We start from the raw sequence: 55990 nt of genomic DNA, 5'->3' as shown, positions 1-55990 counted from the left end.
GAGCACGGGGATCGTGGAGTGCCTGGAGACCCTCGCCCGCCTGCACCGGCGGCTGGCGAAGCGTCAGGCCTACCTGAAGGTGCGGGTGTTCAACTCGCAGGCCTCGGTTTCGGTGTACCGGGCCGACGAGCGCTACCTGGTCAGCATGTTCCTGCACGGCCAGCTGGCGATCGATTCACCGCAGTTCGAGATCGAGGGCACGCACGACACGGTGCTCGGCGACCAGATCCAGCGCGAGCTCGACACGTTGTGGGACATCGGCCGCGACGTCGACCTCGCCGACTGGAACCGAAGCATCGACATGATCCGTTTCTGAGCAGAGGTGTGGAAATGCACGAGCTTGACGAGTTCGAAGACGGTTTGATCGAGCGGTTCCGGAAGCATCCGGCGCTGCGCGGCGTCACCGAGCTCTCATCGGAGGAGCTGTGGACGGTCCTGCTGCAGCGGCGTTTCCTGTCGCTGGCCTTCACCATGGCCTACGACCTGGCGATCGACCTGCTCACCGACGAGCAATCGCAACGGATCGCCCGCGTGATCATCCGCGAGGAGTACCCGGACAACACTTCGCCCGGCAGCACGCCTTCGCACCGTGAGGACTTGATGGCGGACATCCTCGCGCTGGGTGTCCCGCGGGAAGTGCTGGTGCGGTCGCGGAGGTCACTGGCCACGACGGCCTGCGTCGACACCACCCTGGAGCTGATCGCCTCGGCCGGCGACTCGAAGCACGCCGACGTCGAACTGCTGACCATCCTGCGCTTCTGGGGCGAGGTGCTGGTCTCCGTCGAGTACGGCGAACTGTGGCGCCGGATCGGCCCGGTGCTCGGCGACAAGTCCGTCTTCTACTACCCGCACCACGTGCACGACGCGAAGTCCCGCCCGCTTGCCGCCGCGTCCCCGCTTTCGCTCACCCATTCCGACCAGCTCGGCTTGCGGCTCGTGCAGCTGATCGACTCGAGCGAGGCACGGGTGCGGTTCCGGGAGACGGAGCAGGCGGTCGTCGCGGTCAAGACGGCCTTCTACGACCAGTTCCTGCCCGCCTCCTGAGCGGTGATGCCGAGCATGTCGCGAAAGCCACTTTCGCGACGCCTGACGTCCCGAAAGTGGCTTTCGCGAGATTGGGCGGACGTCACGCGTGTCGTCCATCCAGTCACGTGACCTCAGGGGTGCCGGGCCTTCGGTTCGAGAGCCGCCCTGGTCACTCGGCGACGAGGCCGGAGAACCGGCCCAGTGTCTCCTCGCGCCCCAGCGCCTGGGTGATCGCGTGCAGGTCGGGGCTCCGGGTCGAGCCCGTGATCGCGATCCGGATGATCTGCGAAGCCTCGCGGATGGAGCCCGGGAAGCCTTCGGGGTTCTTCTTGAACTCCTTGGCGTTCTTCGCGAAGCCGTGCTTCGCCGCGACCTCGCGGATCTGCTGGAACCATTCCTGGCCGTCGTCGAGCTGCCGGTAGTTCTCGACGAAGTCCCGCGCCAAGGCCCGGACGACCTCGGAGTCGACGCCGAGCGCGGCGATCCGCTCGTCGTCGGCGCTCGCGACGGCGGTGTGCAGCCGCGGGAAGAAGAAGCCGTAGACGGCGCGGAACTCGCTCCACTTCTTCAGGTCCTTGCGCGGGTTCTCGGCGCCGTCACGCTCGACGGCGAGCGCGCGAAGCGCGAGTTCCGGCTCGGCGTCGAGGACGGTCCGCAGCTCGGGGTCGAACCGCTCCGCCCAGCCGCGGACCTCTTCGAGGATCTCGGCGCCGGTCAGCGTGGCGATGTGGTCGGCCGAGATGTCGTCGAGCTTGACCAGGTCGACCAACGGGCCGGCGACACCGCATTCGTCGAGGTTGATCGGCTCGCTCAACGCCTGGTCGAGCGGCATCTCGGCGAGACGGCCGTTGGCGAGGCCGCGGAGGTAGTAGAGGACGGCCTTGGTGGGGTAGCCGGACTCGATGTAGAAGTCGACGCTCGCTTCCGGGTCCTTGCGCTTCGACAGCTTGCGCTTGCTGCCGCCCTCCTGCTTCATCAGCGGCGCGATGTGCGCGTATGTGATCGGCTCGAAGCCGAGCGCGTCGAACAGCTGCTGGTGCACCGGCACCGACGAGATCCACTCGTCGCCGCGGATGACCAGGTTGACGCGCATGAGGTGGTCGTCGACGGCGTGCGCGAAGTGGTAGGTCGGCAGCCGGGGGCTCTGGTCGGAGCTCTTGAGGATGACGACGTCGTTGCGGTTGGCCTCGGCCTCCAGCGGGCCGCGGATGGCGTCGGTGAACCGGGCGCGGGCGCCGGTGTCGTCGGGCGCGCGGAACCGCACGACGTACGGGTCGCCGGCGTCGAGCTTCGCCTGGACGTCGGCCGGGTCGGCGTCGCGCCAGATGGCCCACGAGCCGTAGTAACCGGTCGGCAGCTTCGTCGCCTGCTGCCGGGCGGTGATCGCCGCCAGTTCGTCCTTGGTGGCGAAGTCGAGGTACGCGCGGCCGGTGCGGAGCAGGTGACGGACGTAGGTCAGGTAGATCTGCTCGCGCTCGGACTGCTGGTACGGGCCGTACTCGCCGCCGCGGTGGATGTCCTCGTCGGCGGCGAGATCGAAGTAGGCGAAACCGCGCTCGAACTGCTCGATGGCGCCTTCGACCTCGCGGGACCGGTCGGTGTCCTCGACCCGGACGAGGTAGCGGCCGCCGCTGCGACGGGCGACGTCCTGGTCGATGGTGGCGACGTAGACGCCGCCGATGTGGACGAACCCGGTCGGCGAGGGGCCGAACCGGGTGACCTGGGCGCCCTCGGGGAGCTCGCGGGCGGGGTAACGCTGTTCCCAGTGCTCGGGCTCGGGCAGGTCGGCGGGGAAGAGGGCGTCGATGACTGCTCGGTCCAGCATGGCGGTTCAGATCTCCCGGCGTCGTGGTGCATGGCGGTTTTCGCCACCGAAGAGCCTAACCGTCCGGCCTCCCGGCCTGGTGAGGGTGGTCCCGAAGCCGGATCGAGACGTGCTTTTCCGTCGGTGCTCCCCGGTAAAATAGGCCTTGCCGGACATTCGGGGAGGAAATCGGTGACCACCGATAGCTCGCTTCGTGAAGAACCCCAGCTCACCATCCGACCAAAACCCTCGGCGTTCTTTCTGCGCCGTCGATTTCTCCGCGCTTTCGGGCCCGCCCTCGTGCTGGCCGTGAGCGGCCTCGTCGTGCTGCTCGTGAGCGGCACCGTCGTGGTGCCGTTCCAGCAGACGCTGGTGCTGCGCGGCAAGATGGGTTCCAAATCGGATCTCTTCGAGGACGCGAAGGTCCAGGAAATCCTGATGCGTCACCACATCCGCGTCCACGTGACCAGGACGGGATCGCGGGACATCGCCACGCACGACCTCAGTCAGTACGATTTCGCGTTCCTGTCGGGCGAGCCCGCCGCCGGTCTCGTCCGGCGGTCGAGGGCCAACGAGTGGACGGGCTCCGCGCGGCAGCCGTTCACCAGCCCGATCGTCCTCGCCACATATCGCCGTTACGCGGAAACGCTGGCGGGTAAGGGGATCGCGGCGAAACCGCCAGGACAGGACCTCTACTACACACTGGACACCGACAAGTTCGCGCAGGCGATGAAGCGGGGGGAGACCTGGGATTCGCTGGGCGTCCGCGACCACGGCGCCGCCAACGGCAACCGGGTGCTGGCGCAGACCTCGAACATCTGCGACTCGAATTCGGGCGCGACGTACCTGATCTTGCTGGCGTTCCTGGAGAACGGCCGCCAGGTCCCGGTCGTCGACCCCCGGCCCGCCGGGCCGCCGAGTCTTTCGAACGCGAAGGAGCTGGCCACTCGGATCAAACCCCTCGTGGCGGCTCAGGGATTCCCCTCGGCCGATCTTTCGGAGTCCTACGCGAACGTCGCCGAGGGGGACAAGCCGATCGTCGTCATCTACGAGCACCAGTACCTCGCCATGCAGTTGCGGGCCAAGGCGCAGAGCGGGCAGCCGGACCACGACCGGGTGCTGCTGTACCCGAAGGACAACATCCTGACGAAACCGCAGTTCCTCGCGCTGAAGCCGGAAGCGGAGCGGCTGGGCGAACTGATCACCTTCGATCCCGAGCTGCAGCGCCGCGCGATGGAGCTCGGGTTCGGCGTCGCGACCCCCGCGGGCAGCACGAAGAGCGCGCGGCTGTACGACTTCCTGCGCCAGCAGGGATTGCCGACGCCGGAGATCGCGGACAACGACAGCACCACGCCGCTCCCGGACAATCTGGTGCTGGAAGAGATGATCAAGACGGTCGGGGACTGCCCGTGAAGCGGCTGCTCGCGGTTCTGTGCTGCCTGCTCCTGGTGGTCGCCGCCTGTACGAGCGGCGGCCAGAAGGTGAAGCTGCGCGTGCTCGCCAGTTCCGAGCTGGCCGACCTGGGCCCGATTCTCGAAGACCTCCGCGGGGAAACGGGAATCGAACTGGAAATGGATTTCCGGGGAACCGTCGACGCGACCGCTTCCCTCACGCCGGGGAAAGCGACGCACGATCTCGCCTGGCTTTCCACCGACCGGTATTTCCAGCTCAAGTTCCGGCAAGCGGGCGGCAAGGGGGAACGTCCGCTCGCGACCAAGACCATGGTGTCGCCGGTCATCGTCGGGATCACCCCGGCGAAGGCGGCGGAGCTGCGCCGCGGCGCACCGGACGGGAAGCTCTCGTGGGCGGATCTGGCGGACGCGGCGGCGGGCGGCGGCTTCCGGTTCGCCATGGCGGATCCGGCCAAGTCGACCAGCGGGCTCACCTCGCTCGTCGGGGTGGCGACGGCCGCCGCGGGCACCGGTGCCGCGCTGCGCCTTCAGGACGTCGCCTGCGACAAGCTTCAGGGCTTCCGCACGGGGCACACGCTCACGGCGGACACGTCGGCGGAGGTGGCCGAGCGGTTCGCGGAGCGGCAGGACGTGGACGCGATCATCGGGTACGAGTCCACTCTGCTCTCGCTCAACGCGAGCGGCAGGCTCCGGGCACCGCTGGAGCTGGTGTACCCGCGCGACGGCATCGTCCAGTCCGACTACCCGGTCCTGCTGCTCGATCCGGCGAAGCGGGAGGTGTACGACAAGCTCGTCACCTGGCTCAGGAGCCCGTCGACGCAGAAGAAACTGATGGAACGGACCCTCCGACGGCCGGTCACCGGCGCCGTGGGGCTGGATCCGAGGCTGCCCGCCTCGACCGGGAATTCACTGTACTTCCCCGACGAACAAGCCGTCGTGGACAAACTCCTCGACGACTACGCGGGCGGCGCCGGCCGTGCTCCCGGGCGCGTGATCTTCGTGCTGGACTTCTCCGGTTCGATGAAGGGGCCGAGGATCGCCGCGCTCCGGGCGACCTTCGCCGGGCTGAGCGGCGGGCCGGACGGCGGATTCGACCGCTTCTCTCGCGGAGAGCGGCTCACGGTCCTCCGTTTCGGCGGGAAGATACTGGGGGACAGGGAATTCACCGTTGAAGGAGCCCAGGATCTCGACGCGCTGCGGGGCTTCATCGCCGCCGACGAGTTCGACGGCGCCACGGCGGTCTGGTCGGCGCTCGGCGAGGCTTACGCGAAGGCCGGCGCGCATCGCCGCGCCGAGCCGGACCGGAGCGTTTCGATCGTGCTGATGACCGACGGCGAGAGCAACACCGGGCCCGGCATCGAAGAATTCCTGCGCGCGCCGAGGGATCCGGGCGTGCGCACGTACACCATCCGGTACGGCGAGGCCGATCCCGCCGAACTGGAACGCGCGGCCGTGGCCACCGGTGGCCGGATGGTCGACGCGAACGCGACATCCCTGCTCAAGGCCTTCAAGGAGATCCGTGGCTGCCGATAATCTGTGGTGGGACGTCTGGGGACTGTGGCTCGCGGTCTGGGTGCTGACCGTGGCCGCCTTCCTCGTCGCGGTCGTCGTTTTCGTCAAGCACTGGCGCCGCGCCCGATCCGACGGAGACCAGGGGATGATCCGGGGCATCGCCTTCTACCTGCACACCAAATCCGTGATGGGTCTCTACCAGTTGCATCGCTACAACGAGGCGCTGGAACAGGAGGTCGAGAAACGGAAGAGCCGGGGCTGGCGGTTCTGGGGATCGGGCGGATTCGGCCCGCTGCAAGGGGAAACGGAGCGCACCGACACCGATGAGGAGTTCCGGCGGTACATCCGCAAGGCCGAGCCGATCACGGTGATCGGCATCGTGACGAAGGTGCTGGAGAAACACCACGACATCATCTACGTGGACCTGGCGAATCAGGAGCTGGCCCACAACCGGGCGCTGGTGAAGGAACTCGGCTGGGCCGACGGTCCCGAGAGCACCCGGCAGCTCAAGACCCGGCTGCGGGGTGTCGAGGCGTTCGTCTCGGTGAAGGGCCTGTTCCGCAAACGCTCGCAGACCGACACCGAGACGGTTTTCGTGGCGCCCTACGGGAATCCGGACGATCCGGAGCGGAGCAGGAGGATCCGCTTCACCTGCGTGACGAGCGACCTCCGGGACACCGCGCCCGCCGGCGCGTTCCGGGCGCGGTGTCTCGGCAAGGTGGAGGACTGGGACCCCGAAACCGGTGAACTCGTCGTCCACCCCATCGCGATCTTCAAATGACTTGCCGCGCCGAAGGACGAACGTGCCCTTGTCGGGCCTCCGTGCCTCGAAAGCCACTTTCGGGACATCTAGCGTCGCGAAAGTGGCTTTCGCGACACGCCTCGGCATCACGCCACGTTCGCCCTGCCCCTCAATGCCCGGCATCGGCGCAGAAACAGCCGACGCCCTTCGCGATCCAGTCCCGGCCTTCCCACTCGGGATGGCGTTCGATCATCAGCGCTTCGACCTCCGCGGCGATGGTCTCTTCGGAAAGAGCCGAGTCACGCCGCGTCCAGGTCTCGTCGCGCAGCAGTTCGAGGTACTCGCGGACTTCGGTCAGGATCCGGCGTCCGGAGACGTCGCCGTGGCCGGGGACGACGATGTCCGGCCCGGCGGCGGCCAGCCGTCCCAGCACCTCGATCCACCGCGATCCCGAGACGTCGGTGTCGTGCGGCGGGAACCACGGGAAGATCGAGAACTGGCCCGCCTCGACCAGATCCCCGGTGAACAGCACACCCGCGTCGGGCACGGTCACCACCTGGTCGCCCTTGCTGTGCGCGCGTCCGGTGGCCGCCAAGCGCACCACCCGTCCACCGAGGTCGAGTTCGTAGGTGTCGTCGTAGACCACGTCGGGGGTGGCCAGGGTGACGCCGTCCAGCGCCCGCGCGACCGGGGCACCGAGACCCCGGAACATCTCCAGATAGCCCGGTCCTTTGTGGACCAGGTCCGCGGCCTGCGCGCTGTTGACGAGGTAGGTCGCCTCGCCCGCGAAGACCTGGGCGCCGAAAGCGTGCTCGGGGTGGAAATGCGTGGTGGTCAGGTACAGCCTGCGGCCGCGGGCGTGCTCGGCCGCGAAGGCGAGCACCTTCCCGGCGTTGCGCGGACCGAGCCCGGTGTCGACGACGAGCACCGAGTGGGAGCCGCCGATGACCCCGATGTTGGGGACGAGGTCGACGCCGAGGTTCGGGATCACCACGAGATCGCGGGCGATTTCCCGGGCCTGGCCCGGTTCGACGGCGGGTTCGTGGGTGAGGGGTGCGAAGGGCATGCCCCCACCTTCGGGCCGGCTTCCGCGCGCCGTCCAAGTCCGATCTCCACGCTCTGATACCTGATGGGTATCATCGCTGGTGATGGAGCTTCGCCTGCTGCGTTACTTCGTGGCCGTCGCCGAGGAGCGGCATTTCGGCCGGGCCGCCGTCCGGCTGCACATGACCCAGCCACCGCTGAGCCGCGCCATCCGGCAGCTGGAGAATGACCTCGGTGTCGTCCTGCTGCTCCGATCGGCCGCCGGCGTGGAGCCCACTCCTGCCGGAACCACCTTGTACGCCGAGGCCCGCACCCTGCTGGACCAGGCCGATCGCGCCCGCGCCCGGGTGCTGGAGGCGGCGGGGCCGGCGACGCTCACCGTCGGCACCCTGGCCGACGGAGCGGGGGAAGCGGGCACCCGGCTGGCCGCGGCGTTCCGGCGACGCCATCCCGAGGTCTCGATCCGCTTCCGCGAGACGGATTTCACCGATCCCACCACCGGGCTGCGCGCCGGGCTGGCCGACGTCGCGCTGACCCGGTCGCCCTTCGACGAAACCGGGCTCAGCGTCCGCGTCCTGCGTTCCGACCCGGTGGGACTCGTCCTGCGCACCGGCGACCCGCTCGCCGATCACGCGTCGCTCCGGCTGGCCGACGTCGCCGATCGGCCCTGGTTCCAGCTTCCGGAGGGCACGGACCCGCGGTGGCGCGAGTACTGGAACGGGGGAGCGCCCATCGGGGAGCGCCGCGCCGGGCCGGTGGTGCGCACGGTCGGGGAGTGTCTTCAAGCCGTCCTCTGGAACGGCTCGGCCGGGATCGCGCCGCTCGGGCACGCGCTGCCCGACGGGCTCATCTGGGTGCCGCTGGCCGACATGCCCCCGAGCCCGGTGGTCGTCGCCTGGGTGACCGCGCGGGAGAACCCGCTGATCCGGTCGTTCGCGCGGATCGCCGTCGAAAGCCACCGCTAGACCGCACTTGCAAGTGCGTACTTCCCTTTGGAGAGCGGCTCCCCGAAAGTGAGTCACAGCATCGCTCACCGTCCACAAGGGAGTCCACGTCATGTCGAGACCCGCTGCCAGGTCGCGGATCCAGGTCGGCCGCACCACGGTCACCTACCTGCCCGACGGCCACGCCTGGCTCAACCCCGCCGTTTTCCTGCCGTCGAGCGTCCCGTCCGGCTGGGCGGCGCACGACGCGTTCCTCGACGAACGCGGATGGTTCCCGGTCAGCATCGGCTCCTTCCTGATCCGCACCGGGGACCGGACCGTCCTGGTGGACCTGGGGCTGGGCGCCGCCGACTTCGCCTTGCCCGATGCCGCCGAGTTCCACGGTGGCGGCCTGCTCGACGCATTGGCCGCGGAGGGCGTGGCACCCGAAGACGTCGACACCGTGATCTACACGCATCTGCACCACGACCACGTCGGCTGGACGACGAACGTGCCGCCCACGCCGGACGGCACGGCCGGGCCGGTGACCGGGCTGACCTTCCCGGCGGCGCGGCATCTCGTCAGCGAGCGCGAATGGGCGCACTGGTCCGGCACGGACGACCCGGTCGGCCCGGATCCGCTCGCCGTCCAGCGGCCGCTGGCCGAGGTGATCGGCTTCTTCGGCGACGGCGACGTCCTCGCGCCAGGGGTGCGGATACTCGCCACACCGGGGCACACGCCCGGCCACAGCAGCGTCGTGGTCACCGATCCGGCCGAGGAGGACCCCCGTCGTGTCGTCGTGCTCGGCGACGTCATGCATTGCCAGGTGCAGATCACCGAAAGCCACTGGACGTTCGCGTTCGACGTCGATCCGGCGGAGGGCGTCGCCACCCGCGAGCGCCTGCTGAAGGAGATCGAGGACGACCGGACGATCCTCGCGGGCGGGCATTTCGCCGGGCAGGTGTTCGGCCGGGTCCTGCCGCCCGCGCCGCGCCGGGTCTGGGCCGCCGGCCAGGCCACCGGATAACGTCGAGACATGCCGGAGCCCTCCCGCCGCCGTCCCCGTCCAGGCACTCCAGGCCAGGTGCTGGCCTGGTTGCCGGACGGGCGGCCCGCCGACGTGTACAGCGCGCCGTGCCCCTCGCGACAGGTCCTGGATCGCATCGCGGACAAATGGACCGCGCTGATCGTCGGCTGCCTGTCCACGGGGACCAAGCGCTACAGCGAACTGCGCGCCGCGATCGACGGGGTCAGCGAGAAGATGCTCACCCAGACGCTGCGCGGCCTCGAACGCGACGGGATGGTCACGCGCACCGCGCATCCGACGGTGCCGCCGAAGGTCGAGTACACGTTGACCGAGCTCGGCCGCACACTCACCGCGCCGCTGGCGGTGATCCGGGACTGGGCCGAAATCCACATCAACGAGATCAACGACGCCAGGGCACGGTACGACGCCGGGGTGTAGAAACCTCGGCGCCGGGGCATTCACCGGCATGCCGGACTCATCTTCAGCACCCGACGAGGCGACCGTCGACGCCGTCGGGAAACTGATCTTCGCCCTGGAGACGGTCGAACAGGCGCGTGGTCACCTGTACGCCTTCCATCACCTCACCGGGACCGCGGACTTCGCGCTCGGCGAGGCCGTGGAGGGGCTCCGGAAGGCCGGGCACGCGGACTGGGCCGACCGGATCGAGACCGAGCTGATCGGGCTCAACGTGCTGCCGGACCGGTGGACCTTCCAGGTGATCGAGGAGTACGACGACGGCTACTACCAGGCCTACCGCGACATGACGCGCGACGTCACCGAAGACCTGACCGGCGGGCGTCGTCATCTGCACGAAGAGCGGATCAAGCGCAGCAGGCGCACGGACGGGCGGCCCGGACACGAGATGGGGCGGCCGAGCGGCTGAGCCGGCTCACAGCTTCTCCAGTGCCTCGGGCTTGTGCACCGCTTCGCCGCCGCTCTTGTCGCTGCGCACCAGGTATTGGGGCTCTTCCTTGGACGCGCGCACGGTCCGGCCGCCGGCCTCGGTGTCGGCGGTGATCTCCTTCAGGACCTCGCCTTCGGCCTGCCCGCCGTGGCTGTTCCAGCGGACCTTGTCGCCTTCGCGGAATCGCTTGCTCATCGCACTCCTTCTCGTCGTGGCCGGTCCGACTCGGGCCAGAGGTAGGGCAGGTCGTCGGGGACGTCCGGAAATCTCGGGCGGTAGTGCTCCGGCTCTTTGCGGACGAGCGCGGACTGGTGGCTGCGGTGGAAATCCGGGTCGCCGAGCCAAGGCGGCAGTTCCTTCGCCGCCACGAGGCGGTCCTGGGTGCGGACCTCGTGGATCCCGGTGGCGCTGAGCAGATCGAGCCGCAGCGTCTGACGGCAGGTGTCCTGGCGGCCGGTCGCGCACCAGACCTCGCAGATGTCGAAGCCGTACCGGACGAGCGCCTCTTCGTAGCCCGCCCACATCGCCGCGGCCGGGTGATGGCGCCAGCCGTACCCCGGCACCGTCAGCGCGCGTAGCACCTGGATCGTCTCCACGCGCTGTTTACCGAGCCGCCGCTGATCGAGCACGGAAGCGGAGGCGCGGAAGTCAGGGCAAGGGAGAAACGTCTGCACATCGGCGGTTTCCCCGTGGCCACGGGTTCAAACCGGTTCAGAAGATCGACCAGCCGGTCAGGGTGGTGAACCGGTCCAGGGCGGCGACGCCCGCGACGGAGTTGCCGCGAGGGTCCAGCCCCGGGCTCCACACGCAGATCGCGCACCGGCCGGGGACGATCGCGATGATGCCGCCGCCGACCCCGCTCTTGCCGGGAAGCCCGACGCGATAGGCGAATTCGCCCGCGGCGTCGTAGGTGCCGCAGGTCAGCATCACCGCGTTGACCCGCTTCGCCGCGCTCTGCTCCAGCAGCCTCGTGCCGTCGTTGCGCACGCCGTGGCGGGCGAGGAAGACCGCCGCGCGCGCGACGTCGCGGCAGTTCATCGCGATCGAGCACTGGCGCATGTACTGGTCGAGGACGTCGGGCACCGGATGACGCATGTTCCGGTACGACGCCATGAAATACGCGAGCGCGCGGTTGCGGTCCGCGTGGGCGGCCTCGGACTCGGCGACCTCGGTGTCGATCCGGATGCCGGCGTGGCCGCTTTCCTCGCGGAGGAACCGGAGAAGTGTCTCCGCGGCGTCACCGTGGTGGGCCAATTCGTCGGTCACCACGAGCGCGCCGGCGTTGATGAAGGGATTACGAGGGATCCCGTCCTCGTTCTCCAATTGCACCAGTGAGTTGAACGGGTTGCCGGACGGCTCGCGGCCCACCCGTTCCCACACGCCGTCGCCGTGGGAGAGCGCGAGCGCCAGGGTGAAGACCTTCGACATGCTCTGGATGGAGAACGGTGTCTCCCAGTCGCCGACGCCGTGCAGCCCACCGTCCACTTCGGCCACGGCCATGCCGAACCGCCCGGGTTCGACCCTTGCCAGGGCGGGGATGTAGTCCGCGACGGAGCCGCGGCCGATCTCCGGCGCGACGTCGTCGGCGATCCGGTCCAGCAGCGCTGCGAGGTCCACGGCCGTAGCGTAGAAGCGCTCCCTCGCGCGCGAAGATCGGGGTTCCCCGGCGAACTTGTCAAATCGAAAAGGGAAATTCCAGTAAAACCACCAGAGTGACGTCCCGCACACCTTAAGTCTTCCTTAGCACTGTTGGTGACCTGCCGCACACGCTCTAGCGTCTGGCAACCATGGATTCCTCGCTGCTCACCGAAAAAGGTGAAAGCTACTCAAAAGCACTGGGCAACCGCCAAGTGCAGATGATCGCCATCGGCGGCGCGATCGGCGTCGGGCTGTTCCTCGGTGCCGGTGGCAAGCTCCACCAGGTCGGGCCGTCACTGGTCCTGTCCTACGCGCTCTGCGGTATCGCCGCGTACTTCGTGATGCGCGCTCTCGGTGAGCTCGTGCTCCACGAGCCGACTTCCGGCAGTTTCGTCACCTACGCCCGCAAGTTCATCGGGCCGTGGGCGGGTTTCGCCTCCGGCTGGATGTACTGGGTGAACTGGGCGATGACCGGGATCGCGGAGATCACCGCGGTGGCCATCTACGTGCACAAATGGCTGCCCGACGTGCCGCAGTGGATCACCGCGCTGGTCGCGCTCGGGGTGCTGATCCTGGTGAACCTGCTTTCGGTGAAGCTGTTCGGCGAGCTGGAATTCTGGTTCTCGGTGGTCAAGGTGCTGGCCATCGTCGTCTTCCTGGTCACCGCGACCGGCCTGGTGCTCACCAGCGCCGACATCGGCGGCACCACGGCGGGTGTGCACAACCTGACCGCCCACAATGGATTCTTCCCGGCCGGTATCGGCATCGCGCTGATGACGCTGCAGGCGGTCATCTTCGCCTACTCGGCGATCGAGGTCGTCGGTATCGCCGCCGGTGAGACCAAGGACGCCCGCAAGGTGCTGCCGAAGGCCATCAACGGGGTCGTCTGGCGGATCGGCGTGTTCTACGTGGGATCCGTGCTGCTGCTGGCGATGCTGCTGCCGTGGCCGTTCTACAACGGCGGCGAAAGTCCCTTCGTCACCGTGTTCAGCCGGCTCGGGATCCCGGGCATCGGCGACGTGATGAACGCGGTCGTGCTCACCGCCGCGCTGTCGAGCTGCAACTCCGGGCTCTATTCGACCGGCCGCATCCTGCGCGCGCTCGCGGACAAGGGTGAGGCGCCGAAGTTCGTCGGCCGGATGAGCGGCCGTCACGTGCCCTACGGCGGGATCCTGTTCACTTCCGGCGCCTACGTGCTGGGTGTGGTGCTCAACTACCTGGTGCCGAAGGACGCCTTCGACATCGCGATCGCGATCGCCTCACTCGGCGTCATCACCACCTGGGCGACGTTGATCTTCTGCCAGATGCGGCTGCGGCAGGCGGCCTTGCGCGGCGAGCTGGAACGGCCGTCCTACCGGATGCCTTGGGCGCCCTACAGCGGCTGGGCGACGCTGGGCTTCCTCGCGCTGGTGGTCGTCCTGATGGGCTTCTCCGACGGTGCCGAGAAGATCGCGTTCTACTCGATCCCGGTGCTGGTCGTGGTGCTCGCGGTCGGCTGGCGGATCGTCGGGAAACGCCAGCGGCAAGAGGTGGGCTGACCCCTCTCTCGCGTTTCGTCCTCTAGTTGCGGTCCTTGCGTGTGCAACTACCGCAACTAGAGGACGAAACGCGGTCGTCAGCTGGAGGTCGGGAAGTTGAAGCCGGCGGCGGAGTGCGGCCACCGCGTCGTGACGACCTTCGCCCGCGTGTAGAACCGGACGCCCGCCGGGCCGTGGATCGGGCTGTCCCCGATGAGGGAGTCCTTCCAGCCGCCGAACGAGTAGTACGACATCGGCACCGGGATGGGCACGTTCACCCCGATCATCCCCACCTTCACCTCGCGCTGGAACCGCCGCGCCGCCTCGCCGCTGCCGGTGAAGACCGCGGTCCCGTTGCCGTACGGGTTCGCGTTGATCAGCGCGATCGCTTCGTCCAGAGTGGACACTCGCACGATCCCTAGCACCGGACCGAAGATCTCGTCGCGGTAGGCGGCCATCCCGGTGGTCACGTGGTCCAAAAGGGACGGTCCGACGAAGAAACCCTCTTCGTGGCCGGCGACCCGCAGATCCCGGCCGTCGACCACCACGGTCGCGCCCTGCCGCGCCCCGAGGGCGACGGAGTCGATCACCCGCTGTCGCGCGGCCTCCGTGACCAGCGGGCCCATGTCGTTACCCGCCTCGTGCCCGGGGCCGACCTTGATCTCGGCGGCCTTGCGTTCGAGGATCTCGATCAGCCCGTCGCCCGCCGAACCCACGGCGACGCCGATGGAGATCGCCATGCAGCGCTGCCCGGCGGAACCGAACGCGGCGGCCGTGAGATGGTTCGCGGCGTACTCCAGATCGGCGTCGGGCAGGACGACGGCATGGTTCTTGGCCCCGCCCAGCGCTTGCACGCGTTTGCCGGTCGCCGTCGCTCGTTCGTGGACGTACTTGGCGATCGGGGTGGACCCGACGAACGACACGGCGGCGATGCCGGGATGGTCCAGGATCGCGTCGACCGCGACCTTGTCCCCGTTGACGACGTTGAAGACGCCGTCGGGAAGACCCGCCTCGGCGTACAGCTCGGCGACCAGCCGGGACGCGGAGGGGACGCGCTCGCTGGGCTTGAGGACGAACGTGTTGCCCGCCGCGATGGCGATCGGGTGCATCCACAGCGGCACCATGATCGGGAAGTTGAACGGCGTGATCCCGGCGACGACCCCGAGCGGCTGCCGGAAATCGTGTACGTCCACGTCCCGCGAGACCTGGTCGGAGAAGCCGCCCTTCAGCGCGTCGGCGATCCCGCAGGCGTACTCGACGATCTCGCGGCCGCGGACGATCTCGCCGCGCGCGTCGTCGATCACCTTGCCGTGCTCGGCCGAGATGATCCGGGCGAGTTCGTCCTCGTGCTTCACCAGCAGCTCGCGGAAGGCGAACATCACCTTCGTCCGCTGCGACAGCGACGAATCGCCCCAGGCCTCGAACGCCTTGCCCGCGGCCGCCACCGCTGTGTCCACATCGGACGGTTCGGCGAGCAGCACCTCCGCCCGCGCGTGCCCCGCGGCCGGGTCGTACACCGGGGCGGTGCGGGTGGATCCCGCCGTGGTGGCGGTGCCGTTGATCCAGTGGTCGATGGTCTTCACGCGTTGTCCTCCACGGGTGTTCACAGCAGTCCGACGGCCGTGTCGACGGCCTTGGCGACGTCGCCGTCGTGCGGGTAGAGCAGGGACCGGCCGACCACGAGGCCCTGCACGGTCGGCAGCGCGAGCGCGCGCTGCCAGGCGGCGAAGGCGGCGTCGGGATCCTTGACCTCGCCGCCCAGCAGGACGGCGGGCAGGGTCGAGGCGGCCAGCACGCGCTCCATGTCCTGCACGACCGGGAGCTTCAGCCAGGTGTAGGCCGACGAGCGGCCGAGAGCGGAGGCGATGGTGATCGAGCGGATCACGGCGTCGGGGGAGAGGTCGTTGCGGAGGCGTCCGTCGACCCAGTCCGCGAGGAACGGCTCGATCATCGCGATCAGCTTGCGGTCGGCGAGGTCGTTGACCGCCTTCGCGGTGTTTTCGAGAACACTCGGCGTCGCCGGGTCGGTCAGGCAGATCCTGGTGAGCGTCTTGCCGCCGTCGAAGCGCATCCGCTCGATCGTTTCGGCGTCGTAGCAGGCGAACCGGTCGTCGATCTCGAAACTCGATCCCGCCAGACCGGTGCGGTTCATCGAGCCGATGACGGTCTTGCCGTCGAGGGCGCCGAGGAGCAGCAGGTCGTCGATGATGTCCGGGGTCGCCAGCACGCCGGTCACCCCGGGCCGTTCCAGCGCCAGGCCGAGCCGGTCGAGCAGTTCGCCGCGGTCGGCCATCGCGAGCGGGTCGGCGCCGACGCCGTTCGCGCCGCGGGCCGGATGGTCCGCGGCGATGATCATCGTGCGGCCCTTGTCGTTGAACGGCGACTTCGCCCGGACCCGGGTGGCGGCGGCCACCGCGACGGCCCCCGGATCGCGTACCCGCGCGGCGACTACCCGGCGCACTGTGTCCGACAACTTCGTACCTCCCGGCTCGCGTGGTCCTCCGACCATCGCAAGGGTCGCGAGACTTTGTCAAGACATATGGACATAAGGTCATAGGGGCCGATCGCGGTAGGCTCCGCGCATGAAACCGTGGGCGCCCGGCGAGATCGTGGTGGATCCGAACGGTCCGGAGCCGCTGTATTCCCAGGTCGCCCGGCAGATCGGCGCCGCCATCGAAGACGGCAGGCTGCCCAACGGCGCCAGGCTGGACAACGAGCTCGATCTGGCCGCGCGGCTGCACCTCTCGCGGCCGACCGTCCGCCAGGCGATCCAGTCGCTGGTCAACCAGGGGTTGCTCGTCCGCAAACGCGGGGTCGGCACGCAGGTCGTGCGTACCAAGGTCGCGCGGCCGCTGCGGTTGAGCAGCCTCTTCGACGACCTCAGCGAGCTCGGGGACAAGCCGGAGTCCGTCGTCCTCGTGAACCAGGTCGAGCCTGCGGGCGAGGACGCGGTCGAGCAGCTCGAAACGCCGGGCCTGACGCAAGTCCGCCGGCTGAAGCGAGTGCGCTCGACGGGCGGCGAGCCGCTGGCGATCATGAACAACCTCCTGCCCGACGGCCTCATCGACCCTGCCGACGACGAACTGCGGGACAAGGGGCTCTACCAGCTATTGCGCTCGGCCGGTGTCCGGCTGCACGCCGCGCAGCAGAACGTCGGTGCCCGGCAGGCGACCGAGGAGGACGCCGAGCTGCTCGGCGAGAAGCCGGGGGCGGCGCTGCTCACCATGCGTCGCACCACCTACGACGAGTCCGGCAAGGTCGTGGAATACGGGTGGCACGTCTACCGCGCCTCGCGGTATTCGTTCAACCTCTCACTGACCAACAACGTTTGACGGTTCGCGTTCCAGGTCGGTCTCCAAGGCCGCGTACACCGAAGGACGGAACCGGCGCAGCCAGCCGGCGAGCGCCAGCCCGGCCAGCGCGACCACCAGGAGCAGCCACGGCAGGAGCGGGACGACGCCGTTGCTCGACCCGGCGAGCGTCGGGAAGTTGACGATCGCCAGCGTCACGATGAGCCCGAGGCCCACGGCGCCCAGGCCGGGGGCGACGAACGTCTTCACGACGCGGCGGTCCCGCGTGCGGCGGAAGTAGACCAGGATCGCCACGGCCGCGAACAGCTGCAGGGTGAGGATCCCGAGCGTGCCGAAACCGGTCATGCTCGCGGTGAGGTCGGCGACCGGGTCGAGCCCGGCGAGGCGGAACGCCAGCGCCACCACCGACCCGAAGAGCAACTGGACGATCGAGGCGTAGCGCGGCGCGCCGTTGCTCGGGCTGGTCTTGCCCAGCAGCCGCGGCAGCACGCCGACCCGGCCCAGCGCGTACAGATAGCGGGTGGCCGAATTGTGCAGCGCCAGCAGCGCCGCGAACAGGCTGACCACCAGAAGCAGCAGCATGACCTTCGTCAACGGGCCGCCGAGGTACTCCTGCGCGACCGAAAGCACGAGATCCCCGCTCGACAGATGGGCGGCGGCCACGTCCTGTGCCTGCTCGGCGCCGATCGCGCTGACCACGGCCCACGTCGTGAACGCGGCGAACACCCCGATGAACCCGATCGCGATGTAGGTCGCCCGAGGGATCGTCCGTTTGGGATCCTTGGCCTCCTCGCCGAACAGCGCCGTCGCCTCGAAACCGATGAAAGCGTTGGCGGCGAACAACAACGCGAGTCCGCCCGCTCCCTGGAACAACACGGACGGACTGAACGCGGCGAACGAGAAACCGTGCCGGAACAGCACGCTGAAGTCCATGATCAGCAGAATCGACACTTCGAGGATCAGCGAGACACCCAGCACCTTCGCGCTGACCGCGATTCCCCGGCGGCTGAGCAGGAGGACCAGCACGACCGAAAGCGCGCTCCAGAACAGCCAATCGAGTTTCAGGCCGAAGACGTCGTCGATCGCCGTGGAGGTGAAGAACCCGCTCGTGCCGATCGCGCCCGCGACGAAACAGTTGTAGCCGAGCATCGCGACGAACCCGGCGACGAGCCCCGGCGTCCTGCCCAGACCTTTGACCACGAAGGCGTAGAAGCCGCCCGCGCTGGTGAGCACCCGCGACATCTGCGCGTACCCGACCGCGAACAGCAGCAGGACGACCGTCGCCAGCAAGAACGCCGCGACCATGCCGCCGCCGTTGCCGACCGCGATGCCGATGGCCGCGATCACGATCATCCCGGTCAGCGGCGCGACCGCGGCGAGCACGAGGAAGACGATTCCCGGTACGCCCAGGACGTTCTTGGCGAGCGACGTGTCGTCACGGCTCATTCGGTGCTCCTCGTCTCGGCTGGACGGCCAGTATGGGAGCGGCGGGGGCGCCGGGCTTTGCCTTTGCGTGCGCGGCGCTTGTTCGTCAGTGCCTGGTCCTTCGGTCGTCGGTCCGGCGATTCGGGCTAGTGAGGGGGCGAGCGAACGTGGCGTGCTGCCGAGGCATGTCGCGAAAGCCACTTTCGCGACATCTGGTGTCCCGAAAGTGGCTTTCGCGACACGGTCACTGGGTGACATTTTGCGTTAGGTGAGCACTGAAGCGCATGTAGTCGTTCTTCGCGCGCTTAAGAGTGCTTCGCAGCTTTAAGCCCCCTCCGCTGTTGCCATTTTTCGGCAATTTCTCGTATTGGACCGTTTGAGCTAGCGCAGGTGTTCGATGCGGAGTAGTTTCGGTGTCGTGGCCAGCAACAACGCACTCCCAGAGACGACCGCCGAGTGGTGGCGCGTCGACACCGCGACGCTGCATGCCCGCAAACAGGAACTCGAAATCTTGAAGCGTCGGGCAGATGCGGAACAGAACGCGATCCTCGCGGAAATCAATGCCCGCGGCATCCGCGGGTGTTCGGGTCATTCGACGTTGGCGGCGTTGATCTTCGAGGACTTGCTGGTCACCGACAAGGAAGCCGAGGCCCGCGCCGACCGCGTCCTCGCCCTGCATCCCGGCCCCGCAATCGGCGGCGACCCCGAACCACCCCTGGCGCCGTTGACCGCTGTGGCGGCCGCCGAGGGCGCGATCGGGGGGTCGCAGATCGACGCGATCATCCGCACCCTGGCCCGTATCCCCTCCACAGTGCCCGAGGAGGACGTGCGGGCCGGGGAGGAAATCCTGGTGGAGCTGGCTCGTCGGGCGGGGCCCCGGCAGATCGCCCGTGCCGGGCGCCGCCTGCTGGACAAACTGGATCCGGACGGCAAAGAGCCCCGCAACGAAGACCCAAAAGACACCCGCCCCGAACTACGGTTCGTCAAACACCGCGACGGCTCGCTCGGTCTCAAGGCTCGGCTCGACCTGGAAACCTACGCCCGCCTGAAATCCGACCTGGACCCCATGGCCAAACCACATAAAGCCATCGACGGGGTACGGGACTCCCGCAGCCACGACGAACGCTACGGGGATGCCTTCACCGACTACGTCCGGTTGAAGACCACCAGCCGGAACCTTCCCGGCCAAGCCGGGGAAGCCACCCACATCCTGGTCACCATGTCGTATGAGGATCTGATCAACGACCTCGGTGAAGCACATCTGGATCTGGTCGGGCCGATCAGCGCCACCGACGCCCGCATCCTCGCCTGCGACGCCCGCATCCGCCCGGGTGTTCTCGGCACCGCAGGCGAACCACTGGACATCGGCCGGTCGAAACGCACCGTCTCCCTGGCCCAAAAGTATGCGTTGACGATCCGGGACGGTGGCTGCGCCTTCCCCGGCTGCGACATGCCCGTCCCCCGCTGCACCGCCCACCACATTGTTTTCTGGCGACACCACGGCGAAACGAAAATCGACAACCTCGTGCTGCTCTGCACCAAGCATCACCGGTTGATCCACCACAGCGAATGGAAAGTCCAGATCGCCCAAGACGGACTCCCCGAATTCACCCCACCCGCCTACCTCGACCCCACCGGAACACCCAGGCGCAACACGATGCACCTCAGAACATAGGCCCGCCGGAGCGATCGGCCTGCTCTAGCCACTGCTCGCGTTCGAGCCGAACCGCGCTCACGACCGCGGCGCCGGAAACGACGGCCATCCGTGCGGCTTCTCCAGAATCTCGATGGTCGCCTGGTCGACCAGGAAATACTGGCCGCCGTCCTCACGCGGATTCGTATAGGCCGCCGTCGCGATCGAGCGGCCGAAGTCGGCCATCACCGCGATGGGGTAACCGCCGTCGAAGATCTCGCCGTGCGCGGCCGTCGCGACGGTCCCGGTTTCGTACCAGGTGACGAAATACTGCGCCGGACCGGTTTCGAAGACGCGCAGTGTCGCTTCCTTCTGCCGGACGCCGGCGAAATCGCCGGACACACCGGTCCAGATCATCGTGGTCCGGTCCGCGTAGTGCTGCTCCAGTACGTTCCCGGAGCCGTAATGGAAGTTCGCCCGGAGCCCGACGAGGTCGGTGCTGAGCGGATGGGTCCCGGTCACGGGGAAGAAGCGGACGTCGAGTCGCACGGGCTGAAACCTCCGGATCGCTGGTATCCGCAGGTTTAACAGCCCGTCGCACCTCGATCGTTGTCCGGCGAAGCGATCCTGTTGTCGATGGACGCGAGGATCAGTCGAACATGCCGGGCTGGTAGTCACCGGCCGGCGTCCGGGCGATGACGTTGAGCCGGTTGTACGCGTTGATCGCGGCGATCAACGCGATCAGGGCGCCGATCTGCTCGTCGTCGTAGTGCTTGCGTACCTGCGCCCAGGTGTCGTCGCTGACGCCGTGGTGCGCGTCGGCGATCCGGGTGCCCTCCTCGGTGAGCGCGAGGGCGGCGCGCTCGGGCTCGGTGAACACGTTCGCCTCCCGCCACGCCGCGACCAGGTTGAGCCGAACCGAGGTCTCACCGGCGTGCGCGGCGTCCTTGCTGTGCATGTCGGTGCAGAAACCGCAGCCGTTGATCTGGCTGGCGCGCAGCTTCACCAGTTCCTGGGTCGCGTGGGGCAGCGAGGACTCCTCGATCGGCCGGTTCGCGGCGCCGAGACGCTTGACGTACTTGAGGATGACGTCGTTCTCGAACAGGTTGATTCGCGGTTCCATGATCTTTCCTCTCGGTCGATTGCTGCCTACATGACGAGCCGGACGGAGAGGTTGTGACAGCTTTCGGAGTGACGCCGGTCACCCATGCAGGAGGTCGGCGAGGATCTCGGCGCCGTCGACGACGCGAGGACCGGGCCGGTTGAAGAAGGCCGGCCCGTCCAGGATGTGCACGGCCGGGATGTCGTCCCAGCCCGGCAAACCGGTCAGCAGCGGTAGTTCCGCCTCGGTCCGCGCCGGCGGGAAACCGCAGGGCATCAGCAGCAGTACGTCGGGTCGTGCCTCGACGACGGTGTCCCACGTGATCGGCCGCGTGTGCTCGCCCGCGGCGGCGAGCAGCGGGACGCCACCGGCGGCGTCGATCTGCTCCGGGACCCAGTGGCCGGCGGGCCACAGCGGGTCGAGCCATTCGATGGCCGCCACCCTCGGCCGCGGTCGTCCCGCGACGCGGTCCCGGACCGCCGCCATGCGTTCCCGGAGAAGACGAGCCTCGGAAGCCGCGCGTTCGGGTACACCCAGCACCTCGCCGAGCGTGGTCAAGCAGCCGAAGACGCCGTCGAGCGTTCGCGGTTCGAGGCTGACCACCCGCGTGTCGCCGTCCATCGCGCGCACGGTTTCCGACACCTGCCGGTAGGAGATCGCGCAGACGTCGCAGAGGTCCTGCGTGAGCACGACGTCGGGTTCGGCCGCCGCGAGGAGCCCGGCGTCCAGGGAGTACAGGGCCGAACCGCGATGCTCGCCGCCGACGGCCACCGATATCTCCCTGCTCGACAGCAGGTCGTGGTCGATCGCGCTGCTCGTGACCACCGGGACGCCGTCGAGCGCGCCGGGTGGCCAGTCGCATTCGTGGGTCCGGCCCGTCAGCGACGGCAGGAGCCCGAGAGCCGCGACGAAGTCGGTCGCGGCGGGGAGCAGCGAGACGATCCGCATCCGTCCACGGTAGGCGACTGGTCCATCCTGCACATCTGCGCGGAGCAAATGCGTGAAAGTGCGCTAACAGAGCATTGACGTTGCACAAAACTGCACCTAACGTGACAGCTATTGCGCACAACTGGCACGGATGGGGAGTTCATGAGCGGGACCTTCATGGCGGCGGAGATCGCGAGCCAGCCCGGCTGCTGGCGGGAAGCGGCGGCGCTGGCCTCGGCGAACGGTGACCTGTTGCCGCCGCCGGGCGCGCGGGTCGCGATCGTCGGCTGCGGCACGTCGTGGTTCATCGGCCAGGCGTACGCCGTCCTCCGCGAGTCCGCGGGGCTCGGCGAGACCGACGCCTTCGCCGCGTCCGAGTTCCCGGAGGGCCGTGGCTACGACCACGTCGTCGCGCTGACCAGGTCGGGCACGACCACCGAGGTCCACGCCCTGCTGGCGAAGCTGCGGGGCAGGACGCCGACCATCGCGATCACCGGCGTGCCGCGCGAGATCGAGGCCGCCGCGGACACGATCGTCGACCTCTCCGTGGTGGACGAGCGGTCGGTCGTGCAGACCCGGTTCGCCACGACGGCGCTGGCGATGCTGCGCGCCCATCTCGGCGACGACCTGACCACGGTCGCCGATCAGGCCGAGCGGGTGCTCGCCGAGCCGTTGCCCGACGAGCTGGTCGCCGCGGAGCAGTTCAGCTTCCTCGGCACCGGCTGGTCGGTGGGCATCGCGAACGAGGCCGCGCTCAAGTTCCGCGAGGCGTGCCTGCTGTGGACGGAGTCCTACCCGGCGTGGGACTACCGGCACGGGCCGATCAGCATCAGCGAACCCGGCCGGGTGACCTGGATGTTCGGGCAGGCACCGGAAGGGCTGGCCGACGACGTCGCCCGCGCGGGTGGCCTGTTCGTCGAGAGCGGCCTCGACCCGCTGGCGGACCTGGTCCGCGCGCAGCGCGTCGCCGGGGCCATCGCCGCCCGCAAGGGCCTCGACCCCGACAACCCCCGCAGCCTCACCCGTTCCGTCGTCCTGACCTGAAGGCTCGCCGGCGGAGCCGTGAGGTATTCGGAAAGTGACCGAGGGAAGACCAAGCAGCGTCGGCCGCGGTCGCGGGTCCACCATCAGACAGTGAGGCAGCCGTGATCGTCACCGTCACGCCGAACACCGCGCTGGACGTCACGTACACAGTGGACGGTCTGTGGCCCGGTGCCGTGCACCGCGCGCGGACCGTACGGCACCGGGCGGGCGGCAAGGGCGTCAACGTCGCCCGCGTGCTGCACACGATCGGCGCCGACGTCCGCGCGATCGTCACGGCCGGCGGCCCGACGGGAACGGCCGTCGTGGGTGATCTCGCGGCGGCGGGCATCCCGGCGGGCGTCGTTCCGATCCGCGGCGAAACCCGGCGCACCACCACGGTGCTCGCGGACGACGGATCCGTCACGTTGCTCAACGAGCCCGGGCCACGGCTCACCGGGGACGAATGGCAAGCGCTTGCGGCGGCCGTCCGGGCCCGGAAGCCGGACGTGCTCGTCTGTTCGGGCAGCCTCCCGCCGGGAGCGGGGGGATACGCCGGGCTCCTCGGCGACACACCGTCCATCTTGGACACTTCCGGTGAGGCGCTGCTCGCCGGCCTCGCCGGGAAGCCGTCCGTGGTCAAACCGAACGCCGACGAACTGCGCGAGGTCACCGGACTGCGGGATCCGGTGGCCGCCGCCGCCGAACTCCGCAACGCCGGGGCGGGCGCCGTCGTGGTCTCGCTCGGTCCCGACGGGCTGCTGGCGGTGACCGGCTCCGGCGTCTGGCACGCGGAACCGTCCACTGTGCTCCGTGGCAACACCACCGGCGCGGGCGACGCCGTCGTCGCGGCGCTGGCGCTGGGGCTCAGCCGCGTCGAACCGTGGCCGGACATCCTGCGCCGGGCCGTCGCGCTGTCCGGGGCGGCCGTGCTGGGCCCGCTCGCCGGCGACGTCGACCTCGCGCACTACCGAACCGAACAGGGGCTGGTCGCCGTGCGCGCCCACCCGGACTAGGAGAACGTCATGCCTCTGGTGGGAACCGGGGAGATCGTCGGCGCCGCCGCGGCGGCCCGGCACGGCTGCGGCGCGTTCAACGCGATCCAGCTCGAACACCTCACCGCGATCGTCGACGGCGCCGCCGCGGCGCGGGCGCCGGTGATCCTGCAACTGAGCCAGAACGCCGTGAAGTACCACGGCTCGCTGGCGCCGGTCGGCGCGGCGGCCCTCGCGGCGGCCAGAGGGGCCGCCACGCCGGTCGCGGTGCATCTCGACCACGCGGAATCGGCCGATCTGGTCCGCGAGGCGGTCGCGCTAGGCTTCGGCTCCGTCATGTTCGACGCGTCCAAACTGGACTACGGCGACAACGTGCGCGCCACCCGGGAAGTCGCCGCGTACTGCCACGACCACGGGGTCTGGGTCGAGGCCGAACTCGGCGAGGTCGGGGGCAAGGACGGCGTCCACGCGCCCGGCGCCCGCACCGACCCGGACGAGGCGGCGGAGTTCGTCGCGTCCACCGGGGTCGACGCGCTCGCGGTGGCGGTGGGCAGTTCGCACGCCATGCTCACCCGTGACGCCGCGCTGGACTTCGAGCTGATCGCGCGGCTTCGGGAGCGGGTGCCGGTGCCGCTGGTGCTGCACGGTTCGTCCGGCGTGCCGGACGACGGGCTGGCCGAGGCCGTCCGGGCCGGGATGACGAAGATCAACATCGCCACCCAGCTCAACAAGGTGTTCACCGGGGCCGCGGTGGAGGATTGGCGCGCGCATCCGGAGCGTGTCGACCCCCGGAAGTATCTCGGTGCCGGGCGTGCGGCGGTCGCCGTCGAGGTGCGGCGGCTGCTCGATGTGCTCAAGCTTGATCATGTTGAACCGGTCAAGGTGACGATTGAGCAGACTTTGCGCGATTGACTGTTGACATGTGCGCGAAACCTCACAAAACTGCGCAACAACAAGCAGAACTTGTGTGATCTTCGATCCAGGTGGTGGCGGATGCGGGTAGGCAGGCTCACGACAGTCATGTCAGCGACGGCAGGGGCGGCGCTCCTGCTCGCGGGATGCGGCGGCGGGGACGTGGCCGGTGGCACCGGCGAGAACGCGCTTCCGGGCGTCGACCAGTTCCTCAACGCGCCCTGTCCGGAAGCGGGGGTGAAACCCGTGACGGACAAGGAGTTCACGTACTGGTCCATGTGGACGGCCGACGAGCCGCAGGGCAAGGTCCTCCAGAAGGCCTTCAAATGCTTCCAGGAGAAGACGGGCGTCAAGGTCGACGTGCAGTGGCTGGGCCGCAAGGCCTACACGCAGAACCTGGTGCCCGCGCTGAACACCGACGCCGTGCCCGATCTGTTCGACCAGGACGTCAGCAAGGTCGGCGCGGCCGTGATGACGCCGGGCGGCACGCAGAGCGTCGACGACGTGTTCGCGATGAAGGTCGGCGAGGGCGACAAGACCGTCAAGGACGTGCTTTCGCCCAGCTCGTACGACTTCCCGCAGAACAAGGACCGCGAGGGCCACAACTTCATGGTCCCGTACACGATCCAGTCGAGTGCCTGGTGGTTCAACAAGGACAGCGCCGGCGACATCCAGCAGCCGAAGACGATGGACGAGCTGATCGGCCTCTTCGACAAGGCGAAGGCCGACGGCAAGGCCGCCATCAGCCTCGACGGCGACATCCCGTTCTACAACATGTACTTCTACACCCAGCTCGCCGAGCGGTACGTCGGCGCGGGCGGGCTGTACAAGGCCGCGACCGACAAGACCGGTCAGGCGTGGAAGACCGAGCCCGGTTTCCTCAAGGCCGCCACCGAAACCGCGAAGCTGCCCAAGTACTTCATCGACGGCTGGGACGCGGCGAAGTTCCCGCAGGTTCAGCAGCGCTGGGCGGACGGCGACTCCCGGTTCCTCTACGTCGGCAGCTGGGCGCCGAGCGAGACCCGTGAGTACCTGGACAAGCAGGGCGCCGGGACGAAGATCAACTACGGCTCCTTCCAGTTCCCGATGCCCGAAGGCGCCACGCACGACACCGTCGAGCAGATGTCGATCGGCTTCTCGGTGACCAAGAAGGCCAAGCACGCCGAGGCGGCCAAGGCGTTCATCGCCTACTTCCTCAACAAGGACCTGCTCGCCGGGATCCCGATCGTGGCCGACAACCTCGTGCCGCGTGCCGACCTCGCCGTGCCGGACGACCTCAAGCAGGTCAAGGCCGCGCTGGACGACCCGAAGAAGGAACACGTCCTGCAGTACGACGGGATCGACGGCATCGCCGGCGGCAAATGGCAGACCGACGTCTTCGACCCCGCCGACATCGCCTTGCTGAAGGGCCAGATCACCCCGCAGCAGTTCGTGGACCAGCTCGCCACCAAGGGCGCCGAGTTCTGGAAGAACCAGGGCTGATGGCCTCGGTCACGACGCCGCCGGTGCGGGCCGTGAAGGCCGGGGCGCACCTGAGTCGCAAGAAACGGCTGTTCTGGCCGTTCGCCGCGCCGGCGCTGGTGCTGTACCTGGCCTTCCTGGTCCTGCCGACGATCGCGACCGTCGTGCTGAGCTTCACCAGCTGGGCCGGGGCGGGGGACACGCCGGAACCCAACGGCGTCACCAACTACACGCAGATGTGGGCGAGCGACTCGTTCCAGTACGCCTTCCGCAACACGCTGATCTACGTGTTCCTCGGCGGGATCGGCACGTTCGCGCTGGCGTTCCTGTTCACCATGGTGTTGCGGGACATGAAGGGCGGCAAGATCGTCCGCGCGATCCTGTTCTTCCCGAACATCGTCGCGCCGGTGGCGCTCGGCATGTTCCTCGGCTTCGTCTTCAAGTACCAGCCGGGGAAACAGGGGCTGGCGAACTACGTGCTGGAAAGCCTCGGCGCGGACGCGGCCAAGTTCCTCGCACCGTCCAATGTGACCGGTGTGGTGACGGCTTCGCTGATCTGGGCCAGCTCGGGGTTCTACATCACCATCCTGATGGCCGCGGTCGACCGCATCCCGCCGTATCTCTACGAAGACGCGGAGCTGGGCGGGGCCTCGCCGTGGCAGAAGTTCAAGAACATCACGCTGCCGATGACCTGGGACGTCGTCGGCGTCGCGGGGGTGCTGTGGACGATCAACGCGCTCAAGATCTTCGAGCTGGTGTTCGTGCTGGCCGGCCCGGGCACCTACGCCCCGCCCAACGAGGCGTGGACGCTGGGGATCTACGTGTTCGACCGGACCTTCGGCTCGAACGGCACCCCGGACTTCGGCGCCGCTTGCGCCTGCGCGGTGGCGATGATCGCGCTGGTGTCCGTGCTCGTCGTCCTGCTCCGCCGGTTGATGCGCCGTGACGCGATCCAGTTCTGAGGGAGATCCCATGTCCGTCACCGACGTCGAGGCGCCCGCGCGGCGAGCGGCGAAACCGGTGCGCAAACCGCCACGCAAACCGCGTCCGGCGCCCGGCTCCAAACGGTTCAGCCCGTTGCGGGTGCTGGGTTCCACGATCGTGTGGCTGTTCACCGCAGGCAACATCCTGGTGCTGTACTGGCTGCTCACGGCGTCGTTCAAGACACCGGTGGAGATCTTCACCAAGCCGCTCGACCTGCCGTACCAGTGGTTCAAGGTCGGCAAGCCGTTCCGGAACTTCATCTACGCCTGGAACAACGCCGGTTTCGGCGAGGCCGTGCTGACCACCGTGATCCTGGTCGGGCTGGCGACGGTCGTCACGGTCGCCGTCTCGGCGCCCTGTGCGTACGCCCTGACCAGGCTCGGCGTCCGCGGTGCCGGGCCGATGACGAACGTCGTCGCGATCGGCATGGGCGTGCCGTTCCAGACCGTGATCATCCCGCTGTTCGTGGTGCTCAGCAAGGTGCACCTGGACAACGAATACGGCCTGTTCGTGCTGTACGTGGCGCTGTCGATCCCGTTCACGGTGTTCCTGATGACCGGGTTCTTCCGGTCGCTGCCGGACGAACTGGAGGAGGCGGCCGCGCTGGACGGCGCGTCGCCGACGCGCACGTTCTTCTCGGTCATGCTGCCGCTCACCCGGGGCGGCATGATCACCGCGCTGACGCTGAACGCCATCGGGCTGTGGAACGAGACGCTGCTGGCGATCGTGTTCCTCAAGGACCAGGCGCATTTCACGCTGTCGCGCGCGCTCTTCACCTTCTACGGGGCGGCGAGCTACCAGTCGGAGTACGGCGGCTTGATCGCCGGTGTGGCGATCGTCGTGCTCCCGATGCTCGTGCTCTACCTCGTGCTCGCCCGCCGGATCATCACCGGCCTGACTCTCGGCGCCGGAAAGTAGGACCTGATGGCCACCGTGACCTTCTTCGACACCACCCGGTTCTACGCGGGAGTGGACCGTCCCGCGGTCGACGGCCTCGACCTCGAGGTCGCCGACGGCGAGTTCCTGGTGCTGGTCGGCCCGTCCGGCTGCGGGAAGTCGACCACGCTGCGGATGCTCGCCGGGCTGGAAGGCGTCGACGACGGCTCCATCCACATCGGCGACCGCGACGTCACCGAACTGCCGCCGAAGGACCGGGACATCGCGATGGTGTTCCAGAACTACGCGCTCTACCCGCATATGACGGTGGGGGAGAACATCGGCTTCCACCTGAAGCTGGCGAAGATGCCCAAGGCCGAACGCGACCGCAAGGTGCGCGAGGCCGCGGCCGTGCTCGACCTGACCGAGTACCTGGACCGCAAACCCGCGAAGCTGTCCGGTGGTCAGCGGCAGCGCGTCGCGATGGGGCGGGCGATCGTGCGCGAGCCCAGCGTGTTCCTGATGGACGAGCCACTGTCCAACTTGGACGCCAAGCTCCGGGTGCAGACACGCACCCAGATCGCGTCACTGCAGCGGCGGCTGGGCATCACCACGCTCTATGTCACGCACGACCAGGTCGAGGCGATGACCATGGGAGACCGGGTCGCCGTGCTGAAGGACGGGATCCTTCAGCAGTGCGACACGCCGGTCGGGCTGTTCGCCAAGCCGGTCAACGTGTTCGTCGCCGGGTTCATCGGCTCGCCCGCGATGAACCTGCTGGAGACCACTGTGGACAGTGATGGCGCCGTCGCCGGTGGGACGCGGCTTCCGCTGACCCCGGCGCAACGTTCGGCGCTGACCGGGCCCGGTATCGTCGTCGGCGTCCGGCCCGAAGGCTGGACGATCGGTGACGGCGGTTTCGAGGCCGTCGTCGAGGTCGTCGAGGAACTGGGGAGCGACCAGTACCTTTACTGCCGGGACGGCGACCGCGTGCTGACCGTCCGTACTCCGGGAATGGCCCCGTGGCAGCGCGGCGAGCCGATCACCCTGACGCCGCAACCGGGTGCGGTGCACCTGTTCGACGCCGCCACCGGCGATCGGCTCCCGGACGCATGACCAGCCTGTACCGCACCGGGCTGGTGCTCCCGGCCGCCGAGCTGGGGCCGGAGAACCCGTTGCCCCCGCTCCGGAAACCGGAGGCCGTGGCCAAGGTGTCCAATGTGGACGAGCTGCCGCCGGATCTGGCGGAGAACATCGGCTACGGCCGCCTGGACACCCCGCTGCCGTGCTCGCTGCAAGACGGCTATACCCGGGAGCGCACGGAACGCGAGATTCCAGCGTTGGTGCTGGAGAACGACAAGCTCCGCGCCACCGTGCTGCCGTCGTTGGGCGGACGGCTGTACTCACTGGTCCACAAGCCGTCCGGACGCGAGCTGCTCTATCGCAACCCGGTGTTCCAGCCGGCGAACCTCGCCCTTCGGGACGCGTGGTTCGCCGGTGGTGTCGAATGGAACCTCGGCAGCACCGGGCACACGACGTTGACCTGCGAGCCGATGTTCGCCGCGGAGATCGAGGGACCGGACGGCACGCCGGTCCTGCGCCTGTGGGAGTGGGAACGCACCCGCGACCTGCCGTACCAGGTCGATTTCTGGCTGCCGGAAGGGTCGGAGCAGCTGCTCGTGGCGGTGCGGGTGCGCAACCCGCATCCCTACGACGTCCCGGTGTACTGGTGGTCGAACATCGCTGTGCCGCGGAACGAGGGCACCAGGGTGCTGGCGCCCGCGACGCAGGCCTGGCACTACGGCTATTCGGGACGGCTCGACCTGGTCGACGTTCCCGGCGAGCTGACGTATCCGGCTCGGGCGGAGGCCGCGGCGGACTACTTCTTCGAGGTGACCGGACGACCGTGGGTCGCGGCCGTCGAAGCCGACGGAACCGGGCTCGCTCAGCTGTCCACCAGCCGGTTGCGCGGCCGGAAGCTGTTCCTGTGGGGCGAATCCACCGGCGGACGTCGCTGGCAGGATTGGCTGGCACCGGACGCCGGTGGCTATCTGGAGATCCAGGCCGGGCTGGCCCGCACCCAGCTGGAGCATCTTCGGTTGCCACCGGGGGAGAGCTGGGACTGGCTGGAGGCCTATGGGCCGGTCACCGCGGATCCCGCCGCGGTGCACGGTGACGACTGGACGGCGGCTCGCGAAGCCGTGGCCGCCGGTCTGCCGTCGGCGGAGACCATGGACGAGCTCCACGACGCTTGGCGGAAGATCGCCGACGTCACTCCGGAATCGTTTCTGGCCACCGGTTCCGGCTGGGGCGCGCTGGAGAACCGGCGCGCGCCCATGTGTCTTCCCGGCACACCGTTCCCGGACGAATCGCTGGGGCCGGACCAGGAGCCGTGGCTCGCGTTGCTCGACGGGACGCCGCCCGACGGCGATCCGCTCGCCGTTCCGCCGGCCACGCTGGTGAACCGGTACTGGGCGGATCTCATGGAGTACGCCCCGAGGAACTGGCTGACCTGGTATCACCGCGGCGTCGCGCACTGGGCGGCCGGACGGCATTCGGACGCGGTCGGGGCGTGGCGCGAGTCGGTCTCGGCGGCCGAGAATCCTTGGGCGCTCCGGAATCTCGCGGTCGCCACCGCCGGGCACGAGGCGGCCTGGCTGTACCGGCGGGCGGTCGCCCTGGCGCCGTCACTGCGTCCTTTGGTCGTCGAGGCCATCGCGGCTCAACTCGCCGCGGGGCTCCCGGACGAAGCGAGTGTGCTGCTGGACGGGCTGCCCGTGGAAGGGCGGATCGCCCTCCTGACCGCTCGGACCCGGCTCGCCCTCGGCGACCCCGCCGGGGCCAAGGCCGTGTACGACAGCGGTTTCGAGGTCGCGAACATCAGGGAAGGGGAAACGTCTTTGTCCGACACCTGGGCGGCGGTTTCCGAAGAACCGCTGCCGGAACAGCACGACTTCCGGATGAAGTGACCGGCTGGGCCACTCGACCGGCGTGCCGCTCGCGGCGGACAACCGCGATGCAGCATACTGCTCGAAACAGTGGCCAACAGCGCACCGGTATGCGCGATAGGCCGCAGCGAGCTAGGAGTGGCGCCGATGGCCCGGCACGAACGGCTGAGCACCCTGCTGGACCTGCTGGGGCAGCGGGAGAAGATCGACGTCGAGGACGTGGCCGAGGAGCTGAACGTCTCCGCGGCCACGATCCGGCGCGACCTCGATCACCTGGCGGAGCAACAGTTGCTCACCCGCACCCGCGGTGGCGCGGTGGCCAACGACCTCGCCTACGACCTGCCGCTGCGGTACAAGACCGCGCGGCACGTGCCCGAGAAGCAGCGGATCAGCGTCGCCGCGGCGGCGCTCGTCGCGCAGGGCATGGTGGTCGGCCTCAACGGCGGGACGACGACGGCCGGTGTCGCGCGATCGCTGGCCACGCGGTCCGATCTCGCCGGTCTCCGTGATTCGCCAGGGCTCACGGTGGTCACCAACGCGCTGAACATCGCGCACGAACTCGCGGTCCGGCCACATGTGAAGATCGTGGTCACCGGTGGTGTCGCGCGTCCGCAGTCGTTCGAGCTCAGCGGCCCGCTGGCCACCCGTGTCCTCAGTGAACTGACGATCGACCTGCTGTTCCTCGGTGTCGACGCGTTCGACGCGGACGCGGGCGCCTTCGCGCACCACGAGGGCGAGGCGAGTATCAACCGGCTGATGGTCGAGCGGGCCGAGCGCGTGGTCGCCGTCGCCGACGGTTCGAAGCTGGGCCGACGGGCGTTCGCGCGGATCTGCGCGACTCCGCAGGTGCATGCTCTGGTCACCGATTCGAACGCCGACCCGAAGGTGCTGCGGGCGTTCGAGGCCGCCGGGGTCGAGGTCCAAGCGGTCTGACCTCTCCGGTCCCGAGTGTCATGAAAGGGTCGTTCAGGACGAAAGATGTCCTGAACGACCCTTTCATGACATCCGGGGCACGCACACCCGTTGCCCCATAAGGATCTTCGCGCGACCCGACGAAAGTCGGCAGCACCGCTTCGGCGGATGACTTTGCGCGAACCGTGCGCTATACAGAGACCATCTTGCGTATTCATGCGCGAAAGGTGTCTCGAATGAGCAGAGTTGCGCAATCCCTGGGTTGTTTGGCCGCAGTGGCCTTACTTGGGCTTTCCCCGGTCGCCGCCCACGCCGACCCGGCCGCGGCGGCGTCCGGGAAGCTGGGCGATTTGACTGGGATCTCGACCGAGGGCCCCACGGTCACACTGAAATCGGGAAGCGCCGCGGTCCGCGTGAGCTTCCCGGCCGAAGGCGCCGTCCGGGTCTGGCTGGCGCCGGACGGCACGTTCACCGATCCGGCCGGGAGCAAGATCGTGCTACCGCGTACGGGCGACCCGGTCACCCCGAAGAGGACGGACAAGGGGGACTACTGGGCGGTTTCCACGGGCAAGGCGACGCTGCGGGCGTACAAGCACCCGCTACGGCTCGCGTTGTACGACGGCGCGGACCGCAAGCGGCTCTGGGAGGAGTCCGCGCCGCTGTCCTGGACCGACAAGCAGACCACACAGACCCTCGCCCGGACGGCGACCGAGCAGTTCGTGGGCGGCGGCGAGCAGAACGGCCGCTTCAGCCACCGCGGCCAGACGATCCGGATCTTCGCGGACTACAACTGGAACGACGGCGGAGCCCCGAACTCGCAGCCGTTCTACGCCTCCACCGTGGGGTACGGCGTGCTGCGCAACACTTTCGCGCAGGGCACCTACGCCTTCACCGAGCCGGTGCGCACCACGCACGACGAGCGCCGCTTCGACGCGACCTACGTCGTCGGCGACGGGCTCAAGGATGTCATCACCGGTTACACCGATCTGGTCGGGAAGCCTTTCCTGCCACCGCTCTACGGTCTCGAACACGGTGACGCCGACTGCTACCTGCACAACGCCAACCGCGGTGAGCGCCACACACTGGACGCGGTGAAGGTCGCGGAGGGCTACACCGAGCACGGGATGCCCAACGGCTGGATGCTCGTGAACGACGGCTACGGCTGCGGGTACGAAAACCTCCAGCAGACCGGCGAAGGCCTCCGCAAGAACAACATGCAGCTCGGGCTGTGGACCGAGAACGGCGTGCCGAACCAGGTCGAAGAGGTCAAGGCCGGGGTCCGGGTCCGCAAACTCGACGTCGCGTGGGTCGGTCCGGGGTACGAGTTCGCGTTGGACGCCTGCGACACCGCCTACAAGGGCATCGAGGACAACAGCGACGCGCGCGGTTTCGTCTGGACACCGGTCAGCTGGGCGGGCGCGCAGCGCTGCGGCGTGCTGTGGAGCGGCGACCAGGCCGGTTCCTACGACTACATCAAGTGGCAGATCCCGACCTACGCCGGCGCCACGACGTCCGGCATGGCGTACAACACCGGCGACATCGACGGCATCTTCGGCGGCAGCCCGCAGACCTACGTCCGCGATCTGCAGTGGAAGGCGTTCCTGCCGGTCTCCATGACGATGGACGGCTGGGCCGCGTCGGACAAGCAGCCGTGGCGGTACGGCGAGCCGTACACCTCGATCAACCGCAAGTACCTGCTGCTCAAGGAGCGGTTGCTGCCCTACACCTACAGTCATTCGGTGGAGGCGCACAAGACCGGCGTCGGCCAGGTCCGCCCGCTGGCGCTCGAATACCCGGACGACCCGAACGTCTGGGGCGAGAAGGCGAAGTACGAGTTCCTGTCCGGCAAGGACTTCCTGGTCGCGCCGGTGTACGAGAACTCCACCGTCCGCAACGGCATCTACCTGCCTAAGGGCACCTGGGTCGACTACTGGAGCGGCAAGACCTACACCGGTCCGACCACTGTGGACGGTTACGACGCGCCGCTCGACACGCTGCCGTTGTTCGTCCGTGCGGGGGCCGTGGTGCCGATGTGGGCCGAGGGCACGAAATCGTGGCAGACGCGGGACAAGGGCGTGCTCGATCTCGATGTCTACCCGCAGGGCAAGGGTTCGTTCACGCTCACCGAGGACGACGGCGTCACGCGTGCCTACAAGAACGGCGATCAGGCGAAGCAGACGTTCACCGTGGACGCGCCGACATCCGGGCTCGGCACGGTGACGGTCGGGATCGGCGCCAGTTCCGGTTCCTACGCCGGGAAACCCGCGTCGCGGAACTACCAGCTGACCGTCCACACGGGAAGCAAGCCCGCGACGGTGCTGGCCGGGAACTCCGTCCTGCGGCAGTACGGCAGCAAGGCCGAACTGGACGCGGCGCCGTCGGGCTGGTGGTTCGATCCGGCCACCGGCGGGGTCGCGCGGGTCAAGACCGGCAAGATCGGCGCCGGTGACCGCCAGGACGTCCGGCTGTTCGGCACGAGCGCCGTCGGCGGGATCTTCCCCGAAGACCGCAACGGTTCGGTCGCTCTCTCCGTGCCGGCCGTCGCCGGTCCGGGCCAGACCGCGACGGGCACGCTGAGCTTCACCAACGGCACGCCACTGCCCGTCCGGGACGTCTCGTTCTCCCTGTCCGCCAACGGCTTCCGCGTCGAGGTGCCCGCAGGCCCGCGGTTGGTGATGCCCGGCAAGACCGTCCACGTCCCGGTGCAGGTGACGCCGGAGGCGGGCATCAAGCCGGACGACTACCAGCTCGCCGGGTCGGCGTCGTACAAGGCGCGGCTCGGGGAGAACCGGGTCACCGACTCGGTGACGGTCACCGTGCCGCATGCTTCGCTGGCCGCGGCCTACGGAAACGTCGGCGTCACCGACGCGGCCCACGTCGCGGCCGGTGATCTCGACGGCGGTGGAAGCAGCTTCCGGGCGGAAGGCCTCGCCGAAGCGGGTCTCAAGCCGGGGGCGGGCTTCTCCGCGCTCGGTGCGCAGCTGACGTGGCCGCAGACCGGTTCGGGACAGAAGGACAACGTCCTCGCGGCCGGCCAGACGATCGCGGTGCGGGGCACCGGGGCGAAGCTCGTGCTGGCCGGAACCGGTACCGGCACGGCGAAGGGCACGGTCGTCGTCCGCTACGCCGACGGCAGTACCAGCCAGGCCGAACTCGGCTTCCCCAACTGGTGCTGCGCCGACCCCGCTCAGTACGGCGCGACGACGGTGGCGACGGTGTTGGGCAAGAACACCCGCACGGGAGCGGCGTATCCGACCACGCCTTACCGGGTGTTCGCGAACTCCGTCCCGCTGACCGCGGGGAAGGAGGTCGTCGCGGTGACCTTGCCGTCGAACAGCGCGATGCACGTCTTCGCGGCGGGCATCGGCTGAGCCCTCGTGAGTGGTGAGGACGGTTAGGGCCAGGGTGTCTTAGGTGGCCGGGTTGCGAAAGCCACTTTCGCAACGTTGAAGGTTGCGAAAGTGGCTTTCGCAACACACCTCCAGCACCTTCACCGACCGAGCCTGAGACCGGCGGCAGCCGGAAGCCGGTTCTAGCCAAGACACCTTGGCTAGAACCGTCCTTGCCACTCACGAGTCAGGCGGCCACGGGAGTCCACAAGGCGTCGATGGCGCGTTCCGCCTCGGCCTGGCTCTCGTCGGCCAGCGGGATGAGGTCCGCCATCGCCGGGTTGGTCTTCGCCATGGTCAGCTCGGCGGTGACGAACCGCGGCTCGAGGCCGGTCAGCGAGAGGCCGTGGGGGATCCAGGACTGCGCGTGATCCCAGCCCTCGCGTGGCGTGCCCGCGCCGTATCCGCCGCCGCGTGCGGCGAGGACGATGAAATCGCGGCCGCCCAGGAGGCCTTCCCTGGTCTCCATGTCGATCGACAGGCCGGGCGCGATCAGGTGGTCGACCCAGGCCTTGACCGTGCTCGGCGGGCCGAAGTTGTACAGCGGCAGGCCCAGCAGGATCGTGTCGGCCGCCTTCACCTCGTCGACGAGCTCCTTGATGAGCCGCCAGGCCGCGGCCTGCTCCGGAGTGTGCTGCTCCGGCGGCGTCCCCTTGGCCGCGTTGGCCGCCGCGTCCAGATGTGGCAGCGGGTCGGCACCCAGGTCGCGATAGGTGACGGTGCCTTCCGGATGCGCCGCACGCCAGGCCGCGGCCGCCCGCGCGGTGAGGCGACGGCTGGTCGAGTGCTCGCCCGTGATGCTGGAGTCGATGTGCAGCAGGTTCGTCATACGTACCATCTTGCATAGATAGTTTGTGTAACGCAAACCATTGATGCTGTGGTGGTCATCATGTGGGAACGTACACTTGACGAGTGTCCGAGCTCCCGGTCGTGAACCAGCCCCCGCACCGTTGCGGAGCGCTGCTCGACCACGTCACCCGCCGCATCCGGCTGCGCAGCGAGTCCGTTCTGACCCCGCTCGGCTTGCGGCCGCGGCATCTCGTCGCGCTGACCGTGCTGCGCGACCTCGGCGGCTGTTCGCAGCAGGACCTCGCGAAGACGCTGGAGATGGACAGCACCAACGTCGTCGGGCTGCTGAACGACCTCGAGTCCGCGAACCTGATCGAACGCAGGCGATCACCGGCGGACCGGCGCCGCCACATCGTCGAACTCACCGACGTCGGCCTGAAGCAGCTCGTCAAGGCCGAGTTCGCCCTCGCCGCGGTCGAAGACGAGGTGCTCGGCGCGCTGGACAAGGATCAGCGCGAGACGCTGTACACCCTGCTGTACCAGGCGGCGGGCCACGCCGAGCCCGCCGCCTGCGTCGAATCCGCGCATATCGACGACTGCTAGACCCCGAACAGGTCGTGAAGCTGTTCCGTGGCTTCGGCGCCGTACATGACACTCCCGACCGGAACCTCACTTCCCACGGCCTCGATCACGCGTGCCGTCCAAACGGGACCGAACGCGCCGCACAGCTCGATCAGCTGCGCCCCTTCGTCGACCAGCCGCCGGGCAGCGGCGACGACCTGGTCCACCCGGCCGACCCCGATCAGCACCGTCAGGCATTCCCCACTGTCCACACGGGACACGTCCCGCGCCGGGTCGCAGCCGTCGGCCAAGTACACGAAACCCCACTGTCGCATGACGATTCTCCTTCGTTCTCGAACACCGTGAGGTAATCGCGAACCGAGGACGCCGTCCACGAGGCGGATCCGAACGGCCGTCCGTCGTCACCGAACAGGAGAGGTCGGGCGGGTGGCACGGGAATCCGTTGTGCGCGCTGTCATACCAGCGCCGCGATCCGCTCCGAGGATTCGTGCGCCGGATCCCAGACGAGCGCGTGCCGGACGACAGGCGCCTCCCGCAGCGGCAGCCGTCGCAGACCTTCGGCCGGTTCTTCCTCGGGGCGCAAGGCGACGACGTCGCCGCCGTACCGCAGTTCGGCGACGAACAGCGACCGCCGGGGCGGCCCGGAACGTACGCGCGCCGGCCGCCAGCCCGCCGCCGCGCAGTCCGCGAGCAGCGCGTCGTGATACCCCGGGGCCAGATCCCGTTCGTACAGAAGGAGGTCCAGCCCGGCCAAGTCCTCCCAGCCCGCGGAGTCCCGTCGGGCGAGCGGGTGGGTGTCCGCGACGAGCACACCCAGCGGTCGCTCGCTCACGACGGCCACCCGCAGCCCGTCCACGTCTTCCGGGAGGGCGAGCAGTCCGGCGTCGAGCGCGCCGCGGCGGAGGAGTTCGAGCTGCCGTGCCGCGGAGAGGTCGTCGATCTCCACCGCCTCCGAGTACAGGGCGGAAAGCACGGCCGTCGGCGCGCCCGGCGTCACGCCGACGCGGAGCGGCCTGCCCACGGTGTCGCGGACGGCCCGTGCGCCGAGGTCGGCCTCTTCCAGCATCCGCCGGGCGTGGGGGAGCAGCGCCAGGGCGGCGGCAGTGGGTGTCATCCCGGCCTGGGTGCGGACGAACAGTGCCGCGTCCAGCTCCCGTTCCAATGCGATGATCTGCTGGCTGAGCGACGACGCCCGGATGCCGAGGCGCTCCGCCGCGCGGGTCAGATGCCCCTCCTCCGCCACGGCACACAGATATCGAAGACGTCGTAACTCCACAGCCGCACAGTAGCCCCGGACCGGGCAGAATCGGTGTTCCACACCTGAGCGTGGAGGTGATCCGATGAGGAAGCGCCTGACCGTGGCGGCCTCGGTCCTGGCCCTGCTCGCCGGCTGCTCCACGGGGCAGGAACCGCCACCCGCCAAACCCGTCTACGACCTCCCCGCCCGGGAGGTCCGGCCGGACGAGACCGCGCTGCACCTGCCGCCCGCGCTCAACGGGGAGACCGAGTTCTCCCTCATCGGGCTGGCCGCCGGGCTGCCCAGCCTCACCGGCAGTCACACCGAGTTCGAGGCGAAGGGAGGGTTCGTCCGGCTCCGGCTGGTGGTCACGGGCAAGGGCGTGTCCGGCATCCTCTTCGACACCCGGCGCCAGCAGCTGATCACCGATTCCGGTGCGGTGATCGCGGTCGACAACCAGGCGATGACGATCAAACGGCAGCCGGACAAGTTCGAGCTGGGGCGCGGTGTACGGGTCGAGTTCGACCTCTACTTCGACCTGCCCAAGGAAGCGAAACCCGTGGTGCTGCGGGCTTTCGGCGGTCCGACGCTGACCGACATGAAGAACCTCACCGGAACCGACATCAAGCTGGCATGAGAAGGGCCCCGCCGCGAAACGCGACGGGGCCCTTCCCGAAAGGCGTCAGACGCCCAGATCGCCACCGAGGTAGGCGGCCCGCACCTGCGGGTCGTCCAGCAGCTCGGCACCGCGGGCGCTCTTGACCACTTCACCGGTCTCCAGCACGTACGCGCGGTCGGAGAGCTTCAACGCCTGCTGCGCGTTCTGCTCCACCAGCAGGACCGTGGTCCCGCGTTTGTTGATCTCGCGGATGATGTCGAAGATCTGCGCGATCAGCATCGGCGCCAGGCCCATGGACGGCTCGTCGAGCAGCAGCACCTTGGGCTTGGTCATCAGCGCGCGGCCGATGGCGATCATCTGCTGCTCGCCACCGGACATCGTGCCGCCGAACTGCGTCTTGCGCTCGTTCAGCCGCGGGAACAGCTCGTAGACCTCTTCGAGGTCGGCCTTCAGATCGTCCTTGCGGGTGTAGGCACCCATCAAGAGGTTCTCCTGCACCGTCATACCGGGGAACACACCCCGGCCTTCCGGTGACTGGCCGATCCCGAGTTCGACCCGTTTGTGCCCGGGGGTCTTCGAGATGTCCTTGCCGTCGAAGAGGATCCGGCCGCTGGTCAGCGGACGCAGGCCCGAAATCGTCTTCAGTGTCGTGGTCTTGCCGGCACCGTTGGCCCCGATGAGCGAAACGATCTCGCCCTCGTCGACGTCGATGCTCATTCCCTTGAGCGCGGCGATCTTCCCGTAGTGGACGTTGATGTCCTGAACCTCAAGAAGCATCTTCCGCCACCCCCAGGTAAGCCTCGATCACCTTCTGGTTGTTCTGCACCTCGTGGGGGAGCCCTTCTGCGATCTTCTGGCCGAAGTCGAGCACGGCCAGCCGGTCGGCGATCTGCATGACCAGGCCCATGTCGTGCTCGATGAGCAGCACGGTGCGGCCGTCGTCGCGGATCTTGCGGATCAGTTCCTGCAGCGAGTTCTTCTCCGCCGGGTTCATGCCGGCGGCCGGCTCGTCGAGCAGCAGCAGCTTCGGGTCGGTCGCGAGCGCACGCGCGATCTCCAGACGGCGCTGGTCGCCGTAGGAGAGGTTCTTCGCGGTGTTGTGCTCGACCCGGCCGATGCCGACGAAGTCCAGCAGATCCCTCGCCAGTTCGCGGCCCCGCTTCTCCTCCTTGCTGTGGATGGGCAGGCCCAGCGTCGCCGAGATCGCGCCGGTCTTGTGGTGCGAGTCCGCGCCGACCATGACGTTCTCGAGCGCCGACATGTTGTGGAACAGCCGGATGTTCTGGAACGTCCGGGCGATCCCGGCCTGGTTGACCTTGAACCGCTTCATTCCGTCGACCCGGGTGTCCCCGAAGCGCACCTGGCCCTCGGTCGGCCGGTAGACGCCGGTGATCACGTTGAAGACCGTGGTCTTCCCCGCGCCGTTCGGGCCGATCAGGGCGAAGATCTCACCCTGGTTGATGGTGAGGTCGACTTCCTTCAAGGCCGTGACACCGCCGAAGCGCATCGTCACGTTGTCGAATTCGAGCAACGCGCTCATTTCGTCACCTCCGCCGAAGCCTCGGAGTCCGGACCCGCGACTTCGGCGCCCAAGGCACCCATCCCGCCCGTTCCCTCATGTAGTTCCGCCTTGCGCTGCCGCGACGGCAGCAGACCCTCCGGCCGCAGCGCCATCATCAGCACCAGCACACCACCGAAGATCAGGATGCGGTACTCGGACAGGAACCGGAACCGCTCCGGAAGCCAGGCGACGAGGAACGCGCCGAGAATGACGCCGGGCAGGTTGCCCGCGCCCCCGAGCACCACGGCCGCGAGGATGGTCGCGGACAGGATGAACGGGAAGTTGTTCGGCTCGATGAAGACGGCCTTGCTGGCGTAGACCACACCGGCCATACCGCCGAGCATGGCGCCGATGGCGAAGGCCAGCAGCTTGAACTTGAACGTCGGGACACCCATCAGCTCGGCGGCGTCCTCGTCCTCGCGGATGGCCGCCCACGCCCGCCCGACCCGGCTCTTGTGCAGCCGCACCGAGAAGATGATCGCGATCACGATCGCCGCGAGGATCAGGTAGTAGTACGGCGCCGGGTCGAGCAGGAACTCGGTCCCGAACATGGGCTCCGGGTGCGGGATGTTGGTGATACCGCGGGCGCCGCCGATGGCGTCGGTGTTCGTCGCGGTGATCCGGACGATCTCACCGAAGCCGAGGGTCACGATGGCCAGATAGTCACCGCGCAACCGGAGCGTCGGAGCACCGAGGATCACCCCTGACATCGCCGCCAGGAAGATACCGAGCACGAGCGTGCCCCAGAATCCCCAGCCGTGCAGGGTGCCCATCACGGCGAGCGTGTACGCGCCGATCGCGAAGAACGCGACGAACCCGAGGTCCAGCATGCCCGCGTGGCCGACCACGATGTTCAGGCCGATCGCCAGCAGGATGTACACCCCGACCGGGAAGATCAGGACCGTGGTCCAGTCCGATTCCGGCGACATGAACGACCCGATCGCGGGCGCGGGCAGGATCAGCGCGCCGATGATCAGGGCGATGTACACGCCATAGCGTTGCCAATGCGGAGCGCGTGCCCACCAATCCCGCATACCGTCCACGGGGTGGAAGCCGGCGCGCGTCGGCTTTCCGTTCTCTGGGGACTTTTCAGCCACTTCTTCGTTGCCCTTCATGCGCGTGCCCGCTGCAGCGATTCACCGAGGATGCCGGTGGGACGGAACATCAGGACCAGCACCAGTACCACGAAGGCGGTGACGTCCTTCCAAGCCGAACCGAAGAAGATGGAACTCCAGTTCTCCACCAAACCGAGCACGATGCCACCCAGCAGGGCGCCGCGCAGGTTGCCGATACCTCCCAGCACGGCCGCGGTGAACGCCTTGATGCCGAGGAGGAACCCGATGCGGTAGTCGGTGTTCTCGTACTCCATCACGTACAGCGCGGCGGCGACACCGGCCATCGCGCCGCCGAGGAGGAAGGTGAGGCGCACGATCTTGTCGATGCTGACGCCCATCAGCACGGCGGCTTCGGGATCCTGCGCGGTGGCGCGGATACCTCGGCCGATGCGGGTGCGGCTGACCAGCTGGTCGAGGACGACCATCATGATCACGGCACCGACGACGACGAACACGTGGTCCGTGCGGACCACACCGTTGCCGATGCGGAACAGCTCCTCGTGCGGGATGAAACGCGGCGCGTTCTGTTGCACGCGGCCGGACTTGTCGGTGATCCATTCGATGATCTCGAGGCCGAACAGTTCCTGGAGGAACAGCGAGGCACCGATGGCGGAGATCAGGGCGGCGAGCCGGGTCGCGCCCTTCTTGCGGAGCGGCCGGTAGGCCACTTGCTCCAGAAGGACCGCCGCACCACCGGATACGGCGGCCGAAGCGATGATGATCAACAGCAGTACGGCGATCATCCCGAACACGCCTAGCGTGATCGGGGCGGTGCCGCCCGCGATGGTGATCAGGACGAACAGGGACGTGACCGTCCCGATCATGAAGATCTCGGAATGCGCGAAGTTGATGAGCCGGAGCACGCCGTAGACCATTGTGTAGCCGAGGGCGATGAGGGCGTAGATGCTTCCGGCGACCAGTCCGCCGATGGTGCTACCGAGGAACTGGGCTTGCAGGTCTTGAAGCATGACGTGGATGCCTTACGGGACGGGGCGAGGATTTCTTTCGCCACATTTGCGGGAAGCGGGGGTGCTGTGATCGCACAGCGCCCCCGCTTCCGTTAGGTGTTCCTATCTGCTCCGTCAGCCGTTGAGCTTGGCTTCGGTCGAGACGCCGAGGTTCTTCAGGACACCACCGGTGACCTGGTAGATGTTGATCGCTTCCGTCGACGGTTCGCCGTTCTCCTTGAACTTGATCTGCTTCGAGGCACCCTTGAAGTCGATCGTCTTGAGGGCCTCGTTGATCTTCTCCGAGGTGTTGGCGCCGGACTTGACCGCGTTGATGATGGCGGTCGCGGCGTCGTAACCCTCGCTCGAGTAGATCGCCGGGTCCACGTTGAACGCGGCCTTGTACTTGGTGCTGAACTCGTCGGTGGAGCCGGCGTCCGGGATGTTGCACGGGCAGCCGACGACGGCCTTCTCGGCGGCCGCGGCACCGGCACCGCTGATCAGCTGGGCGTCGAGCGAACCGTCACCGGTCGCGAAGGTGGCGGTCACCTGGCCGTCACGCAGCTGCTTGAGCAGACGGCCACCCTGGGCGTAGTAGCCACCGAAGAGGATGATGTCCGGGTTCGCGGCCTTGACCTTCTGCACGGTCGAGGAGTAGTCCGACGCGTCCTTGGCGAACTTGTCGCGCTCGGTCGGGACGTTCTTCTCCTTCAGGGTCTTCTCGAAGTTGTCGGCCAGGCCGACGCTGTATTCCTGGTCGTCCGAGATGATGTAGGCCTTCTTGGGCGACTTCGCCGTGACGAGGAAGTTGGCGATCGCCGGTCCCTGGCTGGCGTCGCTCGCGACGACGCGGTGCCAGTACTTCCATCCGTTGGAGGAGAGGCCCGCGTTGGTGGCCGAGGGCGAGACACTCGGGATCTTGTTCTGCTCCAGCTGACCGCCGATGGCCTTCGACTCACCGGAGAACGCCGGGCCGATCAGCGCGGTGATCTTGTCCTGGCCGACGGCCGTCGCGATCAGCGACGTCGCCTGCTCGGGCTTGCCCTGGCTGTCGTATTCCTTGAGCTCCAGCTTGATCGCCGGGTTCGTCTTGTTGTACTCGTCGATAGCGAGCTTGGCGCCGTTACGGGGCGGGATCACGATCCCGGAGTTCTCACCGGTGAGGTCACCCATGAACCCGATCTTCAGCGTGCTGCTGTCACCGCTGCCGGACGAGCTGCTGCCGCCTGCACAGCCCGCCAGCGCCAGCGACGCAGCCGCCGCGACGGCGAAAACCCGTCCAAAACGCACTCCTGACACCGACTACCTCCCATGACCAACCAGCCGCCGGTAGGCGTTGCCCCCGACACAGGGGCTAGGTTAGGGCAGGAAGATATCCCCCTCCGCCATGATCTGGACAGACGCCCATCACTCTGTGTCCACATCGTGACGGTCGAAACCAGAACGAATTGCACGAAAAGGCGAATGTTGCCGGTTGACAGGTCTTCGCTGGTCACGCTGGGGATTCACCGCTACCACGTCGATCATGCTCGTGGGTAATGATCATGTTTCGGCCGCGTATCTTGCGGTTTTCAGCTCCTTCGTAGGCGGCCTTTCGTCGTAGCAAGGCTGCCCCAAAGGGCGCCAACGGTGCCCCGTCTTCCTTCGCGCCTTGACAACCGATGGTTGTCGTCGCGGTCCGAACGGCTGTTGGATCCCGGCCCTGACCTCGCGATTAGCTGTTCCCATGACGATGAGTACCGAAGCGATCGAAGGCGTGGCAGCAGGGGTTCCGTTCGTGGCGTTGCCGCCGTCGGACGGTAAGCGCCCGGCGCCACTGGTGCTGACCTGGCATCTGCTGGGCGCGCCGTTCAGCGAGGCGGCCATGGCGGCGGCGCTGCCGATGCGGGAACTGCACGCGTGGCGGGTGCACCTCGGGTTGCCACTGACCGGGAAAAGGTTTCCCGAGGGCGGTTTCGAGGGCTTCTTCCGGCTCGCGACCGAGGACAACGTGCTCAACGTCGTCGAACCGCTGACCAAGCAGGTCGAGGCCGAGTTCCCGGCCGCGGTGGCGGAACTGCGCTCCCGCTTGTCCATTGAGGACGGACCGGTCGGCCTGGTCGGCGGTTCGCAGGGTGGCGCGGTCGCGTTGCAGATGCTGACCCACCCGGAGATCGACGTGGCGGCGGCCGCGCTGGTGAACCCGGTGACCCAGCTGGCGCCGGTGATCGCGGCGAACGAGCGGGTCTACGACGTCACCTACCACTGGTCGGACCGGTCCCGTGCGGTCGCGAACGAGTACGACTACGTGCGGCGGGCGGACGAACTGACCGCGCCGGTGCTGCTCGTCATCGGCGAGGAGGACGACGTCTCCATCACCGAACCGGCCGCGGCCCTGCACAAGGCGCTGGGGGAGCGGCGATCCGAGCTCGTCACCATCCCGGGGATGGCGCACGAATTCGCCGAGGCGCCCGGCCTCGAACCCGCTCCGCAGACCGAACACGCGAAGCTGGTGGACGCCGAGCTCACGCGCTGGTTCGCCCGGCACCTAGCTGTCTGAGGTCGTCGTCCGGCAGCCAGGACCGGTCGGGATCGTAGGCGCACCAACCTTCTTCGTGGCTGGTCCGGCCCGCGAGCGCCAGCAGGCGCCGCAGGGCCGGGCCTTCGCCGCGGCGCCAGACCACCGACCACGGGAACAGCGGCGACGGCTCGAACCGCAGGACTCGCAGATTGAGGTCGGAAGCGAGGTCCATGTCGGCGCCGGCGAGCGTGACCCGCTGCTTTCCGTAGCGCGTCTGTTCCAAGGTGTGCCGGAGGTCGTAGCTGACCCCGGAGTCGTCGATCGGGACGTCGAATTCTTTGCATAGGCGTTGCAAATAAGAAAGCCATTCGATCGGCCCGCCCAATTGCGGAATCCAGATGCCTTCGTGCCGGAGATCGGACAATTTCAGGACATCGTTGTCCGCCAGTGGGTGCTCCGGTGCGAGAAGGGCGACCAGTGGTTCGAGCCGGACGAGCCGGTGTTCGAGTTCGGCCGGCACCTCGCGGCCGAGGTCCGCGACCCGGCCGAACGCGAGGTCGATCTCGCCGCGGACCAGCGGGTCGAGGGCGTTGGCCAGCCCGCGCCCGGCGACGCGCTCGACGGCGAGCGCCGGGTCGCGCTGGGCGATGCGGCGCAACATGTACATCGGGGACAGGCGCGGATCGATGACGTCGAGGCGGGGCGGGCGGTCCTGCAGGCCCATCGCGGCGACGGCGGCGTCGGCCACGTGGATCAGCTCGCGCGCGTGCGGGAGGAAGCGGTCGCCGTCGGCGGTCAGTTCGACGGACCTGTTGGTGCGCCGGAAGAGCTGGACGGACAGGGCGTCCTCGAGCTTCCGGATCCGCTTCGACAGCGCTTGCTGGGTGAGGAACAGGGATTCTGCCGCGCGACCGAAATGGCCGTGGTCGGCGGTGGCGACGAACGCGCGCACCTGGGCCGTGTCGAGATCCACGTCGCTCAAAGTACGTGAAGGCCCCCTTCACGTACCTAGGCGCAATGAAGGGGGCCTTCACGGCCGGGCGATCGCCGGTTGCTCCTCCGCGCGGTGACCGTGGTCGTCCAACGCACCGAAATCCACACGGTCGGCGATGGCCCTGACAGCGAGTGAGGGGTGTGTGGATATAGGGAGACTCAACGTCCCTATATCCACACACCCCTCCGGCGACACCAAAGGTCCCCCGCTCCCTTTTCGCAGGTCGGCGCGCCAGGCGATGCTCACAGGACACCGCTTAGGTGCGATGAAGGACTCCTTCATCGCACGTCCGGCGCGACCTGGCGCCCACCTTCAGACGTAGTGAAGGCCCCCTTCCCTCGGCTCAGCCGAGGAAACTCGACCTTCGTGCCGTGAGGGCCTCCTTGCCTACCCTCAAGGTAGTGAAGGCCTCCTTCACCGACCGACGGTGCACACCCACGGCCGTCCCCCATGTCATGAAAGGGCCGTTCAGGACGAAAAACGTCCTGAACGGCCCTTTCATGACACTCCAGAGGGCCGGACGGCTCAGGCGCCCGGCGGCCGCTCCCGCACCACGCAGGTCAGCCGCGCCGTACACGACCGGCGCCCCTGGTCGTCGGTCAGCACGATCTCGGCGGTCACGGTCCCGCGTCCGACGTGTACCGGGGTCGCGACACCGGTCACCCGCCCGGAGCGGACCGCCCGGTGGTGCGTGCACGAGAGTTCGAGCCCCATCGTCGCCTTGTCGGTGCCGGCGTTGAGCGCGCAGACCATCGAACCGAGCGCCTCGGCGACGACGGCGTTCGCGCCGCCGTGGAGGAGGCCGTAGGGCTGGAGGTTGCCCTCCACCGGGATGCTGCCCACGACGCGTTCGGGACCGAATTCGCTGATCTCGAGCCCGAGCTTGTCGTTGAGCTGCTGTCCGGCGAAGGCCGGGTCGATCCCGGCGAAGGATTCGAGGGCTTGTTCGGTCACGCAGTGCTCCTTAAACGACACGACAGGTAGGACTGTCAGACCCTCACCCTAGACTCGCTCCCGTGAGCCCGAGTGAGAACACGACCGTTGCCAACGCCACACCCGCCACCGCACAGGCCGAGCGGCCCAAACTGCTGCTGATCGACGGCCATTCGATGGCGTATCGCGCGTTCTTCGCGCTGCCCGCGGAGAACTTCAAGACGAAGACCGGGCAGACGACGAACGCGGTGTTCGGGTTCACCTCGATGCTCATCAACCTGCTGCGCGACGAGGCGCCGACCCACCTCGCGGTGGCGTTCGACCTCTCACGCAAGACGTTCCGGTCGGAGACGTACGCGGAGTACAAGGCCAACCGCAGCACCACCCCGGACGAGTTCAAAGGCCAGGTCGGGCTGGTCGAGGACGTACTGAAGGTCCTCGGCATCCCGGCGCTGACCAAGGAGAACTACGAAGCCGACGACATCATCGCCACGCTCACGACACAGGCGACAGCGGAAGGTTTCGACGTCCTCATCTGTACGGGCGACCGTGACGCGCTCCAGCTGGTGACCGACCAGGTCACCGTGCTGTACCCGAAGCGCGGCGTGTCCGAGATGACCAGGTTCACCCCGGAGGCGGTCGAGGAGAAGTACGGCCTCACACCGGCGCAGTACCCGGACTTCGCCGCGCTGCGTGGCGACCCCTCGGACAACCTGCCCAGCATCCCCGGCGTGGGGGAGAAGACGGCCGCGAAGTGGATCAGGCAGTTCGGCTCCTTCAACGAGCTGGTCGATCGGGTCGACGAGGTCAAGGGCAAGGTCGGCGACGCGCTGCGCGAGCACCTCGGCGCGGTCATGTTGAACCGCCAGCTCACCGAGCTCATCCGCGACGTCGAGCTGGAGCTCGGCCCGACCATGCTCGAGCTGCGCCCGTGGGATCGCGAGGCCGTCCACGCGCTGTTCGACGAGCTGGAGTTCCGCGTCCTGCGAGACCGGCTCTTCGCCACCCTGCAGAGCGCCGAGCCCGAGGCAGAGGAGGGTTTCGAGGTCAGCGGTTCGAAGCTCGAGCCTGGAGCGCTCACGGCGTGGCTGTCCGCGCACACCGGCACGGACAAGCCGGTCGGCCTGGCGTTCCGCACCACCGGTGCCTCGGTCCGCTCCGACCTCAAGGCCATCACCTTCGCGGCCGCGGACGGCGAAGGCGCGTACGTCGATGTCACCACGATGGACGCCGAGGACGACAAGGCGCTCACGGCCTGGCTCGCCGACGAGAAGATCCAGAAGATCGGCCACGAGCTCAAGGTCCCCCTGCACGCCGTCAAGGCGCGCGGCTGGACGTTCGCCGGGCTCGTCATGGACACCGCGCTCGCCGCGTACCTGGTCCGCCCGGGGCAGCGCACCTTCGAGCTCGACGACCTCGCCCTCCGGTACCTGCACCGTGAGCTGCGGTCCGAGGCCGACACCGGGGACGGGCAGCTTTCGCTGCTCGACGGTGGAGCCGAGGACATGGAGCAGAAGGAGATCCAGGCGGAGCTGGTCAAGGCCCGCGCGGTCGCCGAGCTGGCCGGCGCGCTGACCAAGGAGCTCGAAGAGCTGGGCGGCGCGCAGCTGCTGGCCGAGCTCGAACTGCCGCTCCTGCAGGTGATCACCGGTCTCGAAGCGGCGGGCATCGCGGTCGACATCGAGCACCTGACCAGCCTGGAAGCGCACTACCTCGGCCGCGTGACGCAGGCCGCGGAGGAGGCGTACGCGGTCATCGGCAAGCAGGTCAACCTCGGCTCGCCGAAGCAGCTGCAGGTCATCCTGTTCGACGAGCTCGGCATGCCGAAGACCAAACGCACGAAGACCGGCTACACCACCGACGCCGAGGCGCTGCAGAGCCTCTTCGAGAAGACCGAGCACCCGTTCCTGCAGCATCTGCTGGAGCACCGGGACGCGACCAGGCTGCGCACCACGGTCGAGGGCCTGATCAAGTCGGTCGCCGACGACGGCCGCATCCACACCACGCTGCTGCAGACGATCGCCGCCACCGGCCGGCTCTCCTCGGTCGACCCGAACCTGCAGAACATCCCGATCCGCACCGAGGAAGGCCGCCGCATCCGCGACGCGTTCGTCGTCGGAGACGGCTACGCCGAGCTGATGACGGCGGACTACAGCCAGATCGAAATGCGGATCATGGCGCACCTGTCGCAGGACGAAGGGCTGATCCAGGCCTTCAACAGCGGCGAGGATCTGCACACCTTCGTGGCGTCGCGCGCGTTCTCGCTGCCGCCGGAGGAGATCACGCCGGAACTGCGCTTCCGGGTGAAGGCGATGTCGTACGGCCTGGCGTACGGGCTTTCGGCGTACGGCCTTTCGCAGCAGCTGCGGATCTCGACCGAAGAGGCCAAGGAACAGATGGAGGCGTACTTCTCCCGTTTCGGCGGCGTGCGCGATTACCTCCATTCGGTCGTGGGCGACGCGGCGAAGGTCGGTTACACCGAGACGATCTTCGGCCGCCGCCGTTATCTGCCGGATCTCAATAGCGACAACCGGCAGCGCCGCGAGATGGCCGAGCGGATGGCGCTCAACGCCCCCATCCAGGGCAGCGCCGCCGACATCATCAAGGTCGCCATGCTCAACGTGCACAAGGCACTGACCGAGGCGAAGCTGAAGAGCCGCGTGCTCCTGCAGGTCCACGACGAGCTCGTCCTCGAGGTCGCCGAAGGTGAGCGCGAGCAGCTGGAAACGTTGGTGCGCCAGGGAATGGGTTCGGCTTACGAGCTGGCGGTCCCGCTTGAGGTCTCCGTGGGGTACGGACGGTCCTGGAACGACGCCGCGCATTAGGCCTCGTGAGTGGTAATGACGGTTAGAACCGTCATTACCACTCACGATCGGTAGGGTCTTTCGCGTGACTTCCGAGCGCAGACGCTGGCGGGTGCGGCTGCGCGATCACCGTGGGCGGATCCTGGGCGCCGGGACCATGCTCGACGGCGAACACCTCCTCACCTGCGCTCACGTGATCGAAGGCCACGACGACGTCGCCGTGGATTTCGTGGCGTTTCCCGGCCTGGAGCCCGGAATCGCCACGATCCTCGCGCAGGCCGCGCCCATCGGTGACGACGGCGGGGACATCGCGTTGCTCCGGTTGCGCGACCCCGAGGAACAGATCTCCGGCGCCCCGCTCCACCGGACGGCCCTCGAAGACGGCCAACGGGTCCGCGCGTACGGCTTCCCGCGTGATTCGGACGGCATGTGGTCGCTGGCGACCGTCGTCGGCGACGGCGGGCACGGGCTCGAACGCGTCCAGCTGCACCGCACTCCGGACGCCGAGCCGATCACCCACGGTTTCAGCGGTTCCGCGGTGATCGCCGAGAAGACCGGCCACGTCGTCGGCATGGTCGCGACCCGGTACGCGACCGAGGCGGCCCGGGTCTCGTGGATGATCCCGGTGGAGACCATGCTCGGATACCTGCCCGCCCTGCGCCGCTGGGCCGAAGGCAGCCCCGCGATCGACCCCGGCTTCGTCCGGCACCCGGAACCGCCCGCGATCGATCCGCTGTTCGCCCGCGAATTCGCCCAATGGCTCGGCGGGCACGGCCGGGCGGACGTCCGGGTGATCATCGTGGGCGAGGACGATTCGGCCGTCGCCGCCTCGCTGCGGCGCGCCGTCGTCCTCGCCGACCGCGAACGCGGCGCGGGCCGGAGCGTGACCGGGCCGACCGTCCCGCCGTTGGGCAGTGTCGTGCTCGCCGTCGACGCGGTCGGCAAGACCGCCGAGGAGGTCCGCCGCCGGATCTCCGACCGGCTGGACGTCGCCGCGGATTCGCCCGCCGGCCACCATGGGCCCGCCCGCACCGTCGTCGTGTACGGGATCGACGAAGCGGCCGAGCCTGAAACGCTCGTCGGTGAGGTGCTCGTGCCGCTCGCCCAGCGCGCGCACGAACTCGGGCTGCGTCTCGCGCTGGCCTTCCGCGAAGAGTCCTCGCCGGGGGTGAGCGTGGTCCGGTCGAGCACGGACGTCCTGCCCGCCGCCGAGAACGACACCGAGGGCCGGCTCGCCCTGCTGGATACCCGGTTGGGTGAACTCGCTGGTCTGGAGAAGCACAACCTGGGCGACGCGGGCCGTTTCTCCGACACCCCGCACGTCCATCCCCAGGCTCGACGGCTGAGAGGCGCGTTGACGCAACTGCGGTCGGCGGAGCAAGCCGGTGACACCGATTGGGTGAAACGACAGCTTCCGGTCTGCGAGCGGGCCGTGGCGAAAACCGTCGAGCGTGCCCGCGATCTCCGTCGCCTCCTCGACGAGAACCTCGCGCGGCGCGCGGAACTGCGCGCCCGGCTCGACGCGTACGGGGAGATGGCGCGTAACAGCGGACACGTCGAAGACGGAGAACTGGATGCCGCCTACGCACCCGCCTGGCGGATGCTCTTCGAAGGACCGTGCGACCTCGCGGCCGCGGCGGCGGCCGTCGAGCGATACGCGGACACCGTACGGAAACGGATCGACGGATGACGGCCTGCGGACGGGACGGCTGCCCGGGTGTGCTCGGCAAGACCGGCTTCTGCAAGATCTGCGGATTGCCGCCCGGCGCTCCGGAAGAGCCAAGGGAGAAACCGACCCTGGTGATCCCCGGGCCCGGCGAGGCGCCGACCAGGATCACCGGCACGGTGGTCACCCGTTCCCAGCAGATCGCGGGCCAGGCCGGCGCGGACGACCGGGTCCCGCTTCCGGTCGTCGAACTCCCGGACGTCGCGGGCCGCCTGCTCACCGAGCCGCATGTCCCTGAGGAGGAACGGTTCTGCGGCAGGCACGGGTGCACGGCCACCCCGGTAGGCCGCTCGATCGGCGGCGGGCCCGCGCCCGCCGAAGGGTTCTGCCCGGTCTGCCGGACGCCGTTCTCCTTCGCGCCCAAGCTCGCGGCCGGTGACGTGGTCGACGGCCGGTACCACGTGCTCGGCTGTGTCGCGCGCGGTGGGCTCGGGTTCGTCTACCTCGCGACGGATTCCGGGCTCGGCGACCGGTACGTCGCGCTCAAGGGTCTCATCAACACGAACGACACCGCCGCCGTCCGGATCGCGGAGACCGAAAGCCAGGTGCTCACCGCGCTGGACCACCCGAACGTCGTCCGGATCCTCGACGTCGTCGAACACGAGGGCCTCCGCTACATCGTCATGGAGTTCGTCGACGGGCTTTCCCTGCGGGAGGTCAAGAACCGCGGCCGGGCCGGGCTGGACTCCAGCGAAGGACGGCTGCTCGTCGAGCACGTCGTGGCGTACGGGCGCGAGATCCTGACCGCGCTCGACTACCTGCACGGCGAAGGCCTGCTCTACTGCGACATGAAGCCGGACAACGTGATCCACGGCGAGAAGCGGATCAAGCTCATCGATTTCGGCGCCATCCGCAAGATCACCGACGACGAAAGCCCGATCGTCGGCACCGAGCACTATCAGGTGTCCCCGGCCGAACGGGCGAAACACGGGCTCACCGTCCGGTCGGACATCCACACCGTCGGCGTGACGTTGCGGGAGCTCTTCCAGGCCAGCGACGGCTGGTCGGTCACCACCGACGCGCGGGGTGTCCGGTTCGGCATCGAATCGTTCCTCCGGGTCCTCGACCGGGCGACCGCCTCGTTCGAGCGACGGTTCGCGACCGCGCGCGAGATGCTGGTCCAGCTCGACGGTGTGCTCAGCGAGATTCTTTCCTTGCGGGACAAGCAATCCAGACCGGCCGGCTCGACGTTGTTCGCCGAAGGGGCGGTCCTGCTCGACGCGGGGCTCGGCCAGGCACCACCGCTGGAGCACTGGACGCGGGGGACGCCCGTCTCGCTCGGCGCGCGCCCGTCCGCCGGGGAGATCGCCGTCGGGCTCCCGGTGCCGCGGGAGGATCCGGACGATCCGCAGGCGAACTTCCTGCGCGCCGTCCGGGCGCCCGATGCCGCGCGGCTGCTGAAGAAACTCGACAAGGTACCGGGTTCGGTCGAGGTCGAGTTCCGCCGATGCCGGGCGCACCTGGAACTCGGGGCGACCGTCGAAGGCGCGCTCGCGGTGGCCGAGGCCGAACGGCTGCTCGGTGAGCGCGCGGCCCACGACTGGCGGGTGGCGTGGCATCGGGGTCTGCTCGCGCTCGGCGCCGGCGATTTCGCCGCGGCCAAGGAGAAGTTCACCGCCGTGTACCGCGACATCCCCGGCGAGGAGCCGCCGAAACTCGCGCTGGGGCTCTGCGAGGAGCACCTCAACGGCGCGGCCGCCGCCGAGCGGTACTACGACGCGTTGTGGGTGCGCGACCGGTCGCAGGTCAGCGCGGCGTTCGGGCTCGCCCGGGTCCGGCTGCTGCGCGGCAACCGCGCCGCCGCCGTCGAAATCCTCGACCAGGTCCCGGAATTCTCGCGTTACGACGAGGCGGCGCGGATCGCGGGGGTCCGGGTGCTGTCGGCGCCGATGCCGGGGACGGGTGATCTCCCGGCGTCGGCCGAACTCGACGACGCCGTGGTCCGGTTGACCGCTTTGGATCTCGACGGCGATTCCCTCGACAGGCTGGTGACGGCCGTGCGCGAGACCGGACTGGCCGCCGTGCTCCTCGGGCAGGACGGGATCACCGAAGGCGGGATCCTGCGCGCGGGCGAGACGGGCGCCCGCACGGTGCTGGACAAGGCGTACCGGCGGCTCGCCCACCACGCGCCGACCCCGGAAGCGCACGACGTGCTGATCGATCTCGCGAACTCCGTGAGACCGGTGACTTTGGTGTGAAGGGGGAGAGATGAGGGAACCGAGTCTGGGTCTCGAAGTGCACCAGAACAAGTTCCTGGCCGAGGGGGACCGGGCGATGACCGCGATCGTCCGGGTCGTCTCCCGCGGCGGCGCGGCGGCCGTGTCCAGGACGGCCGCCGAAGTCCTGATGATCGACTGTTCCAGTTCGATGCGCTTCCCCAGCACCAAGATCGGCGAAGCCCGGCGGGCGGCAGCGGCGGCCATCGACGTCCTGCCCGACGGGGTGCGGTTCGCCGTCGTCCAGGGCACCGACCGCGCGAAGATGATCTACCCGGCCGAAGACGGCCTGGTGACCGCCTCCGCGGCGACCCGGGCGGAGGCGCGCGCCGCCGTCGGACACCTCGCGGCCGTCGGCGGCACCGCGATGGGTGCCTGGCTCGCCAAGGCACGTGACCTCTTCGACCTCGTGCCCGACGCCGTCCGCCACGCGATCCTGCTCACCGACGGCCGCAACGATTCGCAGACCAGGGCCGACCTGATGAGCGTGCTGAACGCCTGCGAGGGCCGGTTCGTCTGCGACGCCAGGGGGATCGGCGACGGCTGGGAGCCCGCCGAACTCACCTTGATCGGCCGGGTGCTGCGCGGCAACGTCGACTCGGTCGTCGAGGACGACAAGCTCGCCGAGGATTTCCGGCAGCTGGTCGAGAGCGCGATGACGAAGGTGCTGCCCGAGGTCCGCCTGCGCGTCGGAACCATGCCGTTCAGCAGGCTGCGTTCGGTCAAGCAGGTGTTCCCGGACGAATACGACCTCACCGACCGGTGCCGGGAGGTCGCCGTTCGCGAGCAGGAACTGTCGCTCGGTTCGTTCGCGGGTGACGAGACGCGGGATTACCAGCTGATCCTGGATCTGGATCCGGATCTCGAGCCCAGCCACGGGCAGGACCGCCAGCTGGCGTGGACGGAACTCGTCCCCGTGCCGGGAGCCACGGTCGAAGAGGACGCGCTGCCCATCGCGGGGAGGTGGACCCACGACCCGATCCCGCCGACGCTGATTCACCCGATGGTCTCGAAATACGCCGCGCAGGCCGATCTCGGCGAGGCGCTGACCGCCGGCGGTGACGCCTACGCGGCGGGCGACCAGACCGCGGCCGAGCGGGCCTGGGGCCGGGCGGTCGCCTTGGCCACGGACGCGGGCGACCACGAGACGCTCAGCCGTCTTTCGGGGGTCGTGGAGATCGTCGACGCGGAGAAAGGGGTCGTGCGCCTGCGGCCGGACGCGACGCGCAGCCACGCGTTGCACGTCGTCATCCCGTCGAGGGTTTCGGAAATCGCGCATCCGCAGGAAGATCGGCCGATGCCCGGAGGAGCACCACTCACCTGTCCAGCCTGTCCCGCGCTTTCGCCCGCCGGGGCGAACTTCTGTGTCGGCTGCTCGAGACCGTTCGGCGAGGCGGTTTCGTGACGGCCACCCGGGTGCGGCTGGTCCGGCTCCGGACCGCCCTGCTGGCGCTCACCCTCGCGGTGCTGGTGGTATCGCTGTGGGCGTTCCAGAACGTCCAGAACACGGCGGAGACCGTCCGCGACCGCACCGCGCACGCGGTACTCGAAGTGACCGCCGCGCGGGCCGCGCTGGTGGCCGCCGACGCCGCGGCGATCGCGAGTTTCGCCTCCGGCGAGGCGAAACTCGCCGGACCGGGGCAGGAGTACTCGAACCAGCTGGCGCTGGCGAGCCAGAGTCTCGCGAGGGTCGCGGAGTTCAACCAGGCGGGTGAGGAAGGCGGTAACGCGCTTCAGGTGATCGAAAGCCAGGTCGCGGCCTACTCGGGCTCCATCGGACAGGCCGACGTGCACTTCCGGCAGCCGGACGCCGCCGTGCTGGGCGCGGTCGACCTCTGGCACGCCTCACGGTTGCTGCACGCTTCGGGCGGTGTCCTGGAGGAGCTGGAACTGTTGCAGGACAGGCAACGCGAGGCACTGGACCGGCAGCTGACGGCCACCGGGATGAGCCTCGCGATGCTCCCGCTGTGGCTTCTGCCGGTGCTCGCGCTCCTGGTACTGCTGGTCCTCACGCAGCTGTACCTGAGGAAACGGTTCCGCCGCGTGGCGAACGTCCCGCTGCTCGCGGCGACCGTGCTGATCGCCGCCATCGGGGTCGCCCTGGTGTTCACCCTGGTCAGCCGAGGCCGGCTGGACTCGGTCGGGGAGCGGCTCGACGGCGTCGCCGCCGCTCGGGCCGCGCAGATCCAGGCTGCCGACGAAGACGGCCAGCGACGGCTCGCCGAACTGGTGGCCGGGTACTGCGACCAGGAGCAGGGCTGTGGTGTGACCGTCGACGGGTTCCGGGAGCGGGCACGGCAGGCGGGCACGCCGGCGACCGACACCACGCGGGTGGCCACGGCGGGCGCGAGGGCGGTGGCGGCCGACGCCTCCGCCGCGGCCGAATCCGGCGGGCGGGAGTTCCTGATCCCGGCAGGCACCCTGCTCGCGGGCGGGCTCGTCCTGCTCGGCCTGCACGCCAGGATCGACGAATACCGGTACCGGCCATGAAGCGCCTGCTGGCCGTGGTGATGGCGCTGTCGC

Annotated in this window: 52 protein-coding genes (2 of these 52 running past the window's edge); 31 read left to right on the top strand and 21 right to left on the bottom strand. The window is 68.6% G+C overall.

The window, feature by feature from the left end; translation table 11 throughout:
* Together ACOCEP_RS37585 and ACOCEP_RS37580 are read left to right on the top strand one after the other, a co-directional pair.
* Window positions 1-316 carry the 3' end of a hypothetical protein gene (locus ACOCEP_RS37585; RefSeq protein ID WP_482334504.1) on the top strand. Its footprint begins 518 nt before the window's first position, so only the last 316 of its 834 coding nucleotides appear in the window; its start codon lies off the left edge, out of view; the stop codon is at window positions 314-316.
* A 14-nt stretch (window positions 317-330) separates the two neighbouring features.
* Window positions 331-1044 (top strand): hypothetical protein, encoded by a 714-nt coding sequence (locus ACOCEP_RS37580; RefSeq protein WP_482334502.1) that lies wholly within the window; start codon window positions 331-333, stop codon window positions 1042-1044.
* Between the two features lie 151 nt (window positions 1045-1195).
* Here ACOCEP_RS37580 and ACOCEP_RS37575 read toward each other — a convergent pair whose 3' ends face one another.
* Window positions 1196-2851 carry a glutamate--tRNA ligase gene (locus tag ACOCEP_RS37575; RefSeq protein ID WP_482334500.1) on the bottom strand — a complete coding sequence of 552 codons (1656 nt, stop codon included), beginning with the start codon at window positions 2849-2851 and terminating at the stop codon, window positions 1196-1198.
* A 171-nt stretch (window positions 2852-3022) separates the two neighbouring features.
* Between ACOCEP_RS37575 and ACOCEP_RS37570 the strand changes: the two genes are divergently transcribed.
* The 3 genes from ACOCEP_RS37570 to ACOCEP_RS37560 are packed head-to-tail and all read left to right on the top strand — an operon-like array spanning window position 3023 to window position 6535.
* Window positions 3023-4243 (top strand): hypothetical protein, encoded by a 1221-nt coding sequence (locus ACOCEP_RS37570; protein ID WP_482334498.1) that lies wholly within the window; start codon window positions 3023-3025, stop codon window positions 4241-4243.
* Window positions 4240-5775: a vWA domain-containing protein gene (locus ACOCEP_RS37565; RefSeq protein ID WP_482334497.1), complete on the top strand. Its 1536-nt coding sequence runs from the start codon at window positions 4240-4242 to the stop codon at window positions 5773-5775. The genes ACOCEP_RS37570 and ACOCEP_RS37565 overlap by 4 nt, the downstream gene beginning before the upstream one ends.
* Window positions 5762-6535 carry a hypothetical protein gene (locus ACOCEP_RS37560; protein ID WP_482334495.1) on the top strand — a complete coding sequence of 258 codons (774 nt, stop codon included), beginning with the start codon at window positions 5762-5764 and terminating at the stop codon, window positions 6533-6535. Before ACOCEP_RS37565 ends, ACOCEP_RS37560 begins: the two co-directional genes overlap by 14 nt.
* Window positions 6536-6665: 130 nt before the next feature.
* Here the strand turns inward: ACOCEP_RS37560 and ACOCEP_RS37555 are convergent, their stop codons facing one another.
* On the bottom strand, window positions 6666-7562 hold the full coding sequence (locus tag ACOCEP_RS37555) for an MBL fold metallo-hydrolase (RefSeq protein ID WP_482334494.1): 897 nt from the start codon (window positions 7560-7562) through the stop codon (window positions 6666-6668).
* 82 nt (window positions 7563-7644) lie between these two features.
* Between ACOCEP_RS37555 and ACOCEP_RS37550 the strand changes: the two genes are divergently transcribed.
* From ACOCEP_RS37550 to ACOCEP_RS37535, 4 genes are all read left to right on the top strand, one after another.
* Complete coding sequence (locus ACOCEP_RS37550; RefSeq protein ID WP_482334492.1) at window positions 7645-8505, top strand: LysR family transcriptional regulator; 861 nt, start codon at window positions 7645-7647, stop codon at window positions 8503-8505.
* Window positions 8506-8596: 91 nt separating this feature from the next.
* The gene (locus tag ACOCEP_RS37545; RefSeq protein ID WP_482334491.1) at window positions 8597-9490 is read left to right on the top strand and encodes an MBL fold metallo-hydrolase; all 894 of its coding nucleotides are present in this window, start codon (window positions 8597-8599) and stop codon (window positions 9488-9490) included.
* A 9-nt stretch (window positions 9491-9499) separates the two neighbouring features.
* Window positions 9500-9928, top strand: a complete 429-nt coding sequence (locus ACOCEP_RS37540; RefSeq protein ID WP_482334490.1) for a winged helix-turn-helix transcriptional regulator — start codon at window positions 9500-9502, stop codon at window positions 9926-9928.
* A 28-nt stretch (window positions 9929-9956) separates the two neighbouring features.
* Window positions 9957-10373: a hypothetical protein gene (locus ACOCEP_RS37535; RefSeq protein ID WP_482334488.1), complete on the top strand. Its 417-nt coding sequence runs from the start codon at window positions 9957-9959 to the stop codon at window positions 10371-10373.
* A gap of 6 nt (window positions 10374-10379) precedes the next feature.
* On the opposite strand, the gene ACOCEP_RS37530 is transcribed toward ACOCEP_RS37535, so the two are convergent.
* The 3 genes from ACOCEP_RS37530 to ACOCEP_RS37520 are packed head-to-tail and all read right to left on the bottom strand — an operon-like array spanning window position 10380 to window position 12011.
* Window positions 10380-10589 (bottom strand): hypervirulence associated TUDOR domain-containing protein, encoded by a 210-nt coding sequence (locus ACOCEP_RS37530; RefSeq protein ID WP_482334486.1) that lies wholly within the window; start codon window positions 10587-10589, stop codon window positions 10380-10382.
* Complete coding sequence (locus ACOCEP_RS37525) at window positions 10586-11068, bottom strand: MSMEG_6728 family protein (protein WP_482334484.1); 483 nt, start codon at window positions 11066-11068, stop codon at window positions 10586-10588. Before ACOCEP_RS37525 ends, ACOCEP_RS37530 begins: the two co-directional genes overlap by 4 nt.
* Window positions 11069-11105: 37 nt before the next feature.
* The gene (locus tag ACOCEP_RS37520) at window positions 11106-12011 is read right to left on the bottom strand and encodes a glutaminase (protein WP_482334482.1); all 906 of its coding nucleotides are present in this window, start codon (window positions 12009-12011) and stop codon (window positions 11106-11108) included.
* 170 nt (window positions 12012-12181) lie between these two features.
* Here ACOCEP_RS37520 and ACOCEP_RS37515 point away from each other — a divergent pair, with 170 nt between their 5' ends.
* Window positions 12182-13570, top strand: a complete 1389-nt coding sequence (locus tag ACOCEP_RS37515; RefSeq protein ID WP_482334480.1) for an amino acid permease — start codon at window positions 12182-12184, stop codon at window positions 13568-13570.
* Between the two features lie 77 nt (window positions 13571-13647).
* Here ACOCEP_RS37515 and ACOCEP_RS37510 read toward each other — a convergent pair whose 3' ends face one another.
* Both ACOCEP_RS37510 and ACOCEP_RS37505 read right to left on the bottom strand, forming a co-directional pair.
* Window positions 13648-15132 carry a CoA-acylating methylmalonate-semialdehyde dehydrogenase gene (locus tag ACOCEP_RS37510; RefSeq protein WP_482334479.1) on the bottom strand — a complete coding sequence of 495 codons (1485 nt, stop codon included), beginning with the start codon at window positions 15130-15132 and terminating at the stop codon, window positions 13648-13650.
* A gap of 20 nt (window positions 15133-15152) precedes the next feature.
* Window positions 15153-16022: a Cgl0159 family (beta/alpha)8-fold protein gene (locus ACOCEP_RS37505; protein ID WP_482334478.1), complete on the bottom strand. Its 870-nt coding sequence runs from the start codon at window positions 16020-16022 to the stop codon at window positions 15153-15155.
* 109 nt (window positions 16023-16131) lie between these two features.
* On the opposite strand from ACOCEP_RS37505, the gene ACOCEP_RS37500 reads away from it, so the two are divergent.
* Window positions 16132-16881 (top strand): GntR family transcriptional regulator, encoded by a 750-nt coding sequence (locus tag ACOCEP_RS37500; RefSeq protein WP_482334476.1) that lies wholly within the window; start codon window positions 16132-16134, stop codon window positions 16879-16881.
* Here ACOCEP_RS37500 and ACOCEP_RS37495 read toward each other — a convergent pair.
* Window positions 16861-18306 (bottom strand): APC family permease, encoded by a 1446-nt coding sequence (locus ACOCEP_RS37495; RefSeq protein WP_482334474.1) that lies wholly within the window; start codon window positions 18304-18306, stop codon window positions 16861-16863. The genes ACOCEP_RS37500 and ACOCEP_RS37495 overlap by 21 nt on opposite strands.
* 376 nt (window positions 18307-18682) lie before the next feature.
* Here ACOCEP_RS37495 and ACOCEP_RS37490 point away from each other — a divergent pair, with 376 nt between their 5' ends.
* Window positions 18683-19960, top strand: coding sequence for an HNH endonuclease signature motif containing protein (locus ACOCEP_RS37490; protein ID WP_482334473.1), 1278 nt, complete (start codon window positions 18683-18685; stop codon window positions 19958-19960).
* Between the two features lie 57 nt (window positions 19961-20017).
* Here the strand turns inward: ACOCEP_RS37490 and ACOCEP_RS37485 are convergent, their stop codons facing one another.
* From ACOCEP_RS37485 to ACOCEP_RS37475, 3 genes are all read right to left on the bottom strand, one after another.
* Complete coding sequence (locus ACOCEP_RS37485) at window positions 20018-20467, bottom strand: MoaF C-terminal domain-containing protein (RefSeq protein ID WP_482334471.1); 450 nt, start codon at window positions 20465-20467, stop codon at window positions 20018-20020.
* 100 nt (window positions 20468-20567) lie between these two features.
* On the bottom strand, window positions 20568-21041 hold the full coding sequence (locus ACOCEP_RS37480) for a carboxymuconolactone decarboxylase family protein (protein ID WP_126734146.1): 474 nt from the start codon (window positions 21039-21041) through the stop codon (window positions 20568-20570).
* A gap of 78 nt (window positions 21042-21119) precedes the next feature.
* Window positions 21120-21968, bottom strand: coding sequence for a cobalamin-binding protein (locus ACOCEP_RS37475; protein ID WP_482334470.1), 849 nt, complete (start codon window positions 21966-21968; stop codon window positions 21120-21122).
* Between the two features lie 141 nt (window positions 21969-22109).
* Between ACOCEP_RS37475 and ACOCEP_RS37470 the strand changes: the two genes are divergently transcribed.
* From ACOCEP_RS37470 to ACOCEP_RS37425, 10 genes are all read left to right on the top strand, one after another.
* A complete protein-coding gene (locus ACOCEP_RS37470) occupies window positions 22110-22991 on the top strand; it encodes an SIS domain-containing protein (protein WP_482334469.1) in 882 nt (293 codons plus the stop codon).
* Window positions 22992-23092: 101 nt separating this feature from the next.
* Window positions 23093-23983, top strand: a complete 891-nt coding sequence (locus ACOCEP_RS37465; protein ID WP_482334467.1) for a 1-phosphofructokinase family hexose kinase — start codon at window positions 23093-23095, stop codon at window positions 23981-23983.
* A gap of 9 nt (window positions 23984-23992) precedes the next feature.
* The gene (locus ACOCEP_RS37460) at window positions 23993-24874 is read left to right on the top strand and encodes a class II fructose-bisphosphate aldolase (RefSeq protein ID WP_482334465.1); all 882 of its coding nucleotides are present in this window, start codon (window positions 23993-23995) and stop codon (window positions 24872-24874) included.
* Between the two features lie 81 nt (window positions 24875-24955).
* On the top strand, window positions 24956-26356 hold the full coding sequence (locus ACOCEP_RS37455; protein ID WP_482334464.1) for an ABC transporter substrate-binding protein: 1401 nt from the start codon (window positions 24956-24958) through the stop codon (window positions 26354-26356).
* Entirely contained in the window at window positions 26356-27297 is a 942-nt protein-coding gene (locus tag ACOCEP_RS37450; RefSeq protein WP_482334462.1) for a carbohydrate ABC transporter permease, read from the top strand. The genes ACOCEP_RS37455 and ACOCEP_RS37450 overlap by 1 nt, the downstream gene beginning before the upstream one ends.
* A 10-nt stretch (window positions 27298-27307) precedes the next feature.
* Window positions 27308-28237, top strand: a complete 930-nt coding sequence (locus tag ACOCEP_RS37445; RefSeq protein WP_482334460.1) for a carbohydrate ABC transporter permease — start codon at window positions 27308-27310, stop codon at window positions 28235-28237.
* Between the two features lie 6 nt (window positions 28238-28243).
* The gene (locus ACOCEP_RS37440) at window positions 28244-29311 is read left to right on the top strand and encodes an ABC transporter ATP-binding protein (protein ID WP_482334458.1); all 1068 of its coding nucleotides are present in this window, start codon (window positions 28244-28246) and stop codon (window positions 29309-29311) included.
* The gene (locus ACOCEP_RS37435; RefSeq protein ID WP_482334456.1) at window positions 29308-31164 is read left to right on the top strand and encodes a DUF5107 domain-containing protein; all 1857 of its coding nucleotides are present in this window, start codon (window positions 29308-29310) and stop codon (window positions 31162-31164) included. The genes ACOCEP_RS37440 and ACOCEP_RS37435 overlap by 4 nt, the downstream gene beginning before the upstream one ends.
* Window positions 31165-31290: 126 nt before the next feature.
* Window positions 31291-32076 (top strand): DeoR/GlpR family DNA-binding transcription regulator, encoded by a 786-nt coding sequence (locus ACOCEP_RS37430; protein WP_034316006.1) that lies wholly within the window; start codon window positions 31291-31293, stop codon window positions 32074-32076.
* Window positions 32077-32330: 254 nt separating this feature from the next.
* Entirely contained in the window at window positions 32331-35426 is a 3096-nt protein-coding gene (locus ACOCEP_RS37425; RefSeq protein WP_482334454.1) for a TIM-barrel domain-containing protein, read from the top strand.
* Between the two features lie 205 nt (window positions 35427-35631).
* On the opposite strand, the gene ACOCEP_RS37420 is transcribed toward ACOCEP_RS37425, so the two are convergent.
* Window positions 35632-36273, bottom strand: coding sequence for an FMN-dependent NADH-azoreductase (locus ACOCEP_RS37420; RefSeq protein ID WP_482334452.1), 642 nt, complete (start codon window positions 36271-36273; stop codon window positions 35632-35634).
* 83 nt (window positions 36274-36356) lie between these two features.
* Here ACOCEP_RS37420 and ACOCEP_RS37415 point away from each other — a divergent pair, with 83 nt between their 5' ends.
* Window positions 36357-36836: a MarR family winged helix-turn-helix transcriptional regulator gene (locus tag ACOCEP_RS37415; RefSeq protein ID WP_482334450.1), complete on the top strand. Its 480-nt coding sequence runs from the start codon at window positions 36357-36359 to the stop codon at window positions 36834-36836.
* On the opposite strand, the gene ACOCEP_RS37410 is transcribed toward ACOCEP_RS37415, so the two are convergent.
* Both ACOCEP_RS37410 and ACOCEP_RS37405 read right to left on the bottom strand, forming a co-directional pair.
* Window positions 36833-37129 carry a DUF6506 family protein gene (locus ACOCEP_RS37410; RefSeq protein ID WP_482334449.1) on the bottom strand — a complete coding sequence of 99 codons (297 nt, stop codon included), beginning with the start codon at window positions 37127-37129 and terminating at the stop codon, window positions 36833-36835. The two genes, ACOCEP_RS37415 and ACOCEP_RS37410, sit on opposite strands and share 4 nt — an antisense overlap.
* A 140-nt stretch (window positions 37130-37269) precedes the next feature.
* The gene (locus ACOCEP_RS37405; protein ID WP_482334447.1) at window positions 37270-38058 is read right to left on the bottom strand and encodes a LysR family transcriptional regulator; all 789 of its coding nucleotides are present in this window, start codon (window positions 38056-38058) and stop codon (window positions 37270-37272) included.
* A 97-nt stretch (window positions 38059-38155) separates the two neighbouring features.
* Between ACOCEP_RS37405 and ACOCEP_RS37400 the strand changes: the two genes are divergently transcribed.
* Window positions 38156-38689, top strand: a complete 534-nt coding sequence (locus ACOCEP_RS37400; protein WP_482334446.1) for a hypothetical protein — start codon at window positions 38156-38158, stop codon at window positions 38687-38689.
* A 45-nt stretch (window positions 38690-38734) separates the two neighbouring features.
* Here the strand turns inward: ACOCEP_RS37400 and ACOCEP_RS37395 are convergent, their stop codons facing one another.
* The 5 genes from ACOCEP_RS37395 to ACOCEP_RS37375 form a co-directional block, all read right to left on the bottom strand.
* The gene (locus tag ACOCEP_RS37395; protein ID WP_482334444.1) at window positions 38735-39448 is read right to left on the bottom strand and encodes an ABC transporter ATP-binding protein; all 714 of its coding nucleotides are present in this window, start codon (window positions 39446-39448) and stop codon (window positions 38735-38737) included.
* A complete protein-coding gene (locus ACOCEP_RS37390) occupies window positions 39438-40211 on the bottom strand; it encodes an ABC transporter ATP-binding protein (protein WP_482334443.1) in 774 nt (257 codons plus the stop codon). Before ACOCEP_RS37390 ends, ACOCEP_RS37395 begins: the two co-directional genes overlap by 11 nt.
* Window positions 40208-41347: a branched-chain amino acid ABC transporter permease gene (locus ACOCEP_RS37385; protein WP_072026398.1), complete on the bottom strand. Its 1140-nt coding sequence runs from the start codon at window positions 41345-41347 to the stop codon at window positions 40208-40210. The genes ACOCEP_RS37390 and ACOCEP_RS37385 overlap by 4 nt, the downstream gene beginning before the upstream one ends.
* Complete coding sequence (locus tag ACOCEP_RS37380; protein WP_016335494.1) at window positions 41344-42315, bottom strand: branched-chain amino acid ABC transporter permease; 972 nt, start codon at window positions 42313-42315, stop codon at window positions 41344-41346. Before ACOCEP_RS37380 ends, ACOCEP_RS37385 begins: the two co-directional genes overlap by 4 nt.
* A gap of 114 nt (window positions 42316-42429) precedes the next feature.
* Entirely contained in the window at window positions 42430-43584 is a 1155-nt protein-coding gene (locus ACOCEP_RS37375; protein WP_016335493.1) for a branched-chain amino acid ABC transporter substrate-binding protein, read from the bottom strand.
* 436 nt (window positions 43585-44020) lie between these two features.
* On the opposite strand from ACOCEP_RS37375, the gene ACOCEP_RS37370 reads away from it, so the two are divergent.
* Entirely contained in the window at window positions 44021-44833 is an 813-nt protein-coding gene (locus ACOCEP_RS37370; RefSeq protein ID WP_482334441.1) for an alpha/beta hydrolase family protein, read from the top strand.
* Here ACOCEP_RS37370 and ACOCEP_RS37365 read toward each other — a convergent pair.
* The gene (locus ACOCEP_RS37365; RefSeq protein ID WP_482334440.1) at window positions 44799-45767 is read right to left on the bottom strand and encodes a LysR family transcriptional regulator; all 969 of its coding nucleotides are present in this window, start codon (window positions 45765-45767) and stop codon (window positions 44799-44801) included. The two genes, ACOCEP_RS37370 and ACOCEP_RS37365, sit on opposite strands and share 35 nt — an antisense overlap.
* A 546-nt stretch (window positions 45768-46313) precedes the next feature.
* Complete coding sequence (locus tag ACOCEP_RS37360) at window positions 46314-46742, bottom strand: PaaI family thioesterase (RefSeq protein WP_038511292.1); 429 nt, start codon at window positions 46740-46742, stop codon at window positions 46314-46316.
* A gap of 62 nt (window positions 46743-46804) precedes the next feature.
* On the opposite strand from ACOCEP_RS37360, the gene polA reads away from it, so the two are divergent.
* The 6 genes from polA to ACOCEP_RS37330 form a co-directional block, all read left to right on the top strand.
* On the top strand, window positions 46805-49546 hold the full coding sequence (polA, locus tag ACOCEP_RS37355) for a DNA polymerase I (RefSeq protein WP_482334438.1): 2742 nt from the start codon (window positions 46805-46807) through the stop codon (window positions 49544-49546).
* Between the two features lie 64 nt (window positions 49547-49610).
* Entirely contained in the window at window positions 49611-51215 is a 1605-nt protein-coding gene (locus ACOCEP_RS37350; RefSeq protein ID WP_482334436.1) for a S1 family peptidase, read from the top strand.
* Window positions 51212-53449, top strand: coding sequence for a serine/threonine-protein kinase (locus ACOCEP_RS37345; protein WP_482334434.1), 2238 nt, complete (start codon window positions 51212-51214; stop codon window positions 53447-53449). Before ACOCEP_RS37350 ends, ACOCEP_RS37345 begins: the two co-directional genes overlap by 4 nt.
* A gap of 10 nt (window positions 53450-53459) precedes the next feature.
* Window positions 53460-54872: a VWA domain-containing protein gene (locus ACOCEP_RS37340; RefSeq protein WP_482334433.1), complete on the top strand. Its 1413-nt coding sequence runs from the start codon at window positions 53460-53462 to the stop codon at window positions 54870-54872.
* Window positions 54869-55957 carry a hypothetical protein gene (locus tag ACOCEP_RS37335; RefSeq protein ID WP_482334432.1) on the top strand — a complete coding sequence of 363 codons (1089 nt, stop codon included), beginning with the start codon at window positions 54869-54871 and terminating at the stop codon, window positions 55955-55957. The genes ACOCEP_RS37340 and ACOCEP_RS37335 overlap by 4 nt, the downstream gene beginning before the upstream one ends.
* A protein-coding gene (locus ACOCEP_RS37330; protein ID WP_482334430.1) for an ABC transporter substrate-binding protein crosses the window boundary here: on the top strand, window positions 55954-55990 show its 5' portion. Its footprint extends 1253 nt past the window's final position; only the first 37 of its 1290 coding nucleotides appear in the window; it begins with the start codon at window positions 55954-55956; the stop codon falls past the right edge of the window. The genes ACOCEP_RS37335 and ACOCEP_RS37330 overlap by 4 nt, the downstream gene beginning before the upstream one ends.

The organism is Amycolatopsis sp. CA-211722 (genome assembly GCF_056828465.1).
This window is presented reverse-complemented; position numbering and strand designations above follow the sequence as displayed.

What these genes read in the sequence shown, in the direction of transcription:
- ACOCEP_RS37370 (WP_482334441.1), top strand. Translation starts at nt 44,021, where the DNA reads ATGACGATGAGTACCGAAGCGATCGAAGGCGTGGCAGCAGGGGTTCCG.
- ACOCEP_RS37395 (WP_482334444.1), bottom strand. Translation starts at nt 39,448, where the DNA reads ATGCTTCTTGAGGTTCAGGACATCAACGTCCACTACGGGAAGATCGCC.
- ACOCEP_RS37535 (WP_482334488.1), top strand. Translation starts at nt 9,957, where the DNA reads ATGCCGGACTCATCTTCAGCACCCGACGAGGCGACCGTCGACGCCGTC.
- ACOCEP_RS37540 (WP_482334490.1), top strand. Translation starts at nt 9,500, where the DNA reads ATGCCGGAGCCCTCCCGCCGCCGTCCCCGTCCAGGCACTCCAGGCCAG.
- ACOCEP_RS37470 (WP_482334469.1), top strand. Translation starts at nt 22,110, where the DNA reads ATGAGCGGGACCTTCATGGCGGCGGAGATCGCGAGCCAGCCCGGCTGC.
- ACOCEP_RS37555 (WP_482334494.1), bottom strand. Translation starts at nt 7,562, where the DNA reads ATGCCCTTCGCACCCCTCACCCACGAACCCGCCGTCGAACCGGGCCAG.
- ACOCEP_RS37430 (WP_034316006.1), top strand. Translation starts at nt 31,291, where the DNA reads ATGGCCCGGCACGAACGGCTGAGCACCCTGCTGGACCTGCTGGGGCAG.
- ACOCEP_RS37440 (WP_482334458.1), top strand. Translation starts at nt 28,244, where the DNA reads ATGGCCACCGTGACCTTCTTCGACACCACCCGGTTCTACGCGGGAGTG.
- ACOCEP_RS37445 (WP_482334460.1), top strand. Translation starts at nt 27,308, where the DNA reads ATGTCCGTCACCGACGTCGAGGCGCCCGCGCGGCGAGCGGCGAAACCG.
- ACOCEP_RS37345 (WP_482334434.1), top strand. Translation starts at nt 51,212, where the DNA reads ATGACGGCCTGCGGACGGGACGGCTGCCCGGGTGTGCTCGGCAAGACC.
- ACOCEP_RS37475 (WP_482334470.1), bottom strand. Translation starts at nt 21,968, where the DNA reads ATGCGGATCGTCTCGCTGCTCCCCGCCGCGACCGACTTCGTCGCGGCT.
- ACOCEP_RS37545 (WP_482334491.1), top strand. Translation starts at nt 8,597, where the DNA reads ATGTCGAGACCCGCTGCCAGGTCGCGGATCCAGGTCGGCCGCACCACG.
- ACOCEP_RS37385 (WP_072026398.1), bottom strand. Translation starts at nt 41,347, where the DNA reads ATGAAGGGCAACGAAGAAGTGGCTGAAAAGTCCCCAGAGAACGGAAAG.
- ACOCEP_RS37495 (WP_482334474.1), bottom strand. Translation starts at nt 18,306, where the DNA reads ATGAGCCGTGACGACACGTCGCTCGCCAAGAACGTCCTGGGCGTACCG.
- ACOCEP_RS37420 (WP_482334452.1), bottom strand. Translation starts at nt 36,273, where the DNA reads ATGACGAACCTGCTGCACATCGACTCCAGCATCACGGGCGAGCACTCG.
- ACOCEP_RS37460 (WP_482334465.1), top strand. Translation starts at nt 23,993, where the DNA reads ATGCCTCTGGTGGGAACCGGGGAGATCGTCGGCGCCGCCGCGGCGGCC.
- ACOCEP_RS37435 (WP_482334456.1), top strand. Translation starts at nt 29,308, where the DNA reads ATGACCAGCCTGTACCGCACCGGGCTGGTGCTCCCGGCCGCCGAGCTG.
- ACOCEP_RS37490 (WP_482334473.1), top strand. Translation starts at nt 18,683, where the DNA reads ATGCGGAGTAGTTTCGGTGTCGTGGCCAGCAACAACGCACTCCCAGAG.
- ACOCEP_RS37380 (WP_016335494.1), bottom strand. Translation starts at nt 42,315, where the DNA reads ATGCTTCAAGACCTGCAAGCCCAGTTCCTCGGTAGCACCATCGGCGGA.
- ACOCEP_RS37455 (WP_482334464.1), top strand. Translation starts at nt 24,956, where the DNA reads ATGCGGGTAGGCAGGCTCACGACAGTCATGTCAGCGACGGCAGGGGCG.
- ACOCEP_RS37550 (WP_482334492.1), top strand. Translation starts at nt 7,645, where the DNA reads ATGGAGCTTCGCCTGCTGCGTTACTTCGTGGCCGTCGCCGAGGAGCGG.
- ACOCEP_RS37515 (WP_482334480.1), top strand. Translation starts at nt 12,182, where the DNA reads ATGGATTCCTCGCTGCTCACCGAAAAAGGTGAAAGCTACTCAAAAGCA.
- ACOCEP_RS37450 (WP_482334462.1), top strand. Translation starts at nt 26,356, where the DNA reads ATGGCCTCGGTCACGACGCCGCCGGTGCGGGCCGTGAAGGCCGGGGCG.
- ACOCEP_RS37480 (WP_126734146.1), bottom strand. Translation starts at nt 21,041, where the DNA reads ATGGAACCGCGAATCAACCTGTTCGAGAACGACGTCATCCTCAAGTAC.
- ACOCEP_RS37410 (WP_482334449.1), bottom strand. Translation starts at nt 37,129, where the DNA reads ATGCGACAGTGGGGTTTCGTGTACTTGGCCGACGGCTGCGACCCGGCG.
- ACOCEP_RS37500 (WP_482334476.1), top strand. Translation starts at nt 16,132, where the DNA reads ATGAAACCGTGGGCGCCCGGCGAGATCGTGGTGGATCCGAACGGTCCG.
- ACOCEP_RS37575 (WP_482334500.1), bottom strand. Translation starts at nt 2,851, where the DNA reads ATGCTGGACCGAGCAGTCATCGACGCCCTCTTCCCCGCCGACCTGCCC.
- ACOCEP_RS37390 (WP_482334443.1), bottom strand. Translation starts at nt 40,211, where the DNA reads ATGAGCGCGTTGCTCGAATTCGACAACGTGACGATGCGCTTCGGCGGT.
- ACOCEP_RS37580 (WP_482334502.1), top strand. Translation starts at nt 331, where the DNA reads ATGCACGAGCTTGACGAGTTCGAAGACGGTTTGATCGAGCGGTTCCGG.
- ACOCEP_RS37530 (WP_482334486.1), bottom strand. Translation starts at nt 10,589, where the DNA reads ATGAGCAAGCGATTCCGCGAAGGCGACAAGGTCCGCTGGAACAGCCAC.
- ACOCEP_RS37400 (WP_482334446.1), top strand. Translation starts at nt 38,156, where the DNA reads ATGAGGAAGCGCCTGACCGTGGCGGCCTCGGTCCTGGCCCTGCTCGCC.
- ACOCEP_RS37340 (WP_482334433.1), top strand. Translation starts at nt 53,460, where the DNA reads ATGAGGGAACCGAGTCTGGGTCTCGAAGTGCACCAGAACAAGTTCCTG.